Origin of the sequence: Rhodococcus sp. 077-4 (assembly GCF_047782425.1) — a bacterium.
GTDB lineage: Bacteria > Actinomycetota > Actinomycetes > Mycobacteriales > Mycobacteriaceae > Rhodococcoides.
Genome location: NZ_JAJPWC010000001.1, coordinates 1,355,628 through 1,411,685 on the forward strand (window position 1 = coordinate 1,355,628; position 56,058 = coordinate 1,411,685).

Consider the following 56,058-nt stretch of genomic DNA (forward strand, 5'->3'; position numbering starts at 1 on the left):
GCATGTGCTGAACGCGCGCGGATCAGTGGCGGATACGAGGGCGAATCCGTGCGCACCTGACGAACGCGCGCGCGTTTGCAACCGCAGGCCGCCGATGCCGCCTGCTGTCTCAGGGTGTGTGTCATCCGAAAGGATGATGCTTGTCGCGACTGTGGGTCGATGTGCTGACGGGTGTCGATCGGGGACAGTTGTCCCATGATCGAAGTGACAGGACTGACCAAGCAATACGGCGCGGTGACGGCGGTCGACAACCTCACCTTCACCATCAAACCCGGCATCGTGACCGGCTTCCTCGGCCCCAACGGCGCAGGCAAGTCCACCACGATGCGGATGATCCTCGGTCTCGACCGTCCCACCTCGGGAACGGCGACCATCGAGGGCAAGAGCTACAGCGAACTGAAGCAACCACTGCGTACCGTCGGCGCTCTGCTCGACGCCAAGTGGGTGCATCCCAACCGTTCTGCGCGTGCGCACCTCGAGTGGATGGCCGCCTCCAACGGCATCCCGAAGTCGCGCGTCGACGAGGTGCTGCGGCTGGTCGGCCTCAGCGATGTCGCGAAGAAGAATGCCGGCGGATTCTCGCTCGGTATGTCGCAGCGGCTCGGCCTTGCAGGCGCGTTGCTCGGCGACCCGAAGGTGTTGCTGTTCGACGAGCCGGTCAACGGCCTCGACCCGGAAGGCATCGTCTGGATTCGAAAGTTCATGCAGCGGCTGGCAGCCGAGGGTCGAACCGTTCTGGTCTCGAGCCACCTGCTCTCCGAGATGGCGCAGACAGCAGAGCATCTCATCGTCATCGGACGCGGCAAGCTGATCTCCGATTCCACGGTGCAGGAATTCATCGACCACGCATCCGAAGCCTCGGTGCGAGTACGCAGCCCGCAGCTCGACGGCCTCCGCAAGGCCCTGACCACAGCCGGTCTCACCGTGCGTGAGCCGGACAGGACCGACGAACTGCAGCCCTCGCTGGTTGTGCTGAACTCGAGCACCGACGCAATCGGCGACATCGCAGGCCGTGCCGGAATCACACTGCACGAGTTGGCCTCTCAGCGAGGTTCGCTCGAGGAAGCATTCATGAAACTGACCGGAGACACAGTGCAGTACCACGGCGAAGAAACCAATTCTCAGCAAGCGATGGGCGGTGCACTCTGATGGGCGTCTTGGCAGCAGAGAGAATCAAATTCACCTCGACCAAATCACCGTGGTGGTGCAGCGCGATCATCGTGGTGCTCGGTCTCGGGTTCGCGGCCATTCTGGGTTGGGCTGCGAAGTCGGCCCTGAGCCTCGACGCGCCCGAGGGCATTCCACCCACGACCGCCGCCGATGTCGTCGGGGTCGGAGTCGGCACGTTCGGTGCCATGGTGCTGATGATCCTGGCCGCGTTGACCGTGACCAGCGAATACCGGTTCGGCATCATTCGCACCACGTTCCAGGCGGTGACCAACAGGGGATCGGTTCTGGGAGCCAAGGCACTGCTGGTGGGCGTTTACGGTGCAATCCTGTCGTTCGCGCTCGCGGTGGTCGGGCTCGTCATCGCCAAGGGTCTGGCAGGCGAGCAGGCGGGCGTATTGCTCGGATTCGACGTGGACGGTACGTGGCGCGTCCTGTACGGCACGGCCATCCTGGCATTCGTTCAGGTCGTTCTCGCGATCGGCGTCGGCGCTCTCGTTCGACAGTCGGCCGGTGCGATCGCGATCCTGCTGCTGTGGCCGCTGCTGATCGAGAACCTGGTCGGCCTCATTCCGAACGTCGGGGCGAAGATCCAGGCGTTCCTGCCGTTCCTGAATGCCAATCACTTCCTCGGCTCCGATGGCGGAATCGACTTCCACTGGGGTCCGATCGGCAGTCTGATCTACTTCGTCGCGTTCACAGCGGTGATCTTCGGCGCAGCAGTGTTCGTCGTCAATCGTCGGGACGCCTGACGCCGCTCGCCGGTAGGGTGTCCGCTATGCGGAAATCCTTGCTTGCAGGTAGCGCCGTCACCGTCTTGATTCTGGCCGGTTGCTCGTCCACCTCTGGTACAGGGGACGAGGAACCGGCCAGAGTTTTCGCGACACCCGACGGGCCCGGCCTGTCCGAAGCCGTCACCGAGGACGCTTTGGTAGGACACCTCGAGGAACTGGAAGCCATTGCCGCCGCACACGACGGAAACCGCGCGGCCGGCACCGCCGGATACGACGCGAGTGTCGATTACGTTGTCTCGCAACTCGAATCGGCTGGATTCGAGGTGACCACCCCGGAGTTCGAGTTCGAGACCTTCGATGCGCAGACGCAGATCCTGAAATCGGGCGGCACCGAGATTCCGGTCTTCGCGCTCAGCTATTCGCCGACCACCACCGCCGAGGGCATCACCGCACGCGTCGTCGGTGCTCCCGCAAATGCAGACGGTTGCGAGGCAACCGATTACGCCGGTCTCGATCTGGCCGGGGCCGTCGCCGTCGTGCCACGCGGAGTGTGCCCGTTCGGTGTGAAACAGACCGTCGCAGCAGAACTGGGTGCGGCGGCAGCGATCATCGTCAACAACGAGCCGGGACCGCTGGATTCGGGGACACTCGGCGACCCCGAGACCGCGAAGATACCGACCGGCGGAGTGAGCCAGGAGGACGGCGCAGCCGTGCTGGCCGCACCCGAGGTGACGCTCACGCTCGTCACCGAGACCGACAAGACCAAGAGCCGCAACATCATTGCGCAGACCACCACCGGATCCACCGAGAACGTGGTGGTCACCGGCGCGCACCTCGACAGCGTCCCCGAGGGCCCCGGCATCAACGACAACGGAACCGGTACGGCGGCAGTACTCGAAACCGCACTGCAGATGGGTAGTGCCCCCGAGGTGACCAACGCGGTGCGCTTCGCCTTCTGGGGCGCAGAGGAGAGCGGGCTCGTGGGCTCCACCAAATACGTCGAGGGCCTCTCCGACGAGGACAAGCGAAACATCGCGCTGTACTTGAACTTCGACATGATCGGCTCGCACAACGCCGGGTACCTCGCCTACGACGGAGACGATTCCGACAAGGTGGGTGAGCCTGCAGGACCGGCCGGATCCGACGCCATCGAGCGCACCTTCGTCGAGCGACTTGCCGCCGATGGTGTCGCCGTCGACGGTACCGATTTCGACGGCCGTTCGGACTACGGCCCGTTCATCGAGGTCGGCATCCCGGCCGGTGGTGTCTTCAGCGGCGCGGACGAGAACAAGACCGCTGAGCAGGCCGAGAAGTGGGGCGGTACCGCGGATCAGACCTTCGACGAGAATTACCACACCGATCAGGACACGTTGGCGAATGTCGACCGCGCCGCGCTCGCGAAGAACGGTGCAGCCGTGGCCTACGGCATCGGCATCTACGCGCAGTCGGTGGAGGGCCCCAACGGGGTCCCGGTCGGTGCCGAGCGCGAGGCCGCACGGGCCGAAGGGTAACGAAAGTATGTGTAACCGTCAGTTACGCTCGATGCTGTGAACGCTGTCGTCTCGTCGGTCGTGGACTGGGTCCGCACCACCAACCGAGCGCCCGCGGTGGTCGGGGCGGTTCGGCGGGTGCGTCGCGCGCTACCCGGTGACCCCACGTTCGGCGATCCCATGTCGATCGACGGTCCAGGACGGGCACTGGCCGTTGCCCGAGTGGCCGACAGGTTCCTGGCTGCCAACGGACTCGACGACGAACCGGGCGCGTCCCGCGAAGTGGGGCTGGGCGCGCTCCAGGTCTGGCAGGCGATTCTCGAACGTGCAGGCCGTGGCCGCGGGGAACAGGACGTCACCATCGTGTTCACCGACCTCGTCGGGTTCTCGTCGTGGTCGCTCCGCGCCGGTGACACCGCCACCCTGACCTTGCTCCGCAAGGTGTCCAAAGCCATCGAACCCGAGGTCGCGTTCCGAGGCGGCCACGTCGTCAAGAGGCTGGGCGACGGCATCATGGCCGTCTTCGTCGACGCGGGCAAGGCCGTCGACGCAGTATTCGCGGCACGCGAGGCATTGAAGGGCGTCGACGTCGACGGCTACACCCCCACGATGCGCGTCGGAATCCACACCGGCAGCCCGCGTCAGGTGGGATCGGACTGGCTCGGTGTGGACGTCACCGTCGCCGCCCGAGTGATGCAGACCGGCGGAAACGGCAACGTGATGATCTCAGCGACGGCGCTCGAGGCGGTCCCGCCGGAGGTGCTCGACGCCCTGCACGTGGTGTCCAAGCCCTATCGCCGCAGCTTCTTCGCTCCGAAGATCAAGGGCGCGCCCGACGACCTACGCATCCTCCGACTCGTGCAGTCGCCACAGCGGTGAGACCGGGCCGTGGCCCGCGCCCAGGTCGTAGGACGCGGCCAAGCAGCGGGTGACCCACTCCTTGCCGAACGCCACCGCGTCGGGCATGGAGTATCCGTGCGCCAATGCCGACGCGATCGATGCGGCGAGGGTGTCGCCGCCGCCGTGATCGTTGCCGGTGTCGATACGTTCGCTGGTGAACTCGTGGAAGGTGTCGCCGTCGAACAACAGATCGGTGCTGTGCGTCGACGTACGCAGATGACCGCCTTTGACCAGGGCCCACTGCGCGCCCAGGCCGTGCAGTGCCTCGGCGGCGCGTCGCGCGCTCGCGTCGTCGACCACGTCGATGCCGGTGATGAGCCGAACCTCGTCGAGGTTGGGGGTCACCAGCGACGCAATCGGGAACAGTGTGTGGCGGATGGCGTCGATGGCCTCGGCATGAAGGAGCGGATCACCGTGCATCGAGGCACACACCGGGTCGACGACCAGCGGCACCGGTCGGTCACGGCCGATCCCGACCTCGGTGCAGACGGTCGTGACCGCTTCGATGATCGCCGTGGAGGCCAGCATTCCGGTCTTCGCTGCGCCGACGCCGATGTCGGAGACGACCGAACGAACCTGGGCCGCGACGATCTCGGGCGGGATCTCGTGAAAGCCCGTCACGCCGACGGTGTTCTGAACCGTCACCGCCGCGACGGCAACACATGCGTGGACGCCCAACATGGCCATCGTGCGACTGTCCGCCTGGATTCCGGCACCGCCGCCGGAGTCGGTTCCGGCGATCGTCAGCGCACGGACGGGAGTCTCGCCGTTGGGCGTGAGCGGTAGGAACTTCACGAGAGACGACAGTACCGGCGGGCCGCGATCGGCAGGGTCTCGGCAGGCGAGACGCCGAAGGTGAATTTTGGCAAAAACATGGTGACACTTTGAATGTTGTTGTATCACAACGGCGCACGGGGACACTTATGAGCTGTACCAGCATTCCTGTCGGGTTCCAGCGAGAAACCTACGCATCCGAAGGTTTGTTGGTAGAAAAGGTGACAGGGCCACCGCGCGCATGTTTAATAGTGGTGCACGTCACAAAATATTTCATTCGTTCACCACTCGACACACAGCGAAGGAGGCGTCCCATGCTTGCAAGTTCTCCTAGCGCTGATGTCTCGATCAACAAGGACCAGAACCGTTTCGAGCTCCGATTGAACGGCGATCTCGTCGGCATCGTCGGTTTCTTCGAGGTGGAGGGAACCAGTAAGCGAGCGACGCGCACTCATGTCGTGTCCTTCATGCACACGGTCGTCACCGAGGACTTCGGCCATCAGGGCCTGGCCGGCATTCTGGTTCGGCGCGCACTCGACAGCGCTCGCTCCTACGGCTGGAAGGTCAAGCCGGTCTGCACCTACGTGCAGCGCTTCGCCGCAGCCAATCCCGAGTACAACGACATGCTCGTCGCTCTCTGACATTCGGTCGGCCGCGTAGATCACGGTTGGAACTCGACTCGGCGACGATCGTGCACTTCTGGCGCGGCACATCCGCACCACTGATCTCATAGGTGACATGAGTCACATACTTCCGCGTCGCACCGACACGGCACCGCCGGTCGATCGGCCCGTCGTTCGTATCGAGGACGACGTCGATCATCACAGATTCGATCTTTTCGTCGACGAAGAACTCGTCGGCATTCTCGGGTACCGCTTCGGCGAGGGCGTCGACGACGGCGGCGGTCCCGTCGTGGCCCTCATGCACACCGTCGTCAAGGAGGAATACGGCGACCGCGGCTGGGCCGGGGTGCTGGTACGGGCGTCACTGAACACCGCGCGCGATCGGCAGTGGCGCATCGTCCCGATCTGCACCTACGTCCGGCGCTACCTGGCGCAACACGAAGAATATCTGGACCTGATCGCCGATTAGAGAGCGCTGCTCTTGTTTCGAAACGCCGATCGGTGAATACTGCTTCCTGTAGAGAGCGCCGCTCTCGGAAGGAAGTTCGTTCCCGATGCGCACAGCTCTGTTCCTGTTCGTCGGCGTCATGTTCGCCGCCTACCCCATGGTGCGGCCCTACTCGGACGAGGTAGGCATCGCGGGAGCAAATGCCTTCGCATCCCCGAGCTGGGTTCTCGCCCACACATTCGCCATGCTCGGCTTCATCGCGCTCGGGCTCACCGTCCTCTACGCCGGTCGACGGTCCGATCTTGCGGTCGTGACCACGTGGATCGGCGTCGGACTGGTTCTGCCGTACTACGGCGCGGAAACGTTCGCGCTGCATGCGCTCGGTGTCGACGCCGCGGCGAACTCCAACCCGGGCCTGATCGACCTGGCGGACCCGATTCGCTATTCGCTCGTGCAGTCCGTCATGTTCGGACTCGGACTCGTGCTGATCGCCGTCGGTCTGGTGGCATTTGCCCTACGCAACCGCTACGCAGCTGTGCTGGCCGCGGGATTCGTACTGTTTCTGCCGCAGTTCTACACCCCACCGGCCGTACGAATCGCGCACGGACTGTTGATTCTCGTCGGGGCGATCCTCGCCGCCGGAGCGGTGTCGCGCAGGTCGGACGCCGATCAGCCGATGTCCACGATCACCGGGGCGTGATCGCTGGCTCCCTTGCCCTTGCGCTCCTCGCGGTCGATCGACGCACCGGTCACCCCAGCCGCCAGGGCAGGTGAGGTCAGAGCCATGTCGATACGTAGACCCTGCTTCTTCGGAAACCGCAGCTGTGTGTAATCCCAGTAGGTGTACGTCCTGGGCTCGGGTGTGAACTGTCGCGTCACCTCGGTGAATCCGGCGTCGGCGAAGGCCGCGAAGGCATCACGCTCGGCCTGGGAGGTGTGCGTCTTGCCCTCGAACAGTGCCGGATCCCAGACGTCGTCGTCGGTGGGAGCGATGTTCCAGTCGCCCACGAGTGCGATCTGCGCCAGCGGATCGGCGGTCACCCACGCCTGGGCGTCGGCCTTCAGCGCGGCGAGCCACTCGAGCTTGTAGGTGTAATGCGGATCGGCGAGTTCGCGGCCGTTCGGCACGTACAGGCTCCAGACGCGTACCCCGTCACACGTGGCCCCGATGGCGCGGGCCTCCTGGGCTGGATCGATCTCGGGATCCTTGCTGAACCCGGGCTGATCCTCGAAACCGACCTGTACGTCGTTCAGGCCGACCCTCGATGCGATCGCGACGCCGTTCCACTGACTCAGTCCGACGTGGGCCACCTCGTACCCGATGTCGGTGAACCGCTGGTACGGAAACTGTGCGTCCTTGCACTTGGTTTCCTGCATTGCCAGCACATCGACGTCCGATCGCTGCAGCCAATCGACGATTCGATCCTGACGAGAGCGGACGGAGTTCACATTCCAAGTAGCCAGACGCACGGGAATGAACCCTATAGAACGCCCCCGACACGCTCGCGACCGATCACGTTCTCGGGCCGCGCGTAGCGATAGCGATGATGATCGACGAAGCCCAGATCCCGGTACAGGGCAACGGCTTCGGCGTTGTCGACGGCCACCTGCAGGTATGCGTGAGTAGCGCCGAGGCCACGTCCCCAGCGCACCAACTCCCCGCACATCAGTGTGCCGAGTCCGTTGCGGCGATGCTCGGGAGCAACCCAGAGGGAGGTCAATCCCACCCAGCAGCGACCGTCCGGGGCAGTGGTGACGGCTGCGCGACCGACGGTGAGCGAGCCGATCGCGCCGAAACCGAGGGTGCCGTCGTGAACGGCCGAGACCACCTCTGCTGCGCCCGCAGTCGGCTCGCGGCCCTGGTAGCGCAGAGAGCTCAACCAGTCCTGTGTCGGCTCCGCGGTGACGGTGATGGCCGAATCACCTTCGCGCAGAACGAGTTCGGAAATACCCGCGGCCATGACGGCAGTCTCGTTGTACGTCCGCCATCCGGGCGGGGCGCTGCCGAGGCGGTCGGGGAGCGAGAGCGTCGGCGGCAGGCCGCGAGCGGCGTATCGCTCGGTGATCCTCGCGAGCGTCTCGGCTGCCGTCGATGCCCCTGGTTCGAGTGGTGCCGCCGAATTGGCGCGGCCGGTGAAACCGTGACCGAAGCGCACTTGCCAACCGTCGATCCACTCCCGCTCGACGCCCGGCCAACCGTCCGCCGCGGCCGCTTCGAGCGAGCGAATCTCCGACGTTCGAACAGGCTTGGGCCCCAACGCTTTCAATGCAACGACCCGTTCGGTGGCAACCTGCACCAGCATGCCGTCCCTGCCCCGAACCGAGACTGCAGCGGAGTCGGCGGACACCAGTTCCCCGATCACGTCCGTCATCGGGTGGGTGTGGCCCGGTGGCAGCCGGTACCGAAGCATCACCCGCGTCCCCACGGGAACGGTCACAGTGTCCCGATCATTCGAGCGGTCAGTCCTCGTCCTCGTCGTCGTGGCCGAACGGATCGTCCACCGTTCCTGGCGTCCAGCTCAGTCCCGGCACGCCCCAGCCCGCACGCTTGATTGCCTTCTTCGCCGCGCGCGCATGTCGACCGATGAGAACGTCGGTGTAGAGGAAGCCGTCGAGATGGCCTACTTCGTGCTGGAGCATCCGGGCGAAGAAGCCGCGGCCCTCGATGTCGACGGGATCACCGTTCGCGTCCGTGCCGGTCACTCGGGCCCACTCGGCGCGACCGGTGGGATGCTGCTCTCCTGGAACCGACAGGCAGCCCTCGTCGTCATCCTCCGGATCGGGCATCGTCTCCGGAATCTCCGACGTCTCGAGCACCGGATTGACGACCTCACCACGGCGGCGGAAGATCTTGCCGTCCTCGCCTTGATCGGGGCAGTCGTAGATGAACAGTCGCTTGGCGACGCCGACCTGATTCGCCGCGAGGCCGACACCGTTCGCGGCGGCCAATGTCTCGTACATGTCGGCGATCAGCTCGGCCAGCTCGGCGGGTGACTCGGTGACGGGAGCGGTTGCGGTGTGGAGCACCGGATCGCCGACGATCCGGATGGGAAGAATTGCCATGGTCGACAAGGATAGTGGGTGTGGGTGGGAGTGGAGCCCGCGGAACGACCCAGGGCGTTGGAGTGGAGCCCGCGGAACGACCCAGGGCGTTGGAGTGGAGCCCGCGGAACGACCCAGGGCGTTGGAGTGGAGCCCGCGGAACGACCCAGGGCGTGAGAGTGGAGCCTGCGGAACGACCCGAGTGCCTGATGCATGTGGTCGAGCACGTGGAACACGCCACGCGCCGGTAGCTCGCGGGAGCCGTGCTCGAGCCGTCGAGCATGGTTGAATGATCCTCGAAGTACAACTGTGTAATTCGGTCGGTGCTCCTACGGGTGCCGGCAGTGCTGGGGGAAGCAGATTTCTCTGGGTAGGTGATCTTGCAACCCGTCGAGAAGTCGAGAAGTCGAGGAGTGGGATGGACGGCGCAGCAGCGCGTGACTCGAACCAGTCTCAGCAACCGGGAAAATCGGACGGCTCTCAGGATCCGAACGAGGTCGGTGCGGACGGACTGAGTCGACGCGAACACGACATCCTGTCCTTCGAGCGGCAGTGGTGGAAGTACGCCGGGGCGAAGGAAGAGGCCATCAAGGAACTCTTCTCCATGTCGGCAACCCGCTACTACCAGATCTTGAACGCCTTGGTCGATCGTCCCGAGGCGCTCGCCGCCGATCCGATGCTGGTCAAGCGTCTGCGTCGCCTGCGTGCGAGCCGCCAGAAGGCGCGCGCGGCACGTCGGCTCGGTTTCGACGTCTGATTCGCCCCGACGACTGACGTGTTCGGGGTCGTCGTGGACGTTCGGCTAGGGTCGGTGACGTGAGCACCCCCAACCCGGAACAGACCGGGCCACCATTGCGTGCCCTCGCCATGGTGCTGATTTCGCTCGCGATCCTGTTCGCAGCGATCGGAGCGTTGTCGCTGACGGGTTCCGATTCCGACGATGCTGCCGAACCCGCTGCCGCCGAAACGACCACCACGCAGCCCGCGGTGGCTGCGGCCCCGGCGGCGCCCGCAGCCCAGGCTCCGGCCGCGTCGACCAGCTCCGCGGCCCCCACCACCTCGGGAAGCCCTTCCGACGTCGAAGTGCGGGTACTCAACAACTCGAATATCTCCGGACTCGCGGCGGGCACCGCCGGCACGCTGACCGCCGAAGGATGGACCGTCGCAGAAACCGGCAACTTCAGCGAAGCCCAGTTCGAGCAGACCGCGGTGTACTACGGCACGGCCGCAGGCGAGCAACGGGCCGCGCAGACGATCGCCACCCAACTCGGCATTCCGGCCGAGGCCAAGCCGACGTCATTGCAATCCACGGTCGGTGTGGTCGTCATCGTGACCCAGTAGTCCCGTGGCCCACTGATTTCACAGCGCAGACTTCCGTGCCCGGTTCGGTCGAATCGGTCGGCACGTTATTATTTCCGAGCCCGGCGAAACTGCCTGAAAGAGGAGCGATTTCCGATGGACATGTTGAAACGACGCACTGCTGCGAGCCGCTCTTTGCGTTACGTGGCCCCGGTCCTCGCGATCGCAGCGCTCGGGCTCTCTGCCTGCAGCAACGGCGAGGTTGCATCCGATACCCCCGGCACCGTTCCGCCGGTCTGGACCGGCGAGTCCGACCCGTCGGCGGCCGCCACCGCAGGCGACGGCCGCGCCGAGTCCGAGTCGGGCTCCGGTGAAACCATCGAGGGCACCCTCCGTAACGCTGCCGGTGCCGAGGTGGGCACGGTGTCGTTCGCGGCCGAGGGTGAAAAGCTCACCGTCACTGCCGAGGTCGAGAACATGACCCCGGGCTTCCACGGCTTCCACGTCCATACCGTCGCCGCGTGCGAGCCCAACTCGGTGGCACCCACCGGCGGGGAGCCGGGCAACTTCCTGTCTGCGGGCGGCCACCTGCAGGTCGACGGCCGCACCGAGCATCCCGCCAGTGGTGATCTGTCGTCGATTCAGGTCGGCGAAGACGGCACCGGCATGCTCGTCACCACCACCGACGCGATCACGCTCGACGATCTGCGCGCGGGCGGTGCCGGCACCGCGGTGATCGTGCACGAAGGTGCCGACAACTTCGCCAACATCCCGCCGCGGTACACGCTGCCCGACGGTGCCGCTGTTCCGGACATGACGACCCTGATGACCGGCGACGCCGGTGCGCGGGCGGCATGCGCGGTACTGCAGTAGTTTGAGTGCTCCCCGGATCGACTTCGCCAGTTCACCGCGCCCGACGCTCGGCGTCGAGTGGGAGATCGCGTTGGTCGACAAGAAGACGCTCGACCTCGTCAACTCCGCCGAGGCGGTCATGGACGGCGTCCGCGATCTGGCCGGGGATACCCCGCGGGTGACCAAGGAACTGCTGCGCAACACCGTCGAACTCGTCACAGGAGTGTGCGAGAACGTCGGTGAGGCGATGGACGACCTCGGTGAATCCCTTTCCCTCGTCGAGCGCGCTGCCGATCCGCTGGGAATCGATCTGTTCTCGGCGGGCACGCACCCCTTCGCGGAATGGTCGACTCAGCAGCTCACCAGCTCGCCGAGCTACGACGAGTTGATCGCTCGGACGCAGTGGTGGGGCCGGCAGATGCTGATCTGGGGCGTGCACGTGCACGTGGGGGTCTCTTCGCCGGACAAGGTCTTCCCCATTCTCAACTCGCTGCTGCTGCAGTACCCGCACCTGCTGGCACTGTCGGCGTCGTCGCCGATCTGGGCGGGCAACGACACCGGCTACGCCAGCAATCGGGCGCTCATGTTCCAGCAGCTGCCGACTGCCGGACTGCCGTTCCAATTCGAGAACTGGTCGCAGTTCGAGGGATTCGTTCGCGACCAGCTCAAGACCGGTGTCATCGAGCAACTCGGCGGCATGCACTGGGACATCAGGCCAGCACCCAAATGGGGAACCATCGAGGTCCGAGTGTGCGACGGGGCGTCGACCAAGCGAGAACTCGCAGCGCTCGTCGCGTTGACCCACTGCCTCATCGTCAACCTCGACGAACGGCTCGAAGCGGGGGAGACCCTGCCGTCGATACCGCCGTGGCACGTGCAGGAGAACAAGTGGCGGGCCGCTCGGTACGGCCTGGACGCGGAGATCATTCTCGATTCGGACAGCAACGAGCGGCTGGTCACCGACGATCTGAACGACCTGCTCGAGAAGCTGACGCCGACGGCCGTGCGACTGAACTGTGTGGACGAGTTGGCCGCGGTTGCCGACATCCCGAGGCTGGGGGCGTCGTATCAGCGCCAGCGGGCGGTGGCCGCGAAATCCAACGGCGATCTGCGAGCCGTCGTGGAGTCGTTGGTGGCCGAGCTCCGATCGTGACCTCGTAAATGTAAAGCTCCGTTCACTCACCGTTTACTATGAGTGACGTGCTACAGGGGGAAGTCGGGGCCGTCCAGGTCGAAACCGTACGACAAGACTCGACCCGCCCCCTGGCCATCGGGGCCGTTCTGGTTGCCCTCTTTCTCGCGTCGTTGCAGCTCGCAGCCCTGGTGTGGAAGTTTCCCGGGCCCGGGCCCAGTATCTGGAACGATCTGTTCGGAAGGCCGAAGTCGAGTTCGCTGCCGTGGGCGGCACTGATCCTGGCCACCGTGGGTCTCACTCGTGTTCGACGGCTTCAGGCGCTGGCGACCGCTGCCGTCCTCGATGGCGTCGGAGTGGCCCTGCGAGTGTGGTCCGACACCGCGCTCACCGTCGGCAACGGCCCGTCGCTGGTGCTACTGGGCCTCGGCGTGTACGCGATCCACCGGCATCGCGTCGGCGCACCCGACAGCCTTCGGGCGCTCCGCGGAGTGGCGCTCGGTGCGTTGCTGCTGCTCGCGACCAAGGCAGGCGATGCCTGGCTGCACATCACGATGGTCACCAGGCCTCGGGTGCTCGACGAGTACGCCCACGCAGCCGACCAGGCGCTCGGTAACCCCTCGTGGGTGATGGGCTCGATCCTGGAACGACTCGGTCCGATTCCCGACGGCGTTCTGCACTGGATCTACATTCAGCTGCCGGTCGCCGCGATCGTCGTCGCCCTGTACCAACTGCGCGGAGTGGCGTCGGGTGCCGCGTGGCCGCGGCACTTCCTCTTCCGCACGTTTCTGTTGATCGGACTCGTCGGACCGATCTTCTACCTGCTCTTTCCGGTCGTCGGACCCGTCTTCGCCTTCGAAGGGTGGCCGCATCCAGGAGCGGCAACCGGATCTCCATCGGAATTCACGTTCGATTCCAGCGTTCCGCGCAACTGCATGCCGAGCCTGCACACCGCGTGGGCGCTGAGCATCTTCATCCATTCCCGACGCGGTCCGTGGTGGTTGCGCACGGGCGGAACCCTGTGGCTGCTCGGCACGCTCGCCGCAACCCTCGGCTTCGGCTACCACTACGGCGTCGATCTGGTGGCAGGCGCGGTGCTGTGCCTCACGCTGGAATCGATCCTGCGGGACCCCGAGCGCGGCTGGGACCGGGCGCGAATCACGTTGGTGGCGTACGGGTCTGCTGCAATGGCGGCGTTGTTGCTCAGCTACCGCTACCTCGCCGCCGAGTTCGCGTCGCAACCACTGGTTTTCGGACCGCTCGTGCTCGGCATCCTGGTTGCCATGGCCTGCGGCTTCTACGCGACCTTCTTCGCGGATCCGACCCGCGTCACTGATCGGATTCGTTCGGTTCCATCTCGTTGACGATCAGCAGGCCATCGCGACCCCGCTGTTCTCGGTACGCGACGCGGCCGACGGCGTGCGCGATCACCGGAGCGGTCACCAGGGTGAACAGGCCCACGAGTACGAGCATCCAGATGTCGACGTTGCCGCGCAGGCTGATGATCGCCCCGATCAACACCATGATCAAGCCGACCACCTGCGGTTTGGTGGCCGCGTGCATTCGCGACAGCGTGTCGGGGAACCGCACGATGCCGACAGCGGCGGTGAAGGCCAACAACGCCCCCAGGAGGATGAAAACGGAGGCGATGACCTGGGCTACGGTACTCATTCGTCCCTCACTCTGAAGCGTGCGATGCTGACCGACCCGACGAAGCTGACCAGCGACAGCGCGACGATGGCCGGCACCAGGGTGGTGTCGCGGCTGTAGACGGCCCAGACGCCGAGGCCGCACATCGAGACGGCGAGAATGGTGTCCATCGCGACGAGTCGGTCCAGTGTGCTGGGGCCGTCGAGCAATCTGTACGCGGTGAGGATCGCGGCACCGAGCAGGAGAATGCCGGCGATTGCCAGAACGACGGTCATGTCCAATCGCCTTCTCTCTTGTCGTCGGTCTTCTTGTCGTCCCGCGGGGCATCGCGGTCCGTCGATACTGGATCGTCGCCGAGAACCCCGTGGTACCGCTCGTACTCCTGGAAGTGCAGGGGGCTCGGCTTCCAGTCCGAGTCTCGCTCGAATGCCGCGATGAAGAGTTTCTCGAGGTTCCTCACGTAGGCGTAGAAACCGTCGACGGCCTTCTGGGTGCCCATGTCCAACACGTGCACGTAGAGCAGTCGTCTGGTCCGGTCGATCTCGAGCACCATGGTCCCGGGAACGAGGTTCATCGCGTCGATGAACAGCGTGAGCACCAGATCGGATTTGATGGCGATGCGGCAGCGCAGCACTCCGGTGACCGGCGGTGCCTTCGGGCGGATCGCCAGCCAGGCCACGCTGGCGCTGGATTCCCCTGCGTAATACAGAAATACGACGGCCAGCTTGACGAGCGAGAACACATGGATGCGGCCCTCGACCGGAACGCGCGGCAACGGCAGCAGCACCATGATGAGCAGCCCCACCACGATGCCGCCGAGGATGTTTGCCGCAGAGACATTGCCCCACAACAGAACCCAGATAGCCGTCAACCAAGCCAGAGTCCACAGTCGCAGCAGGACGGAACGGTCCATCTTCATCGGGTGCCCTCCTCGTCGGCACGCGCCTGCTCGTAGGCCTGATCGCCGACGAATTCCGCGCCGCGCACCGCATCGATGTACACCGAGCGATCTCGCAGGTCTGCTGCAGCACGGTCGCTGATGTCGATGATGCGACCCGCGAACACCGTCATCGCCAATCCGACGACGACGAGACCGATCGTCGGGATGAGCATGAAGGCGGGCATCCGGCCCACGTCCTCGCGGTCACCGAACTGAATGTCGGACGAATCGTCGAGGAGAGCGGACGGGCTGTTGTCGGCCAGGTCGCCCTCCGGGGCGTCGGCGCGAGCGCGCCAGAACGCCTTGGTCCACACCCGGGCCACCACGTACAGCGTCAACAGGCTGGTGACGATGCCGCCGGCGACGAGCAGCCAGGCCAACACGCTGCCCTGTTCGCTACCGGCCTGCAGCAGGGCGACCTTGCCGATGAAGCCCGAAAAAGGTGGAATACCACCGAGATTGAGGGCAGGGACCAGGAACACGATCGCCAGGACCGGGCTGGCCGCAGCCAAACCGCCGAGGCGTCGCAGCGACGACGACCCGGCCTGGCGCTCGATCAGGCCGACGACGAGAAACAGCGTCGTCTGCACCAGAATGTGGTGGGCCACGTAGTAGATCGAGCCGGACAATCCCGATTGCGTCGACAACGCGACGCCGAAGATCATGTAGCCGATGTGGCTGACGAGGGTGAACGAGAGCAGTCGTTTGATGTCGCTCTGGGCGATGGAGCCGAGGATGCCGACGAGCATCGTCAACAGGCCGCAGACCATGAGCACGTTGTCGAGGGAGCCGTCGGGGAACAGCAGGGTGTGGGCCCGGATGATCGCGTACACACCGACCTTCGTCAGCAAGCCGGCGAACACGGCGGTGACCGGAGCGGGGGCGGTGGGGTACGAGTCGGGCAGCCACGTCGAGAGCGGGAACACCGCGGCCTTGATGCCGAACGCCACCAGCAGGACAGCGAAAATCGCCGTTCTCGTGCCCGACGGGATGTCGTCCATCCGCACCGCGATGTGCGCCAGATTCAGCGTCCCGGTTGCGCCGTACACGAGGGCGATTCCGATCAGGAAGATCAGCGAGGACACCATCGACACCATCACGTACGACACGCCTGCGCGCACGCGGTCCGCGCTGGCACCGAGCGTCAACAGCACGAACGATGCCGCGAGCAGTACCTCGAACCCGACGAACAGGTTGAAGAGGTCGCCGGCGAGGAACGCGTTGCACACGCCCGCGGTCAGTGCGAGATACGTCGGCAGGAAGATCGAGACGGGCTGATTCTCGCTGCCGTCGCGAATACCCTGGCCGATGGAGTACACCATGACCGCCAGCAACACGATGGACGAGACGACGAGCATCATCGCCGAAAGCCGGTCCACCACAAGAGAAATGCCGAGCGGAGAGTCCCAACCGCCGACCTGAAGTGCACTGGTGCCGTCGCGATCGGCCAGATAGAGCATCATCGACGAAATCGCGACGACCGCCGTCAACGCGACGAGGGTGATGAAGCGTTGAGCGCGGGGGCGTCGACCCAGCACCAGCGTCAGGGCCGCCGCGAGCATCGGAATCAGTACGGGCAGCGGAGTCAGGGCGTCCATCACACCCGGGGAGATCGTCATGCGTCGTCTCCCTTCTTGTCCGGTCGGCTGTCGTCTTTCTCGGCCGTGTCGAGTCCGTCCAACCCACGGAGCTGGGGGTTGTCGTCGTCGTTGTCGAAGTCGCCGTCGTGCAGATCTTCGTAGCACTCGAGGTCTTCGAGGTTCCTGATCTCCTCGAGCGGAATCGGGTTGCCCTTGGAGTCGAAGGCGTCGCCGCCGAAACTCGGCTCGCCGGTCACGGGGTCGTCGGAGCGGTCACGATCGGGAGCCTCGGCCATCGAGCGCCGCTGGGAGACCTTGGTGTCCTCGGGGTCGTTCTCGATGTCGTCCTTGGTGTTGAGCGTGAACGACCGGTAGGCGAGCGCGAGGACGAACGCCGCGATACCCATGGTGATGACGATCGCCGTCAGGATCATCGCCTGCGCGAGCGGGTCGGCCATGCCCTGATGCAGGGAGTTGTCGCGGCCCACGATGGGCGGCGTACCTGCGGGTCCGCCGACGGTGAGCAGCAACAGGTTGACGCCATTACCGAACAACAACAGTCCGAGCAACATCTTGGTGATGCTGCGTTCGAGCAGCAGGTACACACCCGCCGCGACGAGGACGCCGACGATGACGAGCATTCCGAGATCGGCGGTCATGGGGCACTCACGCGGCCTTGGCTCTGCATTTCCACCTGTGCATCGAGACGGGCACCGAGGCTACGGAGCACGTCGAGGACCAACCCGACCACGATGAGATACACACCGAGATCGAAGAACAGTGCGGTGACGAGCTTGATGTCACCGAGGATGGGCAACGTCAGCTCCAACGTCGCCGAGGACAACGCCGGCGCTCCGAGGAACATCGACGCCACCGCGGTACCGGCGGCGAGGATCAATCCGAGCCCCAAAATCTTCCCGGCGTCGATCGGCACCGCCTCGCCGAGCTCGTAGCGACCACCCGCGAGATATCGCAGTACCAGCGCCAATCCGGCAGTGAGGCCACCGGCGAACCCGCCGCCGGGGGCATTGTGGCCGGAGAAGAAGAAGTAGATCGAGAGCACCATGATCGTCGGGAAGATCAACCGCGTCGTGACCTCGAGAATCAACGAACGGTGCCGCGGATCGATCAGATCGCCGCCGAGCAGCCACGTCGTCTCCGCTCCGTAGTTCGCATCCGAGTTCGATGCGGGGGCGTTCGATGCGGGGGCGTCGGACACCCGCGGAGCGCTGCCGAACCGACGGTTACGGAACACCAGGCTGGCCACGCCCGTCGCGGCGACGAGCAGGACACAGATCTCGCCGAGGGTGTCCCAGGCGCGGATGTCCACCAGGATGACGTTGACGATGTTCTTGCCGTCGCCCAGTTCGTATGCGGCCTGGGGGAACTGCAACGACACCGGGGCGGCGCTGCGGGCGTTCATCGCGAATGCTCCCAGCACGCTGACGGTCGCTCCGACGGCAACGGCCAGTGCGGCACGGGGCGCACGAGATCCGGCGGAGCCCCGGTCGTCGACTTCGGCCGGCAGCTTGCGCAGCACGAGCACGAACACCACGAGGGTGAGGGTCTCGACGAGGAACTGTGTCAGGGCCAGGTCCGGTGCACCGTGAATGGCGAAGATGACACCGCAGCCGTACCCGGTGAGCCCGACCAGGATGACACTGGCCAGGCGGTTGCGCATGACCGTGGCACCGAGGCCGCCTCCGATCATGATCAGCCCGATGACCAGCTGCAGCGGGGTGTTCCACAGGGTGTACTCGAGGCTCGGTTCCTGCCCGACGATCAACACGATGATCGGCAGCAGCACGAGCGTGAGCAGGATGGTGCCCTGGGTGAGGGGGAGCGAACCACGCTGGGTGGTGCCGGTGAGACGGATGGACAGGGTGTCCATGAACTTGAGCACGTTGTCGTAGATTCGGTCGGCGTTACCGAGCGGGGGATGCTCGAACTTGAGCCGGTTGACCACGCGATGAGCGATGAACAGCCCGACACCGCCGGTGACGACGACGGCGGTGAGCGCCAACGGCAGGTTGAACCCGTGCCACAGCGCCAGGTGATACGGCTCCTGACCGTACGACGGCAGGGTGCGGGCGTAGGGACTGACGATGTGGTCGACGATCGGGGACGCGAATCCGGCGATCAGTCCGGCAATCGCCAGGAACGCGGGCGCAGCCAGGAACAGCGCGGACGGCGCGTGCATGGCCCTGACCGACGGACTCGGACGCGTGAGTTGCTTGCGCGCGAATGCACCCCACACGAATCGAATGCTGTAGGTGACCGTCAGAATCGAGCCGATGACCAGCCCGGCGACGACGACGGCTGCGACCGTGGGGTGCAGCGTCGGCGTGCCGATCACGGCCGACAACGCCGTTTCCTTGCCGACGAACCCGATCATCGGTGGCAGTCCGGCCATGCTGGCGGCGGCGAGAGCGGCGATCGCTGCGAGCCAGGGTGCCTTCTTGCCGAGGTGGGCGAGCTTGCGGATGTCGCGGGTGCCGGTGGTGTGATCGATGATGCCGACCACCATGAACAGCGTCGCCTTGAACATCGCGTGCGCGATCACCATCGTCAGGCCGGCGAGCATGGCCTTTTCCGAGCCGATGCCGACCAACACCATCAGGAAGCCGAGCTGGCTGACGGTGCCGAACGCGAGGATGAGCTTGAGGTCGAACGCCCGCAGGGCTCGCCACCCCGCCATGATCATCGACAGCAGTCCCAGTGTGATCACGGTCGCGCGCCACGGGCCCGAGTCGGCGAACCCCGGTGCCAGGCGTGCCACCAGATAGATGCCCGCTTTGACCATCGCGGCGGCGTGCAGGTATCCGCTGACCGGTGTGGGAGCGGCCATGGCTCCGGGGAGCCAGAAATGCAGCGGGACGATGGCCGATTTGCTCAGCGCACCGATGAGAACCAGCACGATTGCGACCCCGGACAACCAACCGCCCGGAGCGTTCGCCACCAGCTCCGACAGGTTGTAGGTGCCCGATACCTGGCCGAGGATGATGATGCCGACCAGCATCGCCAGGCCGCCTGCGGTGGTGACCAGGAGAGCCTGGGTGGCCGCGCGTCTGCTCGAGGCGCGTTCGGCGTAATGGCCGACGAGCAGGAAGGACAGGACCGTGGTGATTTCCCAGAAGATGTAGAGGACGAGCATGTTGTCGCTGGTGATCAGGCCGAACATGGCTCCGGAGAACGCAACCATCTCGGCCGCGAACAAGCCGAGCCGCGGCTCGTCGTCCTCGAAGTAGCGTGCGCAATAGAGCAGAATCAGTGCGCCGATGCCGAGCACCAGCAGTGACATGATGGCGGCCAGGGAGTCGAACCGCATGTCGATGTCCATCGACAGGCCCGGAACCCATTCGATGTGGAGCTTCTGCTCGGTGTTCCAATGGCCGAACACCCAGATCAGGCTCAGCAGTGGGACGAGTGCAAGCGGGAAGAATGCGTTACGACCCCACCACCGAACGAACAGCGGCGCGAGCAGCGCGGCGGCGACATGCGCAAGAAGGATGGCGAGCAAAATCACTCCGTCGTCTCGGTCGCCTCGGCGGCGAGGCCGAGGCGGTGGTCGTAGGGCGGCGATGAGTAGGGTCTGACAAGCTGTCGAAATCGAGATGTGTGTATTTGAGAAATAACGAACCGGTGTGCCGACGGCAGCACGGAAGTTGTTGATTTCCATCCTACTTTGCGTGGTCGGAAGCGTGCCAAGCGGTACAAATCGGCCTGACGAAGGGAGTGCCGGTGAAGAATTCGCCGCTCATTCGCACTGCCGGTCTGGCGTACGTCAGGGATCGCCGAATGATCCAGACGCGTTCGGTGGGTAAGTCCGCCTTCTACATGGCGGGCGGCAAGATCGATCCCGGCGAGACGCCGGAACAGGCGCTGCATCGAGAGATCAGAGAAGAGCTCGACACGGCGGTGACCGATGCGCAACTCCTCGGAGTGTTCGAGTGCGAGGCCTGGGGACACCCGGCAGGCACCCCGCTCGAAATCACGTGCTTCCTTGCCGATCTGACCGACGAGCCGACTCCGACCAGTGAAATCGCCGAGATCAGATACTTCACCCGTGACGAGTACGCGGCCATGCCCGACGTCGCTCCGGGATCGCTGATGGTGTTCGAGCGAATGAAAGCCCTCGATTTGATCGACTGAAGCGGGTACGTTGTCGGGTAGGAGAACGTACGTTCTCTCCTCGGCCACCGTGAAGGAGTCCCCATGACGAACCTGTCCCAGAAAGCTGCAACCCTGCTCGAGCTGCACCAGCCAGGAAACCCGGTCGTACTGCCGACCGTATGGGACGCCTGGTCCGCCAACCTGGCCGTGTCCGCGGGCTTCACCGCGCTGACCGTCGGTAGCCATCCCGTCTCGGACTCCATCGGCAAGCCCGACAACGAGGGCATCACCTTCGACGAGCTCCTCACCCGCATCTCGCAGATCTCCAGCGCCGTCGACGCGCCACTGTCCGTGGACATCGAATCCGGCTACGGCGAGGACCCCAAGCGGCTGATCGACGGACTGATCTCCGCAGGAGCCGTCGGCCTCAACATCGAGGACACCGTGCACAGCGAGGGCGGCCGCCTCCGCGAAGCACAGGAACACGCCGACTTCGTCGGAGCACTCCGCTCGGCATCCGACGCCACCGACGTCCACGTGGTCATCAACGCCCGCACCGACCTGTTCGTCAAGGCGATCGGCGACGAGAACGACCGCGTCGACCGCGCCATCGCCCGCATGAAGTTGGCCGCCGAAGCCGGAGCCGACTCGCTCTACCCCGTCGGCTTCCACAGCGACGCCGACTACAAGCGCCTCGCCGAGGAACTCCCACTGCCGATCAACGCCATCGCGAACCCCGCCGAAGGCGACCTCTCCCACTTCGCGTCCCTGGGCGTCGGCCGCATCAGCTTCGGCCCGATCTTCCAGATGGTGCTCGCCAAGCGTGCCGAAGAAGTTCTCGCCCGCTGGAAGTGAGTGCTGCGCAGTGGTGCGGTTGAGTGCCCCCTGCGGCACATAAACGCACCACTGCCGCTAGGCACTCCCGTAGGCCCGCAGATGCGCCACCTGCTCGGGATCGAGTGACGGTTTGACCGTTGCCCGAGCAGCGGCGACATCGGCGGCGGTGACGTCGGCGGCATCCATCGACCGACGCATCGCCGTCAACGCGGCCTCGCGCAGCAGGGCCGCACAATCGGCCGCGGAGTAGCCGTCCAGATCGCGCGCCAGGGACTCCAGATCCACGTCCTCGGCGAGCGGGATGGATCTGCCCGACGCCTTCAGGATGTCCACTCGCGCATCGGAATCCGGCGGTGGCACGAACACCAGGCGTTCGAGTCGGCCGGGCCGCAGCAGCGCGGGATCGATCAGATCGGGCCGGTTGGTGGCCCCGAGTACGACGACATCGCGCAACGGTTCGACGCCGTCGAGTTCGGTCAGCAGCGCCGCGACCACCCGATCTCCGACGCCCGAATCCGAGCTCTGGCCGCGTCGGGGCACGAGCGCATCCACCTCGTCGAGAAAGATCAGCGAGGGAGCGGAATCGCGGGCACGCTGAAAGAGTTCTCGGACGGCCTTTTCCGAGGAGCCGACCCACTTGTCCATCAACTCCGCGCCCTTGACCGAGTGCACGCTCAGCTGGCCGGAACTGGCGAGCGCCCGCACCAGGAACGTCTTGCCGCACCCGGGTGGTCCGTAGAGCAGAACTCCGCGCGGCGGCTCGATTCCCAAGCGCGCGAACGAGTCCGGATGTCGCAGCGGCCACAGCACGGCCTCGGTGAGTGCCTGTTTGGTCTCGACCATGTCGCCGACGTCGTCGAGGGTGAGGCTACCAATGGCCAGTTCCTCGCTGCCCGAACGCGACAGCGGCCGGATCACCTGCAGGGCGCCCACCAGATCTTCCTGGGTCAGCGAGGCCGCGGCCGAATCGTTCGACGCGCGAGCAGCCGCCCGCAGCGCCGCCTCCCGCGTCAGGGCGGCCAGATCGGCGACCACGAATCCTGGTGTCCGCGAGGCGATCTCGCCGAGTTCGACATCGCTCTGGGGAACCTTCCGCACGAGGTGCTCGAGCAATCCCTTGCGGCCGGCGGCGTCGGGCAGAGTGAGTGTGAGTTCACGATCGCAGAGGTCCTGACCGCGCACTCTCGCGTCGGTGGCCTCCGGATGAGCCGTTGTCGCGATCAGCGCCAGTCCCGGGGTATCGACTGCCCGACGAAGTACGTCGAGAACGAACGTGGACGCCGGTTCGGGATCGGCGGGCAACAACGCGTCGACGTCGGTGATCAGCAGCACGCCGGAACCGGAAAGTTCGTCCACCGCCGAGGTGACCCGCTCCACCCGAGCCGACGCCTCGAGCGCGCCGATCGACGGACCGTCCAATTCGACGCAGGCACGCTCACCGATCACCGCGCGCGCCAACGTTGCCTTGCCGACTCCGCCCGGTCCGGTGATCAACACCCCCAGGTGCGGGGACGCGCCCAACGTGGCCAACAGTTCCGACTCGTCGAGCGCCAGTCGCAGCCATTCGGTGAGCTTGGACTGCTGAGCGCTCACGCCCACGAGATCCGCCACGCTCACCGGCGGCGCGGCAGGTCTGGGGATCGTGTTGCGGGACGCCGGGGTTCGAGCGATCGTTCCGGTTCCCCAGGACACCGCCGAATTGGGCTGCACGCTCACCGGCCCACCCGAAGGGTCGACGGCCGAGACCGTCAACAGCTCCGTTGTCCACGCCACCCCGAACGTTCGCGACAACGCCTGCGTCGCAGAACTCGTCGACGTACCGGGGCCCAGATCGCGGGGGAGCAGAGACACCGTGTCTCCCACCGTCAGCACCTTGCCGAGCAACGCCTGCCGCAGAGTGGCGTCGGAGATGGAGCCGGTGGCCAGCGCAGAGCCCGTCACCGTGACGGTCTTGGCTCCGTACACCGTGACGGGTCCGACTGCGACAGAGGCGTTCTCGCGAAGGCCGGTGTTGGAGAGCGTGACGTCGTCCAGCAGTGCGGTGCCCTGTGGCGATCCCTCGGGGGCCGCAGCGACGACGGCAGCTGTACGACGAGAACCGATGAGCGAGACTGCATCCCACTCACGCAAACCCAGAGCGGCGAGAACCTCGGGATGTAGCCGCACGACGCCGCGTCGGGCATCGGCGGCCGAGGTGTTCAGGCGGGCGGTGAGAACGAGCTCGGGTGTGGTCGGGCGAGATTCGGTCACACGGCCAACCTACTGGGGTCATTCCGCAGGCTCCACTCCCGGCCAGCGGCGAAAGGCTAGCTGCGAGGTCGACGCAGTCCCAGTCGCGCCTGCGACCGGCGATTGTTGCCCGGAGCGCGTCGGATGGCCCGACGCTCGGCTCGGCGCTCGGCCGGCTTGGCGTCCCAGGTGTACGGGCGAGCGGCCGTCCAGCGCTGCGAACGAACTGCGAACGGGATGTGCACCAGGTAGGCCAGCACCAATCCCATCAGCAGGATCAGCGGGAAGGTGATGAGCGCGGCGGCAAGCAGAGCCACCAGGACCAGCAGAATCGCTGCCAGCCGAGGCGGCACCGAGACGGTCTTGAGCGCCAAAGTGGGGATGCGGCTGACGATCATGCCCGCAGTGAGGATCGACCATCCGGCGACGACGTAGAACGATGCCCACCAGCCGTCACCGAACTCCTCGAACGCGGCAATCGGCGCCATGGCGATGAGAGCTCCAGCGGGGGCGGGAACTCCGGTGAAGTACTCGCGGGCGTAGGCGGGGGTGTCGTCCTCGTCGAGCAGAGTGTTGAAGCGCGCGAGCCTGAGCACGATGCTCACCGCGTAGACCAGCGCGATGATCCAACCGCCGCTGCTGCCCTCGAGCAGCGTCACGTACAGCACCAATGCAGGCGCGACACCGAACGAGATCGCGTCGGACAGTGAGTCCAGCTCGGCACCGATCTTGCTGGTGGCGTCGAGCAGTCGAGCGATACGGCCGTCCAGTGCGTCGAGGATCGCTGCAGCGCCGACCATGGCGAGCGCGATGTCGAGTCGGCCGTCGATGGCGAACTTGACCGCGGACAGGCCCGAGCACAGCGCGAGAATCGTGACGACGGACGGGAGCAGACGGATGGCAGCAGGCGGCTTTGCGCGTCTGGTGATCATGTCGGCTTCTACTGCTGGAGCTCGGCGAGGACTGTTTCGGCACCGACGGCGCGTTGGCCGCGTTCGACCAGCAACGTGGTGCCGGCGGGGAAGTAGGTGTCGACTCGCGACCCGAAGCGGATCAGTCCGTACGTGTCCCCGATCGACAGGGTGTCGCCGACCTCGGCGTTGTTGATGATGCGCCTGGCGATGAGGCCTGCAATCTGAACCACGGCAATGTCCTGGCCGGAGTCGGTCCTGATGTGCATGCTGTTGCGTTCGTTCACCTCGCTGGCCTCGGCGAGATCTGCCGATTTGAACTGGCCTCTACGGTGCACGACCTCCACGACGCGACCGCCCACGGGAACGCGCTGCACGTGGACGTCGAGAACGGAGAGAAAGATGCTCACACGCGGAACCGGCTGTGATCCTAGATCGAGCTCGGCAGGCGGGACGGCGGTATCGACCAGCGTGACCAGGCCGTCCGCCGGGGCGACAACGACGCCGGCGCGGTTGGGCGGCACCCGGGACGGGTGACGGAAGAAGGTGGCGCAGGCTCCGGCGGCCACGAGACCGGCGTTGCGGACCCACTTGGATCGGCGGCCGAGAACTGCGACAGCGAGCGGACCGCCGACGAACGGCAGGCATGCAGGGTGGAGGGGTGGAACCGTTTCACGAACCAAATCGACGATGTGAGCCACTCCGGTACGGGGCGGTTGACCAATCGGGGCGGGACGGCGTGCCACGGTCTCCTCTAACTGTCTGCGACAGTAACTGTCGGCAAAATGAATGCTGGCAGGTCATGGTGCTGCGAGCGAGTTGTGCGTCGAACGCACGACTGCCGGAGCCCTCACAGCGTACGTGAGGTGCCCCGGCAGTCGAGAAGTGCGAGTGAAATCAGACGCGGCTGCGACCGGTCACGAGCTTGACCAGGAACAGCAGGATGCATGCGCCGAGGATGCAGGTGACGAAGCTGAAGATGATTCCTGCACCTTCGACGTCGACACCGAAGACCTTGAGCAGGTATCCGCCGATGAGGCCGCCGATGATGCCGACGACGATGTTCAGGATGATGCCCATCTGAGCATCCGTCTTCATGATCTTGCTGCCGATCCAGCCGGCGAGTCCGCCGATGATGATCCAGCCGATGATTCCGAGACCCAACATGTGTTGCCCCCACTTTCCGTTCGTGTCGATTTCTTGTCGAACGACGGATGCCCCTTCGAAACGAACCTGAAACATTCCTGAGAAAACTATTTTTTGCTGGACTTTTCGCTTTCGGCTTTGATTCGACGCAACGTCTTGTTCATGCCCTCGACAAGTTCGACGTCGAATTCGTCGATGCCGCCGAGGACACGTTTGACCAGCAACGACGACACCGCCGACGTGCCTGTGGGCGCTTCCCGCTTCTCGACGACGGTCGTTCCGGTGGCGGTGGGAGTGAGCGTGTACGACCAGATGGTCTTGTTCTCGGCGACGCGGAACGCGAGTTCTCGATTGGGTTCGAAGGTGACGACCTTGGACGTCGTCGGCCACACGAGCAACCCCTTGCGATTGACGTTGAGGGTCTTGGTGCCCTTGCCGACCGGGCCACCGAGAACCTTCATCTTCTTGCACTGGGGGCTCCACTCGCCCATGCGCTGCAGGTCGGAGACGATCGACCAAACGGTCTCGGGGCTCGCGGCGATGTCGATCGTGGCTTCCAGAGTCTTGCTCAACGGATTCCTCCAGGTAGTGAGGTAAATGCAACCGACTGTCACACTCAATCGTGCGAATCCTATGTGTCAGCGGACACAGTGGGCCAGCAGGTGAGCGGAACTTCGTAGCAGGGGTCGAACTTTCGTCCACCTGGGGTCGTTCCGCAGGCGCCACTCCCGCTCACATTCGAGCGAAGCGAGCCAGAACGAACGCATACAGCCCGTAGAGCGCGATGCCCACTCCGGCGAGCACGAGTAGCACCTGTCCGTAGGGCTGCGAGCCGAGGGTTTTGAGGGCGCCGTCGATGCCGGTGGCCTTGGACGGATCGGATTGAAGCACGGCCACCACGACGAGGATGCCGGCTCCGACGAGAGCAGCGCCCTTGGCGGCGTATCCGGCGATACCGAGTTTGACGACGGCTCCGCTCTGATGACCTTCGAGATCGTCGACGAAGTTCTTCGAGACACCCTTGTAGACGTGGTACGCGCCGACGCCGATGACGACCAGGGCGATGACGATCAGTACCAGCTTGCCGCCACCGGATTCCATCAGTCGAGCCGAGTATCCGGCGTTCTGCTGCCCGCTGGACTTACCCGAACCGGTTGCGAAGCCGTAGGTCGAGAAGGCGAATGCGAGATAGACGACGGCCAGAGCCGCTGCTTTGAGGCGGTCCATCCCGCTACCTTCGTCGGCATCGGACTTCTTGCCGACGATCGCTTCGACGACTCGCCACAGAGCCAGGGCCACGAACGCGACCACCGCCACCCAGAGGGCGATCTTTCCGCCGGGCTTGTCGGCCAACTCGGCGAGCGCGCCCGACTGGTCCGCGTTGCCCGACTGACCGAACGCCAACCGAACGGCGATGTAGCCGATCAGGATGTGCAGCACTCCGCTGACGAAGTGGCCGGCTCGCGCGGCTTTCTCGAATGCTCCGTTGTCCTGCACGGAACCGGCCAGCGATTTGCCCGATGTCGAATTTCCCGACGTGTTCACGAATGTTCCCCGATCAGTAGATTTGGGCAGTTGTTTACCCCGACCCAAGGCGAAGGAAACTGTCTTACGGCGCGAAACGCCGCACGAGATCCCACCGAGGCGTTAACACGGGGCGGACACTGATCGATGTAGCAAGCGGAGTGTCGGGACCAACGAAGAAATTGTTCGGAGTGATCCACCGTGAAATTACAATCGATTATGCGTCGTACCAGCAGTGATCTACCCCTGTTGAAGACCGCCAGGATGAGCGGGAGTCCGCGTACCTGGCCGGCCGAGAAGCTCGAAAGACTCCTCACCCCGCAGGAACTCGATCTGATTCGACGCGGCCGAATCTGACCCTGCCGTTCCCAGGCTGGACGCCACTGGTTGCCTCCCATCCTCGTCGAGGTAGTGGCATGCTCATGAGGTTGATGAGTACCAGTCCTGGAGGGTCATGAAACCGGTCATTCTCAGCGTCGACGACGATCCCGGAGTGTCGAGATCGGTCGCCCGCGACCTCCGCCGTCGATACGGCGAGCAGTACCGCATAGTGCGCGCCGAATCCGGTGCCGGGGCGCTCGACGCACTCAAGGAACTCACACTGCGCGGCACTCCGGTCGCCATCTTGTTGGCCGACTACCGCATGCCGCAGATGAGCGGCATGGAGTTTCTCGAACAAGCGATGGATCTGTTCCCGACGGCTCGCCGCATCCTCCTCACCGCGTATGCGGACACCGATGCTGCGATAGACGCGATCAACGTCATCGATCTCGACTACTACCTCCTCAAGCCGTGGGATCCGCCCGAGGAAAAGCTCTACCCCGTGCTCGACGCCCAACTCGAGGCCTGGTGTGCGTACGACCACCGGGCTGTCGAGGACACCAAGATCGTCGGCCATCGCTGGTCTGCTCGGTCCTCGGAAATCCGCGAGTTCTTGGCCCGCAATCAGCTGCCGTACCGCTGGTACATGTCGGACGAGTCCGAAGGTGCCCGGCTGTTGGCCGCGGCAGGTGTGGAGGACGATCGACTGCCGGTGGTCATCACCACCGAGGGCGATGCGCTGATCGAGCCGTCCGACGCCGAACTCGGCAACCGACTCGGACTGACGATCTCGCCGTCGGAGGAGTTCTACGATCTCGTCGTCATCGGCGGCGGCCCGGCCGGACTCGGCGCTGCTCTCTACGGTGCGTCCGAAGGTTTGCGGACGACGCTCATCGAGCGGACCGCAACCGGTGGGCAGGCCGGCCAGAGTTCGCGGATCGAGAACTACCTGGGATTCCCCGACGGTGTGTCGGGCGCTCAGCTGGCAGAGCGGGCGCGGCGGCAGGCGCTGAAGTTCGGTGCCGAGGTGGTCACCACCCAGGACGTCGTCGGGCTCGAGGCCAACGGTGCCGCGCGCACCGTGCGCTTCGCCGACGGCCGCAGCATCAGTGCCCAGACGATCATCCTGTCCACTGGCGTTTCCTATCGTCGGTTGAATGCGCCCGGCATCGAGGACTTCACCGGCCGCGGGGTGTTCTACGGATCGGCGATGACCGAGGCGGCGCGGTGCACCGAGCAGGACGTGTACATCGTCGGCGGCGCCAACTCGGCGGGCCAGGCGGCGGTGTATCTCTCGCGCGGAGCCAGGTCGGTGACCATTCTGATCAGGGCCACCTCGCTCGAAGCGTCGATGTCGTACTACCTCATCAAGCAGATCGAGGAGAACCCGAAGATCAGCGTCCGCGCGTGCACCGAGGTCGTCGGTGTGTCGGGCGACGGCCACCTCGAGTCGATCACGCTGCACAACAAGGCAACCGACGAAACCACGACGGTCGACGCCCAGTACCTGTTCCTGTTCATCGGAGCGGCACCGCGCACCGACTGGCTCGACGGGGTGCTCGTCCGGGACGATCACGGTTTCGTGGTCACCGGCCCGGATCTCGTCGTCGACGGTCGCGGGCCTGCCGGGTGGACGCCCGCCCGGTTGCCGCATCACCTCGAGACGAGTGTGCCCGGTGTGTTCGCGGCCGGTGACGTTCGATCCGACTCGGCCAAACGCGTCGCGTCGGCAGTGGGAGAAGGAGCAATGGCCGTGATGTTGGTGCACAGATACTTGGCGAACCCGTGAGCGAATGTGATCCGGGGGAGTTGCGGACGCTGTTTCTGTTCGAGCATCTCACCGATGCACAGCTCGACGAGCTGTGCCGGGAGGGTCGCATCGAGACGATCGAACCGGGGCCGGTGTTCAGCGAGGGTGATCCGGCCACGTGTTTCTACGTGCTGATGAGCGGCACCGTGGTGCTGTCGATGCTGTCCGGCGGCGAGGATCTGGTGACCAACCGGACGTCGCAGCGCGGGGTGTACGCGGGCGCATGGCAGGCGTACCTGGGTGATCGGGTGCAACAGACGTACAAGGGTTCGATGAGGGTGACCGAGCGCTCGACGTTCTTCGTGCTCGACGCCGAGTGCTTCGCGTCCATCGTGCGCGACTGGTTCCCGATGGCGTTGCATCTGCTCGAGGGATTGTTCTTCGGCAGTCAGAACACCAAGCAGGTGCTCGAACAGCGAGAACGCTTGTTGGCGTTGGGTTCTCTGTCGGCCGGGTTGACGCACGAGCTGAACAACCCGGCGGCGGCCGCGGTGCGAGCGACGTCGGCGTTGCGGGATCGGGTGGCGCACATGCGGCAGAAGTTGGCGATGATCGCCGGCGGCACGCTCGATCGCACCAGCATGGCGCATCTCGTCGGGCTGCAGAACGAGGCCGTGGAACTGGTGGCCAAGGCTCCGAAGCTGACGGCGATGGAGGCGTCGGATCGCGAGGACGAACTCGGAGAGTGGTTCGAGGACAAAGAAATTCGTGACGGTTGGGATCTGGCTCCCACGTTCGTCTCGGCCGGTCTCGATGTGCCGTGGCTCGATCGGGTCTCGGCGACGGTCGACGATCCCGCGATGCTCGAGGGTGCGATTCGGTGGCTCAACTACACCGTCGAGACCGAGCTGCTGATGAACGAGATCGCGGATTCGACCACGCGAATCTCCACGTTGGTCGGTGCGGCGAAGCAGTATTCGCAGATGGATCGTGCGCCGTACCAGACAGTGGATGTGCGCGAGCTGCTCGACAGCACGCTGATCATGTTGGGCCGCAAGATCGGTGACGACATCCGAGTGGTCAAGGACTACGACCCCGCGGTGCCGCCCATCCCCGCCTACGCCGCCGAGCTCAATCAGGTGTGGACCAACTTGATCGACAACGCAGTCCAGGCCATGGAAGGTCACGGCAGGCTGACGGTGCGAACATCCCTGGACGAGGACCAGGTTCAGATCGAGGTGTGCGACACCGGACCCGGTGTGCCGCAAGAGATCCGGTCTCGAATTTTCGAGCCGTTCTTCACCACCAAGCCGGTCGGCGAGGGGACAGGTCTGGGCCTGGACATCTCGTGGCGGATCGTGGTGAAGAAGCATCAGGGCGATCTGCGGGTGGTGTCCGAACCCGGAGACACCCGCTTCATCGTGCGACTGCCCGTTCACCCCGCAATCGAGGAGACCTCATGACCATCGAAGGCATCGATCCGAGCGTTCCGCCGTCGGGACCCGGATGTGTGGAATGCACACAGACTCAGGGGTGGTGGGTGCATCTGCGTCGGTGTGCGCAGTGTGGCCACATCGGATGCTGCGATTCGTCTCCCTCGCAGCACGCCAGCAAGCACGCCGAATCCACCCGGCATCAGTTCGTGCGCAGCTACGAACCCGGAGAGGACTGGTTCTACAACTACGAGGACGAGCAGATGTACGACGGACCGGAACTGGCACCGCCGCAGCATCATCCACTCGATCAGACGGTTCCCGGTCCGCGGGAGCGGGTGCCGTCGAACTGGCAGAGTCTGGTCAATTGAACGAGAACCTGACACGGCCGACCGAGATCCTCGCCGAGGATTTCCTGGCAGCCGTGCAGCATCCGGTGCGGCGCGCGGACGGGCTCGTGCTCGCAAAGATGATGGGCCGCGTCACCGAGCGGCGGCCGGTGATGTGGGGTCCGACGATGGTGGGTTTCGGCACCTACCGGTACACCACCGGTAGTGGTCGGCGGGGCGAGTACTTCGTCGTCGGCTTCTCGCCGCGCAAGGCGAGTCTGTCGTTGTACGGGCTCACCTCCGCGCCCGGGTCCGACGCGCTCGTCGAACAATTGGGAAAGCACAAGCGAGGAGCGGGTTGCTTGTACGTGAACACACTTGCCGATGTGGACGTAGCGATCGTCGAGCAATTGGTGTCCCTCAACTACTCGTACATTCTCGGTAACCTCGGGTCATGACCTTGATTGCGGAGGACCTGCTGCTGTTGTTGCTCGACGACCACTCGGGCAAACCGCTCGCCGACAGCACGAAACTGCCGCGGGTGCTGGCCGGAGCACTGGTGGTCGAGCTCGCGATGGGCGGATCGCTGCGTATCACCGGCCCCGGTGAGCAGGTGAAGAAGGACCACGTCGCCATTTCCGGAAACCCACCTGCAGATGCGCTGCTGCGTCGGGTGTTCGATCTCGTGGGCACGGCTTCGCGGCCGATGAAACCGCAGAAGGTGATCGAGAAGTCGCAGAAGAATCTGGCGAAGGAGCTGGCCGCGCGTCTGGCCGCGCAGGGTTTCGTCACCGAAAGACACGACAAGGTGTTGGGGTTGTTCCCGACGACGGCGTGGCCCGCTCGTGATACCTCGCGCGAGAAAGCGCTGCGGGATGCCCTGCGGAGCACGCTCGTCGACGGGACGACGCCACAGCCGCAGACGGCTGCGTTGATCTCACTGATCTCGGCGGTGGACCTGACGCACAAGGTGATCGTGGACGCGGACAAGAAGTTCCTGAAGCAGCGAGCGAAGCAGATCGCCGAGGGGGAGTGGGCAGGCGCGGCGGTGCGCAAGGCCGTCTCGGATGTCAACACTGCGGTGATGGCCGCGGTGATGGTGCCCGTCATCGTGTCGACCACGAGCAGCTGAGGCGACGTGAGTAGGAGAGTTGCCATTCTGCTGTTCGACGATGTCGAGGTGCTCGACGCATGCGGGCCGTTCGAGGTGTTCTCGGTGGCCAATCGCGTGGCCCAACGCACAGGGAGCGCAGCACCTTTCGAGGTGACACTCGTCGGGATCGACGACAGGGCGGTTACTGCTCGGGGCGGGATGAGAATCGGCGTCGACACCACGATCGACGATCCGCGGGGATACGACGTCGTCGTGGTCCCGGGCGGCGTGGTCGATGCCGCCTCGGCGGACCGCCGGGTTCTGCAGTGGTTGCAGCGACTTCGGCCCGACGCCGAGTTGGTCGCATCGGTGTGCACCGGCGCGTTCGTGCTCGCGGCGGCGGGACTGCTCGATGCGCGCCCGGTCACCACGCACTGGGAAGATCTCGACGCGTTGAGAGTCCGTTGGCCCGATCTCGTTGTGCACGAGGGTGTTCGGTACATCGACCATGGCGATCTCGCGACGTCGGCCGGGATCAGTGCCGGCCTGGATCTGGCGTTGCATCTGGTCGCGCGGTGGGTCGGCGCGGATCACGCACTCGCCACCGCGGGCCAGATGGATTACGACTGGTCAGGCGCTGAGCACCCGTAGCACGAGTGCGACGACGGCGAACACGGCCAGCCCTGCGGCAGGCGCGAATTCCTTGTCCTTGACGCGCACGTGTGCGGCAACCGCCCCGACGAAGTAGGCGATGACGCCGACGGCTGCTGCGACGCCGATGGGCCACAGGTACAGACCCACCAGAAGGCCCACAGCTCCTGCCAGTTCCGCGTAGGCCAGCCACGGAATCTTGTCAGTGGGAACGCCGACCTGCTCGAGCATCGGAACGACGGACGGATTCTTGGTCAGTTTCCCGATGGCGGAGAACGTGAGTGCTACGGCGAGAAGGACCGACACGATGACGGTTGCGATGAACATGAGCCCTGCTTTCATTTCTGAGGCCACTAGTAATTCAGAAGCAGCGAGGCAGACTGTAGCACCCTCGGTAGGGTGGAGCCATGGCAACGAATGGAGCGGATCATGATCCGCGTGCCTGCGACGGAGCACTGACGAAAGCTTTCGGTTTCCTCGGTAAGAGGTGGAACGGAATTCTGCTCGCGACGTTGATGAACGGGCCGTTGGGATTCTCGGACCTGCGCCGCGCTGTCGGTGGCATCAGTGATTCGGTGTTGTCCGAGCGTCTGGGAGAACTCGGCAAGGCAGGTCTGGTGGCACGCACCGTCGAGGACGGGCCGCCCATCTCGGTGGAATACAGCCTCACGCGAAGCGGCAAGGCGCTGCTGCCGTCACTGCAGGCGCTCACGGAGTGGGCCTCGAAAAACATCTGACCCCCGCGAACCTGTCGCAGGGGTCAGAAGGGTGGTGGCCCGATCGGGCTCAGTCGGGATTGTTGTTGTGATTCCGGCCTTCGGCCGAGTCGGCGAACTCCTGGGTGTCGAATACCTCGCCGCCCAGCGGATCGACCGGCGCATTGTCCCCGGAGTACTCGACGGCACCGGTTTCGGGATGAACCTCGAGCTGTTCGGTGGACACCTCGTGCAACGCGAGTACGACGGTTCCGCCGCTCTCGGGTGAGGCCAACCCATCCTGAGACGGAGTCAGTCCCGAGAACGTCGTGGAGATTCCTGCGGCGGCCTTCCTGCGTGGAGCAGGCGCAGCGGTGGTGTTCTCGGCACTGTCCGAGACCTCCGATGTGGTGGTCACGCGTACGTAGCGCGGGGTGGTGGCGATGTCGTAACGGAAGGCCTTGAGCATCGACACGCACGCGAGTGCGAGCACCAGCGAGAACGGCACAGCCGTGGCTATCGACATCGTCTGCAGAGCCGTCAGAGAGCTGGTTCCTCCGATCAGCAGCAGTACGGCCGCGGCCACACCCTGCAGCACGGCCCAGTAGACGCGGGTGATCTTCGGTGTTTCCAGTTCGCCGCCGGTGGACAGGATGTCTATCACCAGTGATCCGGAGTCCGAGGACGTCACGAAGAAGAACACGATGACCGCGATGGCGATGACGCTGGTGATCGCGGCGATCGGTAGGCCGTCGAGCACCTGGAACAGGCTGGTGTCGGTGTTCACCGCGCCCTCGGCGTCGAGCAGATCGCCGTCGTTTCGCTGCCGCAGAATGCCGGTGTCGCCGAAAATGGTGAACCACAGCGAGCCGACGATCGTCGGTGCCAGCAGTACGCCGAACACGAATTCACGGATCGTGCGGCCACGGGAGATCCGAGCGATGAACATGCCGACGAACGGTGCCCAGCTCATCCACCAACCCCAGTAGAAGATGGTCCAGCCGCCGGCCCACCCGTCGTCGGAGAAGGGGGAGGTGCGCAGGGCCAGCTCGGGCAGAGCTTGGACGTAGCCGCCGAGGTTCTGTACCCAGGACTGCATCAGGAACAGCGTCGGGCCCAGGACCAGAACGAACAGGGCCAGTGCTGCCGCGAGCACCATGTTGATGTTCGAGAGCCACTTGAGGCCTTTGGAGACTCCACTGACCACGGAGAAGGTGGCGATACCGGTGATGGCGGCGATGAGCGCGATCACGAACCAATTGGTGGTCTCGACCCAGCCGAGATATGCCAGGCCCGCGGAGATCTGCTGGACGCCGAAGCCGAGTGAGGTCGCGACACCGAACAGGGTGCCGACGATCGCGACGGTGTCGATGGCGTGGCCGATCGGGCCTTCGATCCGCTTGCGGCCGAGCAACGGCTCGAGCAGCCACCGGACGGTCAACGGGCGACCCTTGCGGTAGGTCATGTACGCCATGCCGAGCCCGACTACGACGTAGATGGCCCACGCGTGCAGACCCCAGTGGAACAGGGTGAGCTCCATCGCTTGTCGCGCGGAGGCGTCGGTGCTGCCGGGGAGTCCGCCTGCCTCGGGTGGCGTCACGTAGTGCGAGAGTGGCTCCGCGACGCCGTAGAACACCAGGCCGATGCCCATGCCTGCGCTGAAGAGCATGGCGAACCAGGACAGGACGCCGAACTCGGGCTTCTCGTCGTCGCGGCCGAGGCGGATGGTGCCGACCTTGCTCAGCCCGCAGTAGAGGGCGAACAGCACGAATCCGGTCGCGGCCAGGATGTACCACCAGCCGACGCCCGCGGTGATGGCCTTGTTCAGTTTGTCGAACGAATCGGCCGCCGAGCTCGCGTAGATCACGGAAAAGCCGATCATGACGAAGATGATGATCGATGCGGGGACGAAGACCGGCTTGAGCAGGCCTGCCCAGGCTTCTTTTACTGCTTTCACTTACTTGACTTCCTTGTAACTCGAGTCACGGTGATCGGCTGACCACTATCGGTTTGCCGTTCTCTTTCCCTTGTTTCGGTCAAGTACCGGTAATCACCCTAAACGACATCGGCGCAGGTGACGAAACCGCCGAGTCGCCGCGAACGATGGAACGGACTACAGTTCTGTCGATGCTGCGGACTGGTCCGATCGTGTCACTCGTTGGTGGTTGCGGTGCGAGTGATACTGCGCGGCAGGTGATCTCGTGACCGGTCGACTGCAGCCCGGCTCCGAGTTCGCGGGCTTCCGCGTCCAGCGTCGGCTCGGGGTCGGCGGTATGAGTGAGGTGTACCTGGTTCTGGGGCGCGGCCACGATCGGCTCGAAGCGCTCAAGATTCTCGACCGCGAGGCGTCGCGATCCCCGCAGCTACGCAACAAGTTTCGAATGGAGGCGGCCGTCGCTGCCCGGCTGTCGCACCCGAACATCGTGTCGGTGCACGAGCATGGTGAGTTCGACCACCAACTGTGGATGTCGATGCACTACGTCGACGGATACAGTGCCGCACGGCTCGTCGCTCGTGGGCAGATCGCGCTCGAGGTGTCTCGGGTGGCGCGCATCGTCGCCGAGGTGGCCAAGGGTCTGGATTACGCCCACGGACAAGGCGTCGTGCATCGGGACGTCAAGCCGGCGAACATCCTGATCTCCACCGAGCAATTCGACGGCTACGAGCAAGTGTTGTTGTCGGACTGGGGAATTGCGCGACTGCTCGACGATTCGACTCCGCTCGCTGCCGGCGGGACGGTGCTGGCCTCCATTCAGTACGCGGCACCGGAACTGTTGCGTGGCGGAGTCTTGAGTGCGCAGACCGACGTGTATTCGTTGGGGGCGACGCTGGTCGAACTGCTGACCGGAAGAACGCCGTTCCCCTTGGCGACCCCGCTGGCGATCACTGCTGCGCACCTGACGGCCGAGCCGCCTGCGGTGACGCGTCGTCGACGATCGCTGCCGAGGGGGCTCGACGCGGTGGTCGCCCGAGCCCTGGCGAAGGACCCCGCGGATCGATTCCGAAGCTGCGTCGAACTCGGTGACGCGGTGGCGGCAGCAGTTTCCGCGGGAGTGGAGCCTGCGGAACGACCCAGGCTTCCGGGAGTTCCGGAACCGCCGCCGCGGCGTTCGCCGTTCGCTCGCTCGCGCTGGCTCAAGTTCTCTTGACGCAACGAAGAAGGCCCCGCGCCGGGTGGGTGCGGGGCCTTCTCTCACGGTGTCATTCCTCGGGATCGACCGGACGGTTCGCCACGACCGGGTATTGGCCGGTGTAGCCGAGCCGTTCCTCGGCGACGGTGAGAACCTTGGTGCGCACCAGGTACCAACCGCCGATCAGGGCGGGGATGATGACCACCAGGGTGGCGATGGTCCAGCTGCCGATCGGCGCGTCGAAGGCCATCAGTACCAGCACGCCGAACAGGAACACCAGCGTCGCGTAGCTGGTGTACGGCGCTCCGAAGAGGCGGAACTTCGGCCGCTCGACGATGCCCTTCTTGGACCAGCGGAACAGCTGGATCTGGCACAGCACGATGGTGGCCCAGCTGGCGATGATGCCCAGTGCCGACATGTTGAGCACGATCTCGAAGGCCTCGCCGGGGGCGATGGCGTTGAGCGCGACACCGAACAAGGTGATGAAGCAGGTGAGCAGGATGCCGCCGAACGGGACGCCACCCTTGGTCATCTTCTTGGTGAACTCCGGCGCACTGCCGTTCATCGCCATCGACCGCAGAATGCGGCCCGTCGAGTACAGACCGGCGTTCAGGGAAGACAGCGCCGCGGTGAGCACCACGATGTTCATGATGGTGCCCGCGCCGCCGAGGCCGATGCTGGAGAAGAACGTCACGAACGGCGAGGTGCCGGACTGGTACGCGGTGTACGGCATCAGCAGTGCGAGCAGCACGAGGGAGCCCACGTAGAACAGTGCGATACGGGCGATGACCGAGTTGATGGCCCGCGGCATGATCTTCTCTGGGTTCTCCGTCTCGCCTGCTGCGGTACCGACCAATTCGACTGCGGCATAGGCGAATACGACACCCGAGATGACGATGACCAGCGGCCACGCACCCGACGGGAACAAGCCACCGTTGTCGGTGATGAGGCTTATGCCCGGCATCTGGGTACCGACGGGAATTCGACCCGCGAGGAACACGACGCCCACGATCAGGAACGTCACCAATGCGATGACCTTGATGATGGCGGCCCAGAACTCCATCTCGCCGAACCACTTGACCGACACCAGATTCAGGCTCATGACGATCACCAGCGCGATCAACGCGATGACCCACTGCGGGATCACCTCGAAGCTGCCCCAGTAATGCATGTACGTCGCGATGGCCGTCACGTCGACGATGGCCGTCATCGCCCAGTTCAGGAAGTACATCCAGCCCGCGACGAACGCTGCCTTCTCGCCGAAGAACTCGCGCGCGTACGAGACGAAGCTGCCCGAGGACGGACGGTGCAGCACCAGTTCGCCCAGCGCACGCAGGATGAAGAACACGAAAATGCCGCAGAGGGCATAGGCGAGGAACAGGCCGGGTCCGGCACTGGCGAGGCGTCCGCCCGCGCCGAGGAACAGGCCGGTGCCGATCGCGCCGCCGATCGCGATCATCTGCAACTGACGAGGTTTGAGGCCCTTGTGGTAGCCCTCCTCCTCGTGGTCCATCGCCGAGTTGTCGTACGAAGTGTCGACCGTATCGGACATGTTTCGATCCTTACTGTCGCTTTTGTAGGGTTTTGTCCGAATTCAATCCAGCTCAAAGCTGCTGCCTCAGAACGCTATTAGCGTTGCGCGTTCGTGCGATAGACGTCGAATGTTAACAATGTCTGCTGGTGTAAACAGTGCGTGAAAGAACGTGCTCGGGTGAGCATCTGCTCGAGACGCAACGTGCGCTCAGGCGTCGGGCATGGGGGTTGCGGCGGTTCGCCCCTCGACCGGTACCAGCGGTCGACCTTGCACTCGCCATTGCCGAGTGCTAGAAATGCAGTTGGCACTCTCGACACGTGAGTGCCAGGTCGGGACACGGTGAGGCCGGGGAATCAACGACACCCCTGGTCGTCCGTCGCGGGCACCGAGCTCGGCCAGCAATGTGTCACCCCCAATCCGGAGGATCACTTCGCAATGGCCAAGATCATCGCGTTCGACGAAGAGGCACGCCGTGGCCTCGAGCGAGGCCTCAATGCCCTCGCCGACGCAGTAAAGGTGACGTTGGGCCCCAAGGGTCGCAACGTCGTACTCGAGAAGAAGTGGGGAGCTCCCACGATCACCAACGATGGTGTTTCCATCGCCAAGGAGATCGAGCTCGAAGATCCCTACGAGAAGATCGGTGCCGAGCTCGTCAAGGAGGTCGCCAAGAAGACCGACGACGTCGCAGGCGACGGCACCACCACAGCTACCGTTCTCGCTCAGGCACTCGTCCGTGAAGGCCTGCGCAACGTCGCAGCCGGCGCGAACCCGCTCGGCCTCAAGCGCGGCATCGAGAAGGCTGTTGCAGCCGTCACCGAAGCGCTGCTTGCGTCCGCCAAGGAGATCGACACCAAGGAGCAGATCGCTGCCACCGCTGGCATCTCCGCAGGCGACCCGTCCATCGGCGAGCTCATCGCCGAGGCAATGGACAAGGTCGGCAAGGAAGGCGTCATCACGGTCGAGGAGTCCAACACCTTCGGCCTGCAGCTCGAACTGACCGAGGGCATGCGCTTCGACAAGGGCTACATCTCGGCGTACTTCGCCACCGATGCAGAGCGCCAGGAAGCCGTCCTCGAAGACGCGTACATCCTGCTCGTCAGCTCCAAGATCAGCACCGTCAAGGACCTGCTGCCGCTGCTGGAGAAGGTCATCCAGTCCGGCAAGCCGCTCGTCATCATCGCCGAGGACGTCGAGGGCGAAGCTCTCTCCACCCTCGTGGTGAACAAGATCCGTGGCACCTTCAAGTCCGTCGCCGTCAAGGCTCCCGGATTCGGTGACCGCCGCAAGGCGCAGCTCGCCGACATCGCCATCCTCACGGGCGGCGAGGTCATCAGCGAAGAGGTCGGCCTCTCCCTGGAGACCGCCGGACTCGAGCTGCTCGGTCAGGCACGCAAGGTCGTCATCACCAAGGACGAGACCACCATCGTCGAGGGCTCGGGAGATTCCGACGCCATCGCCGGTCGCGTCAACCAGATCCGCGCCGAGATCGAGAACTCCGATTCCGATTACGACCGCGAGAAGCTGCAGGAGCGCCTGGCCAAGCTGGCCGGTGGCGTTGCAGTCATCAAGGCCGGAGCGGCAACCGAGGTCGAGCTCAAGGAGCGCAAGCACCGCATCGAAGATGCCGTGCGTAACGCCAAGGCAGCTGTCGAAGAAGGCATCGTCGCCGGTGGCGGCGTGGCACTGCTCCAGGCAGCGCCCGCACTCGACAACCTCAAGCTCGACGGTGACGAGGCAACCGGCGTGAACATCGTTCGCGTTGCACTGTCCGCCCCGCTCAAGCAGATCGCATTCAACGCAGGCCTAGAGCCCGGCGTCGTTGCGGACAAGGTCTCCAACCTGCCCGCAGGTCACGGCCTCAACGCCGCGACCAACGAGTACGAGGACCTGCTCGCTGCAGGCATCAACGACCCGGTCAAGGTCACCCGCTCGGCACTGCAGAACGCAGCGTCCATCGCGGCTCTGTTCCTCACCACCGAGGCCGTCGTCGCCGACAAGCCCGAGAAGGCCGGAGCGCCCGCTGGCGATCCGACCGGTGGCATGGGCGGCATGGACTTCTGAGTCCCTTGTTGCACTGAACAAGCCCGGCACCTTTCGAGGTGCCGGGCTTTTTCGTGCTCGAATCGGGTGCAATGGGCCGCGCTGAGCGCGGTCGGCTGCACCCGATTCGCAGTGCTGCCCCTCGGGTTTGTGGTTAGGGTCGGGCATGACTCGTCTCCGCTCGATGGCCGCCGCACTTGCCGTGACCGCGGCCCTCGCGGGGTGCTCCACCTCGGGAACCGCCACGCCCGCGTCCGCACCGTCGGCACCGACGACCACCGATGTCACGGTGACCACTGAGCGGGCCGAGACGACGACCACCGCTGTACCCACGTCCTCCGAATCCGCGGAGCCGTATGTCCTCGGCAGCACCAGGGTTACCGGATCGACGGCCCGTGCGACCTACGACGTCGCGATTCCGCAGCTCAGCGGCGGAGACCTTGCGGTGACGGAAGAGTTCGACGAGTCGATGCGCGCTGCTCTGCAGGATCAGATCGACCGCGACTACGGGAACGATTTCGCCCTCAGCGACGGCTATTCGAGGGGATATGCCCACGTCGGCCGTCGCGTGATCAGCGCCGAACAGATCACGGGCTGGATTGCCGTGCCGCCCGGCGCGCACGGCAATTCTCTTCTCGCGACGGTGACCATCGACGTCGACACCGCCCAACCGATCTCTCTCGGCGATGCCTTCACCGACCTCGACGCCGGTCTCGCCCGGCTGTCCGATCGGGCAGCGGACATTCTTCCGACCACGCGCGCAGGCGGTGGTTTCGAGCGGTCGGGTATCGAGCCGACGGTGGCCAATTTCGGAAACTGGACGGCATCACCGGAGGGGATGAACATTCACTTCGGTGACTACCAGGTCGGTCCGTACGGCATCGGCCTCGTCACGATCACGGTGCCGTGGACGGAGCTGTCCGATGTTCTGGCTCCCGGCATGCTGGAAGTGTTGAGCAGCTGACCCTCTGCCCGACAGTGCGAGCATGGACCCATGATGATTCGCGCAGGGGTGCTGGATGTGGCCTACGACCGCGTCGGAGATCCGTCCGGCCGCTCGGTGGTGCTGATGCACGGTTTCCCGTACGACCCGCGTTGCTACGACGACGTCGCCAGGCTGCTCGCCGACGTCGGTTACGACGTGGTGGTGCCGTATCTGCGCGGTTTCGGACCGACCCGCTTCGTCGACGCGGACACGATGCGCTCCGGTGAGCAAGCTGCGATCGGCCACGATCTGCGAGAGCTGATCATCGCGCTGGAGCTGAACGCGCCTATCGTCGCAGGCTACGACTGGGGTGGGCGCGCCGCGTGCGTCGTGGCCGCGGTGTGGCCGGAGCTGGTGTCGGGTCTGGTGAGCGTCTCCGGATATCTGGTCCAGGACATCGCTGCCGCTGTATCCACGCCGGTGCCGCCCCACCTCGAGAAGCGGTACTGGTACCAGTACTACCTGCACTCCGAGCGGGGCCGAGCCGGGCTGGCGGCCTACCGCGCAGAGATCGCACAGACACTGTGGACGGATTGGTCGCCGACCTGGCGGTTCGGGGACTCCGAGTTCGCGGCCACCGCACCCTCGTTCGACAATCCCGACTTCGTGGACGTGTCCGTGCATTCCTACCGGCACCGATACGGCATCGAGGCGGGGGACACGGCCTACGCCGCGACGCAGGAGTTGCTGATGCGGCAGCCCAGGATCACGGTGCCCACGGTCGTGATCGATCCGACCGAGGACACCGTCTCCTCGTTGTACGGCCAACCGGACCATGCGGCGCACTTCACCGATCTGATCGACGTTCGCCAGATCGAGTGCGGCCACAACCCGCCTCAGGAACTCCCAGGACAGTTCGCCGACGCCGTCACAACATTGGGTCAGGTGGTCCGAGACCGCGAACGGACTCGGTAGAACGAGCTAGTCGACGGCGAGCTCGCCCAGTTCGTTCCAGTCGGTGCCGTCGACCTCTTGGCTGATGATCTTCGGTGTCTCCTGCAGGTACGGCGGGAGATCCTTCTGGGCCTGCTTGAAGTGGTCGGAGTTGACGTGCGCCGCACCGGCATCGGGATCCTTGAATGCCTCCACCAGGACGTACTCGGTGGGATCGTCGAGCGTGCGCGACCAGAAGTACCAGAGGCACCCTTCTTCGGCCTGACACGCTTGGGTGAAATCGCGGGAAATCTCGGGCCAGTTGTCGGCGTGCTCGGGCTTCACCTTGAACTTGGCGGTGATGAAGATCAACGTTGCTCCTTGTTGTCGATGGCGATGGTTTCTCTGCTGTACCCGAATTGCATGGATGGCATGCCTGCCGTCGCCTAGGCTCGGCCCATGGCCAGCAGCTCACCGTCGATCGAGATACCGGTGGGCGAGCGCAGCGTCCGCATCTCCAACCCCGAGCGGGTGTATTTCCCCGAGAGCGGTGCCACCAAGCTGGATCTGGTGAACTACTACCTGAGCGTCGGCGACGGCATCGTGCGCGCGCTGCGGGAACGGCCGTGCATGATGCATCGCTTTCCCAAGGGTCTCGCCGGCGACAAGGTGCACCAGAAGCGCGTGCCCAACGGTGCTCCGCCGTGGCTCGAGACAGTGCAGGTGACCTTTCCCCGCTACAACCGCACCGCAGACGAACTGTGCGTGACCGAGTTGGCACACGTGGCCTGGGCGGTACAGATGTCGACCGTCGAGTTCCATCCCTGGAACTCCCGCCGCGCCGACGTCGAGATGCCCGACGAGTGGCGCATCGACCTCGATCCGATGCCCGACTGCCCGTTCGACCGAGTACGACGCGTCGCCGGGGTAGTGCAGGAGGTTCTGGCCGATCTCGGTGCCGTCGGCTGGCCGAAGACCTCCGGCGGGCACGGACTGCACATCTACGTGCGCATCGACCCGGCATACGGTTTCAAGGACTTACGAAGGGCTGCACTGGCTTTCGCGCGTGAGGTCGAACGGCGTGCGCCCGAGGACGTGACGACGACGTGGTGGCGCAAGGACCGCGACCCGTCGAAACTGTTCGTCGATTACAACCAGAACGCCCGCGATCACACCATCGCCAGCGCCTACTCGGTGCGCGGAAATCAACAGGCGACGGTATCGACGCCGATCTCCTGGGACGAGGTTGCCAGCGTCGATCCTCGCGAATTCACGATGTTCACAGTGCCCGCCAGATTCGCCGATCTGGGTGACCTGCACGCGGGCATCGACGACGCGGTGTTCGCGATCGACGAGCTACTCGAATGGGCGGAGCGGGACGAGCACGAGGGGCTCACCGAACCCGAAGAATGACCCGCCAACTCGAAGTTATGTACGGAAATCGGTGGAAAACCGTCCATAACTTCGAGTTGGGCGAACCAGTTTTAGTCGGTACCGGACTCGATGGCGGCGTGATCGAGGGCCGAGGAGTCCACCGAACTGTCGGGTCCGCTGGCGGCGATGGCGTCGGCTCCGCCCGCGGGGAGTTCGCCGATCAGTTCGCCCCAGGCCGTGAGCTGGTTCTGTGCGGCGTACTGCTCGAGCTTGCTGCGTGAATCGGCGATGTCGAGGTTGCGCATCGTGAGCTGACCGATGCGGTCGCCGGGGAAGAACGCCTGGCCCTGGCTGCGTTCCATCGACAGCTTCTCGGGGTGGTAGCTGAAGTTGGTGCCCTGGGTGTCGACGATGGTGAAGTCCTGGCCGCGGCGCAGACGCAGTGTCACGCTGCCGCTGACGACGTTGCCGACCCAGCGCTGCAGGCCCTCGCGCAGCATCAGTGCCTGCGGGTCGAACCAGCGGCCCTCGTACAGCAGGCGTCCGAGTCGGCGGCCCTCGTTGTGGTACGAGGCGACGGTGTCCTCGTTATGGATGGCGTTGACGAGGCGCTCGTAGGTGATGTGCAGCAGTGCCATGCCCGGTGCCTCGTAGATGCCGCGGCTCTTGGCTTCGATGATGCGGTTCTCGATCTGGTCGCTCATGCCAAGGCCGTGGCGGCCGCCGATGGCGTTGGCTTCCATGACCAGGTCGACGGGGCTGTCGAAGCTCTTACCGTTGATGCGGACCGGTCGGCCGCGCTCGAACTCGACGGTGACGTCTTCGGGAGCGATCTCCACCTCGGGGTCCCAGAACCGGACGCCCATGATGGGGGAGACGATTTCGAGTGAGGTGTCGAGGTATTCGAGCTTCTTCGCCTCGTGGGTGGCTCCCCAAATGTTGGCGTCGGTGGAGTACGCCTTCTCGGCGGAGTCACGGTAGGGGAGGGTGCGCTGAGTGAGCCACTGCGACATCTCGTGCCTGCCGCCGAGCTCGGTCACGAACGCCTCGTCCAGCCACGGCTTGTAGATCCGCAACTGCGGGTTGGCGAGCAGGCCGTAGCGGTAGAACCGCTCGATGTCGTTGCCCTTGTACGTCGATCCGTCGCCCCAGATGGAGACGCCGTCCTCGGCCATGGCACGCACCAGCATCGTGCCGGTGACCGCGCGGCCGAGCGGGGTGGTGTTGAAGTACGTCTGCAACGACGACCGAATGTGGAACGCGCCGCACGTCAGAGCCGCCAACCCCTCCTCGACGAGCGGTTCGCGGCAGTCGATGAGCCGCGCCTGCTCGGCCCCGTAGGCCAGGCCGCGCTCGGGCACATCGGACAGATCCGGCTCGTCGTACTGGCCGATGTCGGCGGTGTACGCGTAGGGGATCGCCCCGTGCTCGCGCATCCAGGCAACGGCCACCGAGGTGTCGAGACCGCCGGAGAATGCAATGCCGATTCGTTCGCCGACCGGGAGAGAGTTCAATACCTTCGTCACGGCCCGCAGCTTAGTAGGGGTCGTTCCGCAGGCTCCACTCCCGGCCTAGTCGCACGGTCAGCTGGGCCGATCGGCGAGCGACTCCACTGCATTGCGAACCGCATCGAGGTGCGCCGTCATGGCGCGTGCTGCTGCGTCGTACTCACCGGATCGGATCCCGTCGACGATTGCATCGTGTTCGACGTTGGACTGCTGCTGCCGATGCGCGACGAGATTGAGCGTCTCGGACTGCCGCGTCAACGCATCCCGGATATCGACGATGATCGCCTCGAACACGCGATTCTTGCTCGCTCGCGCGATCGCGGTGTGGAACTGCGCGTCCAGCAGCACCCACGCCTCGTGGTCGTCCTCGGAGCGCATTTCGTCGGCCAAGCCGGAGAGCACCGTCAGCTCTTCCTCGGTTCGACGCTCTGCTGCCCAGCCGGCCGCCGGAATCTCCACGTGGGGGCGGGCCTCCATGAGTTCGCGGGCTGCGTAGTTGCCGATGTCGAGGTCGTTGCCGACGCGGTCGCGAATAACGAAAGTGCCGAGCCCCGTTTTGGTTTCGGTCAGGCCGAGCGCATGGCAGGAACGCAGCGCCTCGCGGATGACCGAACGGCTGACGCTGTGCCGGGCGGCGAGCGCGGCCTCGGACGGCAACTTCTGCCCGACGGGGAGGTCGCCCGACGCGATCGCCGAGCGAAGGTCTGCGAACACCGCCTCGGCTGCGCTCATGCGGGCATTCGTGGGTGCACTGACTGCCCAGCTGTCCGACAGGTTCATGACGTGATCCTAACCTGGGGTTGACCGATGGGGTGTTCTACGCCACACTTTACCTGTCAGACAGCCGGACAGCTGGACACCTCCGAAGGAGCACACACACCGTGGCCGATACCCGCATCGAGAAGGATCTTCTCGGCGAACGCGAAATCCCGATGACCGTGTATTGGGGGATCCACACCCTGCGCGCCCTCGAGAACTTTCCCATCACGGGGCGTCCGATCTCGACCAACGCGCACCTCGTTCGTGGACTCGCGGCAGTGAAGTGGGCAGCCGCGTCGGCCAATCAGGATCTCGGAATTCTCGACGCGACCCGCGGGGAAGCGATCCGCACGGCGTGCCAGGAGATTCTCGACGGCCAGTGGCACGAACAGTTCGTCGTCGACGTCATTCAGGGCGGTGCGGGCACGTCCACCAACATGAACGCCAACGAGGTCATCGCGAACCGCGCGCTGGAGATCCTGGGGCACGCCCACGGCGACTACAGCATGCTGCACCCCAACGAGCACGTGAACGCCTCGCAGTCCACCAACGACGTCTACCCGACGTCGGTGAACATCGCGACCATCTTCGCAGTGCACGAGCTCATCGCCTCGATGAAGGTGCTTCGAGATTCGTTCGGCCGCAAAGCATCCGAATTCGCCACCGTCGTCAAGATGGGTCGCACGCAGCTGCAGGACGCGGTGCCGATGACCCTCGGCCAGGAGTTCGGCACCTACGCGATCATGATCGACGAGGACTGCTCGCGGCTCGAAGAAGCAGCGCTGCTGGTGCACGAGATCAACCTCGGAGCCACCGCGATCGGCACCGGGCTCAACGCTCCTGCCGGTTACACCGAATCGGCCGTTGCACACCTGCGCACCATCACCGGTCTGCCACTGGTCACCGCGACGGACCTGATCGAGGCAACGCAGGACGTCGGTCAGTTCGTGCATCTGTCCGGTGTGCTCAAGCGCGTCGCGGTGAAGTTGTCGAAGATCTGCAACGACCTGCGGCTGCTGTCCTCCGGTCCGCGCGCCGGCTTCAACGAGATCAATCTGCCTCCGATGCAGGCAGGTTCGTCGATCATGCCCGGCAAGGTCAACCCCGTCATTCCCGAGGTGCTCAATCAGGTTGCCTACGAGGTGATCGGCCACGACGTCACGATCACGATGGCGGCCGAGGCAGGTCAGTTGCAACTCAACGCATTCGAGCCGATCATCGTCAAATCCCTGTCCGACGGTATGGCGCACCTGAGTGCCGCGTGCCGCACCGTCGCGCATCGGTGCGTGGACGGCATCACCGCAAACGTCGACCTGCTCCGTGAGCGCGTCGAGAACTCCATCGGTCTGGTCACCGCCCTGAGCCCGTACCTGGGCTATGTGGAATCGACCGCCATTGCTCAGGAAGCTCTGGTCAGTGGTCGCAATGTCGTCGACCTCGTGCTCGAGAAGGGGCTCTTGGCCCGAGACGAGCTGGATCGGCTGCTGAGCCCCGAGCACCTCGCAAACCTGCGTGTGGCTCCCGTCGAGCATGCAGATGCTCCCGAAACGTCGACGAGGTAACGCAATGAGCACAGAGAATCGGAGTGTCGATACTGCCAAGGCCTTCAGTGAGGAAGACCTCGGCTATCGAAAAGAGCTGGCTCCGCGCCAGATTCAGATGATCGCGATCGGCGGCGCGATCGGCACCGGCCTGTTCATGGGAGCAGGCGGACGACTGCACGACGCCGGGCCTGCCCTGGTGCTCGTCTATGCGCTGTGCGGATTCTTCGCCTTCCTGATCCTGCGCGCGCTGGGTGAACTGGTGATGCACCGGCCGACATCGGGATCGTTCGTCTCGTATTCGCGCGAATTCTTCGGTGAGAAGGTCGCTTTCGCGGCCGGGTGGCTCTACTGGATGAACTGGGCGATGACGGCTGTGGTCGACGTGACGGCCGTGGCGCTGTACATGAACTTCTTCAAGAAGTACTGGGAACCGCTCGGCAACGTCGACCAGTGGATGTTCGCGCTCGCGGGCCTGGTCCTCGTCCTCGGGCTGAACCTGCTCTCGGTCAAGGTCTTCGGTGAGTTGGAGTTCTGGTTCGCGCTCATCAAAGTCGTTGCGCTGGTGACGTTCTTGCTGATCGGTACCTACTTCGTCGTCTTCGGAACGCCCATCGACGGACAGGAGCCGGGTCTGAACGTGCTGACCGACAACGGTGGCCTGATCCCCAACGGACTGCTGCCCGCGATCGTGGTGATTCAGGGTGTGGTGTTCGCCTACGCCTCGATCGAGCTGGTCGGCACCGCGGCCGGGGAAACGGCACATCCCGAGAAGGTCATTCCCAAGGCCATCAACACCGTCATCATTCGAATCGTCGTGTTTTACGTCGGCTCGGTGTTGCTGCTCTCGCTGCTGTTGCCGTACACCAGCTATCAGGCCGGCGAGAGTCCGTTCGTCACGTTCTTCGGAGCCATCGACGTCGAGGGTGCCGACGCGATCATGAACCTCGTCGTCCTCACCGCGGCGCTGTCCTCCCTCAACGCCGGGCTGTACTCGACAGGACGCATCCTGCATTCGATGGCGGTGGCCGGATCGGCACCGAAATTCGCTGCGCGGATGAACAAGTCGGGAGTGCCGTACGGCGGCATCGCGCTGACCTCGGTGGTGACGCTGCTCGGCGTCGTACTCAATGCCGTGGTGCCCGCGCAGGCATTCGAGATCGTGCTCAACCTCGCGGCGCTCGGCATCATCAGCGCCTGGGCCGTCATCGTCGCGTGTCAGCTCAAGTTCTGGTCGCTGTCCAAGACCGGTGCCGTCACTCGGCCGGCGTTCAAGATGTTCGGGGCTCCGTACACCGGATACGCAACGCTAGGCTTCCTGGCGTGTGTACTCGTGCTGATGGCCTTCGACAAACCGGTCGGTACCTGGACGGTGGCGTCGATTCTGCTCATCGCGCCGATGCTGATCGGTGGTTGGTACCTGTGCCGCAAGCGAATTCGAGAGGTGGCGGCGCGCAGTGACTGACCATGTCGCATTGTTTACCACGGGCGGGACGATTGCCAGTAGTCGCGACGAGCACGGAGTTTCTCGTCCGGTCGCCGGAGTCGGCATCGAAGCCGCGGGTGTTCGGGTGCGTGAGGTGATGTCGAAGGACAGTTCGGCGTTGGACTTCGCGGATCTCGACACCATTCGTAGTGCAGTGGCAGACGCGCTGGCCGAGGACGGCTGCGTCGGTGTGGTGGTGCTGCACGGCACCGACACGATGGAGGAGTCGGCGCTGTACGTCGATCTGTTCCACGACGACGTACGTCCAGTGGTGTTCACCGGTGCGCAGCGCACTGCCGATCACCCCGATCCGGACGGCCCGAGCAACATCGCCGCAGCGGTAGCGGCGGCGCGGTCGGAGCGAGGCGTGTCGATAGCGTTCGGTGGGCGGTTGCTGCCGGCTCGCGGTGCGATCAAGAAGCACACCTCCGAACTCGATGCGTTCCGGTCGGCGGCTCTGGAGCGGCCGAATCCATTGCCGTGGAATCCCATTGCCGGAATCCGCGTGGACATCGTTGCGCTGTATCCCGGTGCCGACGGTGCGGCGATCGATGCGTGTATCGACGCCGGGGCGTCGGGCATCGTGCTCGAGGCGCTGGGCTCGGGGAACACCAACGCTCGCGTCGTCCATGCTGTGAAAGAAGCGGTTGCCGCCGGGGTGCACGTGGTCGTCACGACTCGGGTGCCGTTCGGTGAGACCTCGCCGACGTACGGCGGCGGCGGGGGTGGGCACGATCTGGTCGATGCGGGTGCGGTGTTCTCCCGTGAACTGCGGGCGGGGCAGGCGCGCATTCAGTTGGCGGCGCTGATTGCATCGGGAGCCACTGATGTGGCAGTCCACAATTCGTTCTCGTAAGCGGAAAACCGTCCGCGGACACAACTAGTGGACAACCACCTCGGTACCCTCGAAGTATGGAGGCCACGATCGAGATCGAGTTCGCTCCGCACTGGGTGAATGCGTGGCTGGTACGCACATTCGCCCGGCCGTTCGTCACGATCGACGGCGTCGAGCATCCGATGTCGTGGACCGAGCCGTCGACATACGCGGTGGAGCCAGGCAGCCATGACATCGCTGCGTTCATTCGATATCGCGGGACGAAGTCGGCGCTCGGCATCGGGAGACGAACGGTGACAGTCGCACTCGGGGAGCATCCAAAGCTGAAGGCCCGCAATGGCTGGGCCAACCACATGCCGTTCGAATTACAGCTCCGACTCGCCCCAGGCGTCGACGCGTAACTCGTCGCCTACCGAGACGCATCCGTCCCGTTCCACCGAAAACTTGGACCCGAACGCGACGCCCTTCTGCCGCGCTCGGCGGTAGTCGCCGAGAGTGCGCAGCGGTTCGGGTCCGGTGCGCAAGCCGGTTGTCTGCTCGACGGTGGTGACGGCGCAGCGGATTGCCAGCTTGGCGTACGCCAATCGCGCCCCGCCGATCGACACGGCCCGCACTTCGTCTTCGCGATGTGGTTCGTCCCAGCCGTCGACGACGATGTTGGGTCGGAAGCGATCCATCGGCAGCGGGATGTCGAGTCGCGAGTTGAGGCCTGCCAGCGAGGCCGTCGACAGGATGTGCACGGCCGCGCTGTCGGCGAATTGTGCCGAGCCGGGGACGATTCCGTCGGTGATGCGGCCGTGGTCGCGTGGGGCGGCGACGAGTCGTGACGGTTCTTCGATCGCGTCGGTGAGCCAGGCGGCGACCTCGTCGCCCTGATCGACTCCGCGCATCGGCCGTCGGAACATGGTGACCTCGCGGGCTGCGGAGTCTCGGTCCACCGGCACGGTCACCGAGCCGCTCGACGCATGCTCGAGAGTCAACCACTCGTTCGTCACCGAGCAGCGAACCACCGCCAGAACGGGGTCGCTGCGTTGACTGCGGAATGCGCCGTCGGAGTCGACGATCATGAATGCTCGATCGTGTTCGAGACCGGCCACGCCCACCTGGACCGTATCGAGCACTGAGCCCGCGCATCCCTTGACGGGGTAGGTCACCAGAGACGACACGCGCACCGGTCGAGGATACTGGGATCCATGACACGAGCGTTGCTGGTAGTGGATGTGCAGAACGATTTCACCGAGGGTGGCGCGCTGGCAGTGGCCGGCGGCGCGGAGGTCGCGCGCAAGATCAGTGCGTACTTGGCGCGCCACGGCGACGAGTACGACCTCGTGGTGTCCTCGCGGGATTGGCACGACGCGGTGGGCGACAACGGCGGCCACTTCGCCACCGATGCCGCCCCGGACTTCGTCACCACGTGGCCGGTGCATTGCGTCGCGGGCACGGTCGGTGCGGAGTACCACCCCGATTACGCGACCGGTTCCGTGGACGTGCACGTCTACAAGGGGCAGGGCAAGCCGTCCTACTCCGCGTTCGAGGGTGTCACCGAGGACGGGGCGACCCTCGCCGAGATACTCACCGCCAACGAGGTCACCGACATCGACGTCGTCGGACTTGCCACCGACTACTGCGTCCTGGCCTCGGCCAAAGATGCTGTGGCCGGGGATCTCGACGTCCGCGTACTCACCGATCTGGTGGCCGGAGTTGCTCCCGAAACTTCCGCCGCAGCCCTGGAGAATCTGCGCGGAGTCGGTGCGGTTGTGGTCTAACTGTCGATCGTCGTGGTGATGGAGGTGACCGACGGTGCCGCCGGGGTGCTGCCGAACCCGAACGTCACCGGGGGAGTGACGGGAGTGAGTGACCCCAGGTCCTCGCCCTTCCAGGACGCGGATGCATCGACGACGCGATGTTGTCCTCGCGCTCCGTAGTACTCGCGTCGGCCGTTGCCTGCGCTGCCGCGGGTGCGCACTCCGCGCAGGACAACTCGGGCAATGGGGTCGCTGATCGAACAGAACCACGGCGCCGTCGACACTGCGTCGGGAACCAGGCTCAGTGCTCTTCCCAAGACGGTGGGTCCGGCGACGCGGATTCTCACCGACAGGTCACCGGCGACGATGGATCTCCACCCGTCGGGCTGCGTGGAGAACGTGACGGGTACGAGTTCGGTGGCGTCGAACGTGTATGTGGCGGTGACGAATTCGCGTACGTCCTCGTTGGGGGCGATGAGCAAGCGATGCCCGTCGGCGAACTGGACCATGACGTCGGTGAATTCCCCGAGCGGCGATCGCGTCCAATGTCCGACGACGATCCGCACACCGGACGTGGTGCCTACCCCGTAGATTTCCCCGTGAAACCGTGATCTTGTCATCGTGCACCCTCACCTCGTCGGCACTGTGCACTCGAAAACCGTGCGGTGCATAGTGGAGGCATGGCGTCCTCGAAACCCACTGTATTCGTCCTGTTCGGCGCGACCGGAGACCTGGCCAAGCGAATGGTTCTTCCGTCGTTCTACCAACTTCACCTCGAAGGTCTGTTGCCCGAGGAATGGGTGCTGATCGGCAACGGCCGCAAGGACTCGTCCGACGACGAGTTCCGCGGTCACGTGCGCAGCGTGCTCGACGAGTTCGCCGAGAACGTGGCCGAGGATGACTGGTCGGCGTTCTCGGAGCGAATCCGCTTCGCGGGCAACGGCTTCACCGTCGACGATCCCGGCAAGTTGCCCGAGGTCGTCGCCGATGCGAAGAAGGGTATCGGCGACGACGCCCAGTTGGTGCACTACATCGCATTGCCGCCGAGCACCTTCGTCGATTACACGAAGGCCCTCGGCGCACACGATCTCGCCGAGGGCTCCCGGGTTGTCTACGAAAAGCCTTTCGGCACCTCGCAGAGCAATTTCGAGGAACTCGACAAAGCCGTGCACGAGGTGGTCGAGGAAGCTCAGGTCTATCGCATCGACCATTTCCTCGGTAAGGAGGCGACGCAGAACCTGCACGTGCTGCGGTTCGCCAACGGCATGATCAGCGGCATCTGGAACTCCGAGCACGTGGCGCAGGTGCAGATCGACGTCCCCGAGACGCTCGATATCGACGACCGCGCCGAGTTCTACGACGCCACCGGCGCCGTGCTGGACATGCTCGTCACCCACCTGTTCCAGGTTGCCGCCGAGGTCGCGATGGAGCCGCCCGCGTCGCTGAAGCCCGAGGATCTGCAGTCGGCCCGCGAGACGGTGATCGGGCAGTTCCGGCCGCTCGACACCGCCGAGGTGGTTCTCGGTCAGTACGACGGGTATCGCGACGTCGAGGGTGTGGCCGAGAATTCGAAGGTCGATACGTTCGTGGCGGCGAAGTTGTGGGTGGACACCGACCGTTGGCGTGGGGTTCCGTTTCTGCTGCGCACCGGAAAGATGTTGGGCGTCAGCCATCAGCGGGTGTCGTTGGTGTTCCGCAAACCGGCCGACAGTCCGCTGGGCGAGCTGCCGGAGGATGGTGCCGTCTTGACGTTCGATCTCTCCGGTGACGGCAGCATCGACCTCGCGATGACGGTCAAGGAGCCGGGACCGGACTTCGATCTGTCGGTGGGGCATCTGGCGTTGCCGCTGAAGTCGGTGCCCGACGCCGAGCCGCTGAGCCCGTACGCGCGTTTGATTCTCGACGTGCTCAACGGAGACCGATCACTGTTCACCCGACCCGACGGCCTGGCCCATGTGTGGGACGTCGCCGCGCCTTTGCTGAGCGATCCGCCCGAGGTGAAGCCCTACGCGCCCGGTTCGATGGGACCGGTCGAGGCCGAGGACCTCGCAGCACCATGCGGCTGGTTGATCACAGGCGCGGAATAGCTCGACAAACCGGCCGCAGGACTTTTTCGGCGAAACGACGGATCGGACAGAACGGGCGCGCTATATTTCTGCCGCCCGATCGAACCTTCGACCTCGGGCCTCGACGTTTCTCCGGAAGGAATCCCTCTCATGTTCCTCGAACTTCTCGGTACTCTGCTCGGCGGCGGCGCTGAAGGCGGCATCGGCGGAATCATCACCGACGGAATCGCCGCCGGCATCTCCGACGCGATCACCGAACTCTTCACCGGAAGTGCCGAAGGGCTTTCCAGCGTCGCCGAGTAGTCGACCACCGAGCCCCGGGCCCGCCACGGCAGGTCCGGGGCTTCGTCGTGTTCCGGGCCGTCACCGGAGCGGCATCAACATCATTGCCGCGAGGTAGATCAGCACGACGGTGCCGCCGGTCAGGACCGTGCCGGCCACGGTCGCGAGTCGGACGATGTTGGCGTCCCAGCCGAAATACTCTGCGACGCCGCCACATACACCTCCGATCATCTTCTGCGAACTCGACCGGGTGAACTCTCTGGGGGAACCGCTCTCGAATGTCATGTGAAAAGTCTGCATCAGCAACGCCTTTCGGCACATCAGGGATTTCACCCATATCCACCCCGACAATCGAACGGTCCGAAATCGACGCTCGAAGTAAGATCGTCGACTTTTCCGAGCCGACCCCTGGACCTACGGCTTCGACGAACGCTACGGTCGCACATGTTCGGCGAGTGCCCGAGAAGGTGCGGCCCGGCCCGTCCCCCTTGCGGACCGGGAACGCCCGTCGAAAACCGGAAGCATCGGGTGTTCACCGAATCGCCATGGATTGGTCACCGGTGAGCACTAACTTTCGGCGCATGACCGACAACGATCTCCGCAACGGCACGGCTGCTCGCACCAACCTGAGCGACTTGCTCGACATCACCACAGCCGTGGATCTTGCCGACACGTCGGGCTTCGCTGTCGACGACTCCGACGACGACGATCCGGTACTGTTGACTGTTCCCGACGGCCACATCGTCGACACCTGGCGCGAGAACTACCCGTACGACGAGCGCATGACGCGGGCGGAGTACGAACTCGAGAAGCGCCTCCTGCAGATCGAACTCCTCAAGCTGCAGATGTGGACCAAGGAGACCGGACGACGCCACGTCATCATCTTCGAGGGCCGCGATGCCGCCGGTAAGGGCGGCACGATCAAGCGTTTCATGGAACACCTCAATCCCCGCGGGGCCAGTGTCGTCGCTCTGGAGAAGCCGTCCGCTCGGGAATCCACGGAATGGTACTTCCAGCGCTACATCGCGCATCTGCCCGCAGCCGGGGAGATCGTGATGTTCGACAGGTCCTGGTACAACCGTGCGGGAGTCGAGCGGGTCATGGGCTTCTGCACCGATGAGCAGCACGCCCAGTTCGTCCGCCAGGCTCCCCTGTTCGAGCAGATGCTGGTGGACGAGGGCATCAGCTTGACCAAGTTCTGGTTCTCGGTGTCGCAGCACGAGCAGCGCACCCGCTTCGCCATCCGGCAGGTCGATCCGGTGCGGCAATGGAAGCTCTCCCCGATGGACCTTGCCTCGCTGGACAAATGGGACGCGTACACCGCGGCGAAGGAAGAGAACTTTCGGGCCACCGACACCGATGTGGCACCGTGGACGATCGTCAAGAGCAACGACAAGAAGAGAGCGCGAATCAACGCGATGCGCTTCGTGCTCAACAAATTCGACTACGCGAACAAGGACGCCGAAATCGTCGGTGAAACCGACCCGCTGCTCGTCGGTCGCGCGAAAGATGTGATCGGCGAATAGTTCTGGCCGCGGAATCGGTAACACGTCCGATAAATCGTTGCGGTACTACGTCTTCGACGTCGCGAGTTGGTATGCCGGTGATGCACCGGCCACGAGCGTGCGGTAGGAACGAGTGAGGCCGTACCACCTACGGCCGTACGTGCACACGAGCAACAGGAGTTCTCATGGGTTCAGCAGCACAGTTCTTTTCCGACATCGCTTCCGGCGTCTACGACGGCATCGTCGACGCGATCGTCGATCAGATCGTCGGCGTGCTGACGTCGGGTAGCGCCGCTTAGTCGTCCGAAGTGGTCGCGGTCGCAGTCGGGGGCGGCCGCGACATCTCGGCTCCGTCGCCGTTTTGTTCTGTCACACCAAGCTTTTCGACTTTTACTCTCTTTTTCGTATGTACAGCGGGGCCGTCTGAGGTAGAAATCTTCTTGCAGAGGAAATCGAGTGACGCCCGTCACTTTCGATCTGCACACCCCTCTAAAAAGGAGCATTTCGCATGTCCGCTGAACTCGGTGACCTCCTCGCTATCCTCCTCCAGCTCTTCTCGGGTGGCAGCTCCTCCGCAGACTAGAGACGCCCCCGCCCCTTCTCGAATGACCGGTGCCCGCCCTGTCGCGGGTGGCCGGTCATTCGTTCGTTCGAAGCCTCCCGCGGGGAGTGCTGTAGACGCGCATCAATAGGGTTGCCGGATGCAGACCGTTCCCATCCAGATGCCCGAC

At 64.7% G+C, this 56,058-nt stretch carries 60 protein-coding genes (1 of these 60 cut by a window edge); 35 read left to right on the top strand and 25 right to left on the bottom strand.

All coding sequences use genetic code 11. The features are described from left to right. Positions 1–195: 195 nt before the first annotated feature. The 4 genes from ACNEOT_RS06630 to ACNEOT_RS06645 are packed head-to-tail and all read left to right on the top strand — an operon-like array spanning position 196 to position 4,270. Positions 196–1,149 carry an ABC transporter ATP-binding protein gene (locus ACNEOT_RS06630; RefSeq protein ID WP_415973111.1) on the top strand — a complete coding sequence of 318 codons (954 nt, stop codon included), beginning with the start codon at positions 196–198 and terminating at the stop codon, positions 1,147–1,149. After that, positions 1,149–1,919, top strand: a complete 771-nt coding sequence (locus tag ACNEOT_RS06635; RefSeq protein ID WP_415973112.1) for an ABC transporter permease — start codon at positions 1,149–1,151, stop codon at positions 1,917–1,919. The genes ACNEOT_RS06630 and ACNEOT_RS06635 overlap by 1 nt, the downstream gene beginning before the upstream one ends. A gap of 26 nt (positions 1,920–1,945) precedes the next feature. Next, positions 1,946–3,412 carry a M20/M25/M40 family metallo-hydrolase gene (locus tag ACNEOT_RS06640; protein ID WP_415973113.1) on the top strand — a complete coding sequence of 489 codons (1,467 nt, stop codon included), beginning with the start codon at positions 1,946–1,948 and terminating at the stop codon, positions 3,410–3,412. Positions 3,413–3,448: 36 nt separating this feature from the next. After that, complete coding sequence (locus ACNEOT_RS06645; RefSeq protein ID WP_415973114.1) at positions 3,449–4,270, top strand: adenylate/guanylate cyclase domain-containing protein; 822 nt, start codon at positions 3,449–3,451, stop codon at positions 4,268–4,270. Here ACNEOT_RS06645 and thiD read toward each other — a convergent pair. Further along, positions 4,232–5,086 (bottom strand): bifunctional hydroxymethylpyrimidine kinase/phosphomethylpyrimidine kinase, encoded by an 855-nt coding sequence (thiD, locus tag ACNEOT_RS06650; RefSeq protein WP_415973115.1) that lies wholly within the window; start codon positions 5,084–5,086, stop codon positions 4,232–4,234. The two genes, ACNEOT_RS06645 and thiD, sit on opposite strands and share 39 nt — an antisense overlap. A 293-nt stretch (positions 5,087–5,379) precedes the next feature. On the opposite strand from thiD, the gene ACNEOT_RS06655 reads away from it, so the two are divergent. From ACNEOT_RS06655 to ACNEOT_RS06665, 3 genes are all read left to right on the top strand, one after another. Beyond that, positions 5,380–5,706, top strand: a complete 327-nt coding sequence (locus ACNEOT_RS06655) for a GNAT family N-acetyltransferase (protein WP_415973116.1) — start codon at positions 5,380–5,382, stop codon at positions 5,704–5,706. Positions 5,707–5,803: 97 nt separating this feature from the next. Beyond that, positions 5,804–6,157, top strand: coding sequence for a GNAT family N-acetyltransferase (locus ACNEOT_RS06660; protein WP_415973117.1), 354 nt, complete (start codon positions 5,804–5,806; stop codon positions 6,155–6,157). 85 nt (positions 6,158–6,242) lie between these two features. Further along, positions 6,243–6,836, top strand: a complete 594-nt coding sequence (locus tag ACNEOT_RS06665; protein WP_415973118.1) for a hypothetical protein — start codon at positions 6,243–6,245, stop codon at positions 6,834–6,836. Here the strand turns inward: ACNEOT_RS06665 and ACNEOT_RS06670 are convergent. The 3 genes from ACNEOT_RS06670 to ACNEOT_RS06680 are packed head-to-tail and all read right to left on the bottom strand — an operon-like array spanning position 6,806 to position 9,199. Continuing rightward, positions 6,806–7,606 (bottom strand): exodeoxyribonuclease III, encoded by an 801-nt coding sequence (locus ACNEOT_RS06670; RefSeq protein WP_415973119.1) that lies wholly within the window; start codon positions 7,604–7,606, stop codon positions 6,806–6,808. The two genes, ACNEOT_RS06665 and ACNEOT_RS06670, sit on opposite strands and share 31 nt — an antisense overlap. Before the next feature lie 11 nt (positions 7,607–7,617). Beyond that, positions 7,618–8,547: a GNAT family N-acetyltransferase gene (locus ACNEOT_RS06675; protein ID WP_415973681.1), complete on the bottom strand. Its 930-nt coding sequence runs from the start codon at positions 8,545–8,547 to the stop codon at positions 7,618–7,620. A 49-nt stretch (positions 8,548–8,596) separates the two neighbouring features. Beyond that, a complete protein-coding gene (locus ACNEOT_RS06680; RefSeq protein WP_415973120.1) occupies positions 8,597–9,199 on the bottom strand; it encodes a peptide deformylase in 603 nt (200 codons plus the stop codon). 397 nt (positions 9,200–9,596) lie between these two features. On the opposite strand from ACNEOT_RS06680, the gene ACNEOT_RS06685 reads away from it, so the two are divergent. From ACNEOT_RS06685 to ACNEOT_RS06705, 5 genes are all read left to right on the top strand, one after another. Next, positions 9,597–9,935: a DUF3263 domain-containing protein gene (locus ACNEOT_RS06685; protein WP_032391276.1), complete on the top strand. Its 339-nt coding sequence runs from the start codon at positions 9,597–9,599 to the stop codon at positions 9,933–9,935. Between the two features lie 59 nt (positions 9,936–9,994). Further along, on the top strand, positions 9,995–10,519 hold the full coding sequence (locus ACNEOT_RS06690) for a LytR C-terminal domain-containing protein (protein ID WP_415973121.1): 525 nt from the start codon (positions 9,995–9,997) through the stop codon (positions 10,517–10,519). Between the two features lie 114 nt (positions 10,520–10,633). Then, positions 10,634–11,350 (top strand): superoxide dismutase[Cu-Zn], encoded by a 717-nt coding sequence (gene sodC / locus ACNEOT_RS06695; RefSeq protein ID WP_415973122.1) that lies wholly within the window; start codon positions 10,634–10,636, stop codon positions 11,348–11,350. Position 11,351: 1 nt separating this feature from the next. Next, positions 11,352–12,482 carry a glutamate--cysteine ligase gene (locus ACNEOT_RS06700; RefSeq protein ID WP_415973123.1) on the top strand — a complete coding sequence of 377 codons (1,131 nt, stop codon included), beginning with the start codon at positions 11,352–11,354 and terminating at the stop codon, positions 12,480–12,482. Between the two features lie 38 nt (positions 12,483–12,520). Then, on the top strand, positions 12,521–13,825 hold the full coding sequence (locus tag ACNEOT_RS06705; protein WP_415973124.1) for a phosphatase PAP2 family protein: 1,305 nt from the start codon (positions 12,521–12,523) through the stop codon (positions 13,823–13,825). Here the strand turns inward: ACNEOT_RS06705 and mnhG are convergent. Genes mnhG through ACNEOT_RS06735 form a run of 6 tightly spaced genes read right to left on the bottom strand, consistent with a single transcriptional unit; the run spans position 13,791 to position 20,151 of the window. After that, positions 13,791–14,132 (bottom strand): monovalent cation/H(+) antiporter subunit G, encoded by a 342-nt coding sequence (gene mnhG / locus ACNEOT_RS06710; RefSeq protein WP_415973125.1) that lies wholly within the window; start codon positions 14,130–14,132, stop codon positions 13,791–13,793. The genes ACNEOT_RS06705 and mnhG overlap by 35 nt on opposite strands. Next, entirely contained in the window at positions 14,129–14,386 is a 258-nt protein-coding gene (locus tag ACNEOT_RS06715) for a monovalent cation/H+ antiporter complex subunit F (protein ID WP_415973126.1), read from the bottom strand. The genes mnhG and ACNEOT_RS06715 overlap by 4 nt, the downstream gene beginning before the upstream one ends. Next, positions 14,383–15,024, bottom strand: a complete 642-nt coding sequence (locus tag ACNEOT_RS06720) for a Na+/H+ antiporter subunit E (protein ID WP_415973682.1) — start codon at positions 15,022–15,024, stop codon at positions 14,383–14,385. Before ACNEOT_RS06720 ends, ACNEOT_RS06715 begins: the two co-directional genes overlap by 4 nt. Positions 15,025–15,026: 2 nt before the next feature. Further along, complete coding sequence (locus tag ACNEOT_RS06725) at positions 15,027–16,670, bottom strand: Na+/H+ antiporter subunit D (RefSeq protein ID WP_415973127.1); 1,644 nt, start codon at positions 16,668–16,670, stop codon at positions 15,027–15,029. Beyond that, positions 16,667–17,290 carry a Na(+)/H(+) antiporter subunit C gene (locus tag ACNEOT_RS06730; protein WP_415973128.1) on the bottom strand — a complete coding sequence of 208 codons (624 nt, stop codon included), beginning with the start codon at positions 17,288–17,290 and terminating at the stop codon, positions 16,667–16,669. Before ACNEOT_RS06730 ends, ACNEOT_RS06725 begins: the two co-directional genes overlap by 4 nt. Continuing rightward, entirely contained in the window at positions 17,287–20,151 is a 2,865-nt protein-coding gene (locus ACNEOT_RS06735) for a Na+/H+ antiporter subunit A (protein ID WP_415973129.1), read from the bottom strand. Before ACNEOT_RS06735 ends, ACNEOT_RS06730 begins: the two co-directional genes overlap by 4 nt. Before the next feature lie 221 nt (positions 20,152–20,372). Between ACNEOT_RS06735 and ACNEOT_RS06740 the strand changes: the two genes are divergently transcribed. Further along, complete coding sequence (locus tag ACNEOT_RS06740; protein WP_415973130.1) at positions 20,373–20,783, top strand: NUDIX hydrolase; 411 nt, start codon at positions 20,373–20,375, stop codon at positions 20,781–20,783. Between the two features lie 63 nt (positions 20,784–20,846). Beyond that, complete coding sequence (locus tag ACNEOT_RS06745) at positions 20,847–21,599, top strand: isocitrate lyase/PEP mutase family protein (protein ID WP_415973131.1); 753 nt, start codon at positions 20,847–20,849, stop codon at positions 21,597–21,599. A 57-nt stretch (positions 21,600–21,656) separates the two neighbouring features. Here ACNEOT_RS06745 and ACNEOT_RS06750 read toward each other — a convergent pair whose 3' ends face one another. From ACNEOT_RS06750 to ACNEOT_RS06775, 6 genes are all read right to left on the bottom strand, one after another. Further along, positions 21,657–23,831, bottom strand: coding sequence for an AAA family ATPase (locus ACNEOT_RS06750; RefSeq protein ID WP_415973132.1), 2,175 nt, complete (start codon positions 23,829–23,831; stop codon positions 21,657–21,659). A gap of 56 nt (positions 23,832–23,887) precedes the next feature. Then, on the bottom strand, positions 23,888–24,742 hold the full coding sequence (locus ACNEOT_RS06755; protein ID WP_415973133.1) for a CDP-alcohol phosphatidyltransferase family protein: 855 nt from the start codon (positions 24,740–24,742) through the stop codon (positions 23,888–23,890). Between the two features lie 8 nt (positions 24,743–24,750). Continuing rightward, positions 24,751–25,467 carry a phosphatidylserine decarboxylase gene (locus ACNEOT_RS06760; protein ID WP_415973134.1) on the bottom strand — a complete coding sequence of 239 codons (717 nt, stop codon included), beginning with the start codon at positions 25,465–25,467 and terminating at the stop codon, positions 24,751–24,753. Between the two features lie 151 nt (positions 25,468–25,618). Next, on the bottom strand, positions 25,619–25,888 hold the full coding sequence (locus ACNEOT_RS06765) for a GlsB/YeaQ/YmgE family stress response membrane protein (RefSeq protein ID WP_415973135.1): 270 nt from the start codon (positions 25,886–25,888) through the stop codon (positions 25,619–25,621). A gap of 86 nt (positions 25,889–25,974) precedes the next feature. Then, positions 25,975–26,439, bottom strand: coding sequence for an SRPBCC family protein (locus ACNEOT_RS06770; protein WP_415973136.1), 465 nt, complete (start codon positions 26,437–26,439; stop codon positions 25,975–25,977). Positions 26,440–26,599: 160 nt separating this feature from the next. Continuing rightward, entirely contained in the window at positions 26,600–27,412 is an 813-nt protein-coding gene (locus ACNEOT_RS06775; protein ID WP_415973137.1) for a DUF1206 domain-containing protein, read from the bottom strand. A gap of 433 nt (positions 27,413–27,845) precedes the next feature. Here ACNEOT_RS06775 and ACNEOT_RS06780 point away from each other — a divergent pair, with 433 nt between their 5' ends. Genes ACNEOT_RS06780 through ACNEOT_RS06805 form a run of 6 tightly spaced genes read left to right on the top strand, consistent with a single transcriptional unit; the run spans position 27,846 to position 32,968 of the window. Beyond that, positions 27,846–29,501: an FAD-dependent oxidoreductase gene (locus tag ACNEOT_RS06780; protein WP_415973138.1), complete on the top strand. Its 1,656-nt coding sequence runs from the start codon at positions 27,846–27,848 to the stop codon at positions 29,499–29,501. Beyond that, complete coding sequence (locus ACNEOT_RS06785; RefSeq protein ID WP_415973139.1) at positions 29,498–30,925, top strand: ATP-binding protein; 1,428 nt, start codon at positions 29,498–29,500, stop codon at positions 30,923–30,925. The genes ACNEOT_RS06780 and ACNEOT_RS06785 overlap by 4 nt, the downstream gene beginning before the upstream one ends. Then, positions 30,922–31,266: a UBP-type zinc finger domain-containing protein gene (locus ACNEOT_RS06790; RefSeq protein WP_415973140.1), complete on the top strand. Its 345-nt coding sequence runs from the start codon at positions 30,922–30,924 to the stop codon at positions 31,264–31,266. Before ACNEOT_RS06785 ends, ACNEOT_RS06790 begins: the two co-directional genes overlap by 4 nt. After that, positions 31,263–31,682 (top strand): DUF1801 domain-containing protein, encoded by a 420-nt coding sequence (locus tag ACNEOT_RS06795; protein ID WP_415973141.1) that lies wholly within the window; start codon positions 31,263–31,265, stop codon positions 31,680–31,682. Before ACNEOT_RS06790 ends, ACNEOT_RS06795 begins: the two co-directional genes overlap by 4 nt. Continuing rightward, the gene (locus tag ACNEOT_RS06800) at positions 31,679–32,356 is read left to right on the top strand and encodes a GOLPH3/VPS74 family protein (protein ID WP_415973142.1); all 678 of its coding nucleotides are present in this window, start codon (positions 31,679–31,681) and stop codon (positions 32,354–32,356) included. Before ACNEOT_RS06795 ends, ACNEOT_RS06800 begins: the two co-directional genes overlap by 4 nt. A 6-nt stretch (positions 32,357–32,362) precedes the next feature. Next, positions 32,363–32,968, top strand: a complete 606-nt coding sequence (locus tag ACNEOT_RS06805) for a DJ-1/PfpI family protein (RefSeq protein WP_415973143.1) — start codon at positions 32,363–32,365, stop codon at positions 32,966–32,968. Here the strand turns inward: ACNEOT_RS06805 and ACNEOT_RS06810 are convergent. Further along, positions 32,948–33,295 carry a DoxX family protein gene (locus tag ACNEOT_RS06810; protein ID WP_415973144.1) on the bottom strand — a complete coding sequence of 116 codons (348 nt, stop codon included), beginning with the start codon at positions 33,293–33,295 and terminating at the stop codon, positions 32,948–32,950. The genes ACNEOT_RS06805 and ACNEOT_RS06810 overlap by 21 nt on opposite strands. A gap of 80 nt (positions 33,296–33,375) precedes the next feature. On the opposite strand from ACNEOT_RS06810, the gene ACNEOT_RS06815 reads away from it, so the two are divergent. Then, positions 33,376–33,705 carry a winged helix-turn-helix transcriptional regulator gene (locus tag ACNEOT_RS06815; protein ID WP_415973145.1) on the top strand — a complete coding sequence of 110 codons (330 nt, stop codon included), beginning with the start codon at positions 33,376–33,378 and terminating at the stop codon, positions 33,703–33,705. Positions 33,706–33,754: 49 nt separating this feature from the next. On the opposite strand, the gene ACNEOT_RS06820 is transcribed toward ACNEOT_RS06815, so the two are convergent. Continuing rightward, positions 33,755–35,620: a BCCT family transporter gene (locus ACNEOT_RS06820; protein WP_415973146.1), complete on the bottom strand. Its 1,866-nt coding sequence runs from the start codon at positions 35,618–35,620 to the stop codon at positions 33,755–33,757. Positions 35,621–35,864: 244 nt separating this feature from the next. Here ACNEOT_RS06820 and ACNEOT_RS06825 point away from each other — a divergent pair, with 244 nt between their 5' ends. After that, positions 35,865–36,812: a serine/threonine-protein kinase gene (locus ACNEOT_RS06825; RefSeq protein WP_415973147.1), complete on the top strand. Its 948-nt coding sequence runs from the start codon at positions 35,865–35,867 to the stop codon at positions 36,810–36,812. Between the two features lie 52 nt (positions 36,813–36,864). Here the strand turns inward: ACNEOT_RS06825 and ACNEOT_RS06830 are convergent, their stop codons facing one another. After that, positions 36,865–38,346: an amino acid permease gene (locus tag ACNEOT_RS06830; RefSeq protein WP_415973148.1), complete on the bottom strand. Its 1,482-nt coding sequence runs from the start codon at positions 38,344–38,346 to the stop codon at positions 36,865–36,867. A 417-nt stretch (positions 38,347–38,763) separates the two neighbouring features. Between ACNEOT_RS06830 and groL the strand changes: the two genes are divergently transcribed. The 3 genes from groL to ACNEOT_RS06845 all read left to right on the top strand — a co-directional run bounded on the left by groL (position 38,764) and on the right by ACNEOT_RS06845 (position 42,268). Next, a complete protein-coding gene (gene groL, locus ACNEOT_RS06835) occupies positions 38,764–40,389 on the top strand; it encodes a chaperonin GroEL (RefSeq protein WP_094641012.1) in 1,626 nt (541 codons plus the stop codon). A 145-nt stretch (positions 40,390–40,534) separates the two neighbouring features. Then, positions 40,535–41,332, top strand: coding sequence for an RsiV family protein (locus tag ACNEOT_RS06840; protein WP_415973149.1), 798 nt, complete (start codon positions 40,535–40,537; stop codon positions 41,330–41,332). Between the two features lie 30 nt (positions 41,333–41,362). Then, entirely contained in the window at positions 41,363–42,268 is a 906-nt protein-coding gene (locus ACNEOT_RS06845; protein ID WP_415973150.1) for an alpha/beta fold hydrolase, read from the top strand. A gap of 6 nt (positions 42,269–42,274) precedes the next feature. On the opposite strand, the gene ACNEOT_RS06850 is transcribed toward ACNEOT_RS06845, so the two are convergent. Next, positions 42,275–42,598, bottom strand: a complete 324-nt coding sequence (locus ACNEOT_RS06850) for a putative quinol monooxygenase (RefSeq protein WP_121872269.1) — start codon at positions 42,596–42,598, stop codon at positions 42,275–42,277. 87 nt (positions 42,599–42,685) lie between these two features. Between ACNEOT_RS06850 and ligD the strand changes: the two genes are divergently transcribed. Further along, positions 42,686–43,639, top strand: coding sequence for a non-homologous end-joining DNA ligase (gene ligD, locus ACNEOT_RS06855; RefSeq protein ID WP_415973151.1), 954 nt, complete (start codon positions 42,686–42,688; stop codon positions 43,637–43,639). Between the two features lie 71 nt (positions 43,640–43,710). Here ligD and argG read toward each other — a convergent pair whose 3' ends face one another. Beyond that, entirely contained in the window at positions 43,711–45,126 is a 1,416-nt protein-coding gene (gene argG, locus ACNEOT_RS06860) for an argininosuccinate synthase (protein WP_415973152.1), read from the bottom strand. Positions 45,127–45,183: 57 nt separating this feature from the next. Further along, complete coding sequence (locus ACNEOT_RS06865; RefSeq protein ID WP_415973153.1) at positions 45,184–45,888, bottom strand: FadR/GntR family transcriptional regulator; 705 nt, start codon at positions 45,886–45,888, stop codon at positions 45,184–45,186. A 101-nt stretch (positions 45,889–45,989) separates the two neighbouring features. Here ACNEOT_RS06865 and aspA point away from each other — a divergent pair, with 101 nt between their 5' ends. The 4 genes from aspA to ACNEOT_RS06885 are packed head-to-tail and all read left to right on the top strand — an operon-like array spanning position 45,990 to position 50,130. Then, positions 45,990–47,429 carry an aspartate ammonia-lyase gene (gene aspA, locus ACNEOT_RS06870; protein WP_415973154.1) on the top strand — a complete coding sequence of 480 codons (1,440 nt, stop codon included), beginning with the start codon at positions 45,990–45,992 and terminating at the stop codon, positions 47,427–47,429. 4 nt (positions 47,430–47,433) lie between these two features. Then, positions 47,434–48,873 (top strand): amino acid permease, encoded by a 1,440-nt coding sequence (locus ACNEOT_RS06875; protein WP_415973155.1) that lies wholly within the window; start codon positions 47,434–47,436, stop codon positions 48,871–48,873. After that, positions 48,866–49,750, top strand: coding sequence for an asparaginase (locus tag ACNEOT_RS06880; protein WP_415973156.1), 885 nt, complete (start codon positions 48,866–48,868; stop codon positions 49,748–49,750). The genes ACNEOT_RS06875 and ACNEOT_RS06880 overlap by 8 nt, the downstream gene beginning before the upstream one ends. A 56-nt stretch (positions 49,751–49,806) precedes the next feature. Beyond that, entirely contained in the window at positions 49,807–50,130 is a 324-nt protein-coding gene (locus ACNEOT_RS06885) for a hypothetical protein (protein ID WP_415973157.1), read from the top strand. Here the strand turns inward: ACNEOT_RS06885 and ACNEOT_RS06890 are convergent. Further along, entirely contained in the window at positions 50,095–50,901 is an 807-nt protein-coding gene (locus tag ACNEOT_RS06890) for an MOSC domain-containing protein (protein WP_415973158.1), read from the bottom strand. The two genes, ACNEOT_RS06885 and ACNEOT_RS06890, sit on opposite strands and share 36 nt — an antisense overlap. Before the next feature lie 21 nt (positions 50,902–50,922). Between ACNEOT_RS06890 and ACNEOT_RS06895 the strand changes: the two genes are divergently transcribed. Continuing rightward, positions 50,923–51,495, top strand: coding sequence for an isochorismatase family protein (locus ACNEOT_RS06895; RefSeq protein WP_415973159.1), 573 nt, complete (start codon positions 50,923–50,925; stop codon positions 51,493–51,495). On the opposite strand, the gene ACNEOT_RS06900 is transcribed toward ACNEOT_RS06895, so the two are convergent. Beyond that, positions 51,492–52,094 (bottom strand): hypothetical protein, encoded by a 603-nt coding sequence (locus ACNEOT_RS06900; RefSeq protein WP_415973160.1) that lies wholly within the window; start codon positions 52,092–52,094, stop codon positions 51,492–51,494. The genes ACNEOT_RS06895 and ACNEOT_RS06900 overlap by 4 nt on opposite strands. A gap of 60 nt (positions 52,095–52,154) precedes the next feature. Here ACNEOT_RS06900 and ACNEOT_RS06905 point away from each other — a divergent pair, with 60 nt between their 5' ends. Next, positions 52,155–53,561 carry a glucose-6-phosphate dehydrogenase gene (locus ACNEOT_RS06905; RefSeq protein ID WP_415973161.1) on the top strand — a complete coding sequence of 469 codons (1,407 nt, stop codon included), beginning with the start codon at positions 52,155–52,157 and terminating at the stop codon, positions 53,559–53,561. A gap of 129 nt (positions 53,562–53,690) precedes the next feature. Beyond that, positions 53,691–53,843, top strand: coding sequence for a hypothetical protein (locus tag ACNEOT_RS06910; protein ID WP_317802350.1), 153 nt, complete (start codon positions 53,691–53,693; stop codon positions 53,841–53,843). 60 nt (positions 53,844–53,903) lie between these two features. Here ACNEOT_RS06910 and ACNEOT_RS06915 read toward each other — a convergent pair whose 3' ends face one another. After that, a complete protein-coding gene (locus ACNEOT_RS06915; RefSeq protein ID WP_415973162.1) occupies positions 53,904–54,107 on the bottom strand; it encodes a PspC domain-containing protein in 204 nt (67 codons plus the stop codon). A gap of 296 nt (positions 54,108–54,403) precedes the next feature. Here ACNEOT_RS06915 and ppk2 point away from each other — a divergent pair, with 296 nt between their 5' ends. After that, the gene (gene ppk2, locus ACNEOT_RS06920) at positions 54,404–55,348 is read left to right on the top strand and encodes a polyphosphate kinase 2 (RefSeq protein ID WP_415973684.1); all 945 of its coding nucleotides are present in this window, start codon (positions 54,404–54,406) and stop codon (positions 55,346–55,348) included. Between the two features lie 680 nt (positions 55,349–56,028). After that, positions 56,029–56,058: the 5' end (the start) of an alpha/beta fold hydrolase gene (locus ACNEOT_RS06925; protein ID WP_415973163.1), read on the top strand. 804 nt of this gene lie beyond the right edge of the window; the window shows 30 of its 834 coding nt (coding positions 1–30); the start codon lies at positions 56,029–56,031; its stop codon lies off the right edge, out of view.

Bases quoted from the DNA above. Each gene is read 5' to 3' on its own strand.
- ACNEOT_RS06765 (WP_415973135.1), bottom strand. From the start codon at position 25,888: ATGTTGGGTCTCGGAATCATCGGCTGGATCATCATCGGCGGACTCGCC.
- ACNEOT_RS06705 (WP_415973124.1), top strand. From the start codon at position 12,521: ATGAGTGACGTGCTACAGGGGGAAGTCGGGGCCGTCCAGGTCGAAACC.
- ACNEOT_RS06640 (WP_415973113.1), top strand. From the start codon at position 1,946: ATGCGGAAATCCTTGCTTGCAGGTAGCGCCGTCACCGTCTTGATTCTG.
- ACNEOT_RS06915 (WP_415973162.1), bottom strand. From the start codon at position 54,107: ATGACATTCGAGAGCGGTTCCCCCAGAGAGTTCACCCGGTCGAGTTCG.
- ACNEOT_RS06635 (WP_415973112.1), top strand. From the start codon at position 1,149: ATGGGCGTCTTGGCAGCAGAGAGAATCAAATTCACCTCGACCAAATCA.
- ACNEOT_RS06745 (WP_415973131.1), top strand. From the start codon at position 20,847: ATGACGAACCTGTCCCAGAAAGCTGCAACCCTGCTCGAGCTGCACCAG.
- ACNEOT_RS06790 (WP_415973140.1), top strand. From the start codon at position 30,922: ATGACCATCGAAGGCATCGATCCGAGCGTTCCGCCGTCGGGACCCGGA.
- ACNEOT_RS06720 (WP_415973682.1), bottom strand. From the start codon at position 15,024: ATGGACCGTTCCGTCCTGCTGCGACTGTGGACTCTGGCTTGGTTGACG.
- ACNEOT_RS06725 (WP_415973127.1), bottom strand. From the start codon at position 16,670: ATGACGATCTCCCCGGGTGTGATGGACGCCCTGACTCCGCTGCCCGTA.
- ACNEOT_RS06730 (WP_415973128.1), bottom strand. From the start codon at position 17,290: ATGACCGCCGATCTCGGAATGCTCGTCATCGTCGGCGTCCTCGTCGCG.
- ACNEOT_RS06885 (WP_415973157.1), top strand. From the start codon at position 49,807: ATGGAGGCCACGATCGAGATCGAGTTCGCTCCGCACTGGGTGAATGCG.
- ACNEOT_RS06875 (WP_415973155.1), top strand. From the start codon at position 47,434: ATGAGCACAGAGAATCGGAGTGTCGATACTGCCAAGGCCTTCAGTGAG.
- ACNEOT_RS06680 (WP_415973120.1), bottom strand. From the start codon at position 9,199: ATGGCAATTCTTCCCATCCGGATCGTCGGCGATCCGGTGCTCCACACC.
- ACNEOT_RS06905 (WP_415973161.1), top strand. From the start codon at position 52,155: ATGGCGTCCTCGAAACCCACTGTATTCGTCCTGTTCGGCGCGACCGGA.
- ACNEOT_RS06900 (WP_415973160.1), bottom strand. From the start codon at position 52,094: ATGACAAGATCACGGTTTCACGGGGAAATCTACGGGGTAGGCACCACG.
- sodC (WP_415973122.1), top strand. From the start codon at position 10,634: ATGGACATGTTGAAACGACGCACTGCTGCGAGCCGCTCTTTGCGTTAC.
- ACNEOT_RS06665 (WP_415973118.1), top strand. From the start codon at position 6,243: ATGCGCACAGCTCTGTTCCTGTTCGTCGGCGTCATGTTCGCCGCCTAC.
- ACNEOT_RS06910 (WP_317802350.1), top strand. From the start codon at position 53,691: ATGTTCCTCGAACTTCTCGGTACTCTGCTCGGCGGCGGCGCTGAAGGC.
- ACNEOT_RS06755 (WP_415973133.1), bottom strand. From the start codon at position 24,742: ATGATCACCAGACGCGCAAAGCCGCCTGCTGCCATCCGTCTGCTCCCG.
- ACNEOT_RS06780 (WP_415973138.1), top strand. From the start codon at position 27,846: ATGAAACCGGTCATTCTCAGCGTCGACGACGATCCCGGAGTGTCGAGA.
- ACNEOT_RS06845 (WP_415973150.1), top strand. From the start codon at position 41,363: ATGATGATTCGCGCAGGGGTGCTGGATGTGGCCTACGACCGCGTCGGA.
- ACNEOT_RS06800 (WP_415973142.1), top strand. From the start codon at position 31,679: ATGACCTTGATTGCGGAGGACCTGCTGCTGTTGTTGCTCGACGACCAC.
- ACNEOT_RS06630 (WP_415973111.1), top strand. From the start codon at position 196: ATGATCGAAGTGACAGGACTGACCAAGCAATACGGCGCGGTGACGGCG.
- ACNEOT_RS06715 (WP_415973126.1), bottom strand. From the start codon at position 14,386: ATGACCGTCGTTCTGGCAATCGCCGGCATTCTCCTGCTCGGTGCCGCG.
- ACNEOT_RS06810 (WP_415973144.1), bottom strand. From the start codon at position 33,295: ATGTTCATCGCAACCGTCATCGTGTCGGTCCTTCTCGCCGTAGCACTC.
- ACNEOT_RS06865 (WP_415973153.1), bottom strand. From the start codon at position 45,888: ATGAACCTGTCGGACAGCTGGGCAGTCAGTGCACCCACGAATGCCCGC.
- mnhG (WP_415973125.1), bottom strand. From the start codon at position 14,132: ATGAGTACCGTAGCCCAGGTCATCGCCTCCGTTTTCATCCTCCTGGGG.
- ACNEOT_RS06685 (WP_032391276.1), top strand. From the start codon at position 9,597: ATGGACGGCGCAGCAGCGCGTGACTCGAACCAGTCTCAGCAACCGGGA.
- ACNEOT_RS06675 (WP_415973681.1), bottom strand. From the start codon at position 8,547: ATGCTTCGGTACCGGCTGCCACCGGGCCACACCCACCCGATGACGGAC.
- ACNEOT_RS06660 (WP_415973117.1), top strand. From the start codon at position 5,804: ATGAGTCACATACTTCCGCGTCGCACCGACACGGCACCGCCGGTCGAT.
- groL (WP_094641012.1), top strand. From the start codon at position 38,764: ATGGCCAAGATCATCGCGTTCGACGAAGAGGCACGCCGTGGCCTCGAG.
- ACNEOT_RS06815 (WP_415973145.1), top strand. From the start codon at position 33,376: ATGGCAACGAATGGAGCGGATCATGATCCGCGTGCCTGCGACGGAGCA.
- ACNEOT_RS06830 (WP_415973148.1), bottom strand. From the start codon at position 38,346: ATGTCCGATACGGTCGACACTTCGTACGACAACTCGGCGATGGACCAC.
- ACNEOT_RS06895 (WP_415973159.1), top strand. From the start codon at position 50,923: ATGACACGAGCGTTGCTGGTAGTGGATGTGCAGAACGATTTCACCGAG.
- ACNEOT_RS06655 (WP_415973116.1), top strand. From the start codon at position 5,380: ATGCTTGCAAGTTCTCCTAGCGCTGATGTCTCGATCAACAAGGACCAG.
- ACNEOT_RS06840 (WP_415973149.1), top strand. From the start codon at position 40,535: ATGACTCGTCTCCGCTCGATGGCCGCCGCACTTGCCGTGACCGCGGCC.
- ligD (WP_415973151.1), top strand. From the start codon at position 42,686: ATGGCCAGCAGCTCACCGTCGATCGAGATACCGGTGGGCGAGCGCAGC.
- ppk2 (WP_415973684.1), top strand. From the start codon at position 54,404: ATGACCGACAACGATCTCCGCAACGGCACGGCTGCTCGCACCAACCTG.